The following is a 55,339-nucleotide window of genomic DNA, read 5'->3' on the forward strand; positions in this document are numbered from 1 at the left end:
GTCGCCGACCGCATCATCGAGACGCTGCGCATGGCGCGCGAGGTGGGCGGCACCGAGCTGCCGATGGTGCTGCGCTCGCTCTCGCAGTACTTGCGGGCCGACGCGGCCGTGCGCGGTGAAGTGGATGCTCGGCAATCGTGGGTGCGCGCCGCCGCCCGCCTGGGCGTCGTCGCGCCCTGGGTCGTACTCGTGCTGCTCGGCACGAGGCCCGAGGCCGCGGCCGCCTACAACTCGGTCGGCGGCGCCGTGCTCGTCGTCGCGGGCCTCGCGGTGACTCTCGTCGCCTACCGCATCATGATCGCGCTCGGGCGCCTGCCCGAGGAAGGTCGGTGGTTCCGATGAAGCGGTGGTTCCGGTGAGCGGCGCGCTCGTGAGCCCGCTGCTCGGCTGGGCGCTGCTGTGCGGCGTGGGGCTCGGTGCGGGGCTCTGGCTGCTCGTGAGCCTCTTGCCTCGGCTCGGCCGCCCGAGGCTCGTGCACCGCCTCGCCCCGTACCTCGTCGATGTCTCGCCCGCTGCGCACGCGATGACATCGGGGCAGCGCAGCGATCCGCTGCCGGTCGCTTCGGCGCTGCTCGCCCCGCTCGTGGAGGGCGCGAGTCGCGTGCTGGAGAGCGTGCTCGGCGGTGAGGAGGCGATCCGCACGCGCCTGCGGCAGTCGGGCGCGTCGACGACGATCGCGGGGCATCGCACGCGGCAGCTCGCGGGTGCCGCGCTCGGGGCCGCCGCAGGGGTCGCGGTCGCGAGTGTCGCGGTGCGCGACGCGGGCACGATCGTGCTCGCCGCGGTCGGGGGAGTGCTCGCGGGCTCGATCGCCGGGCTCGCTCTTGTCGACCAGCTGCTCGCCCGGGCGGCGAAGCGTCGTGTCGCCCGTATCGCCGACGAGTTCCCGACCATCGTCGAGTTCCTCGCCCTGAGCGTCTCGGCGGGCGAGTCGATCCTCGACGCGGTCCGCCGCGTCGCCCGCACGGGCTCGGGCGAGCTCGCCACCGAGTTCGACCGTGTTGTGACGCGCGCCGCGACCGGTCAGCCGGTGGCGGCCTGTCTCGCAGAACTGCGTGACGACCTCGGGATGCCCTCCATCACGCGCCTCGTCGACCAAGTGCTCGCGGCTCTCGACCGCGGGTCGCCGCTCGCCGAGGTATTGCGCGCCCACGCGCTCGACGCCCGCGAGGAGTCGAAGCGTGCCCTACTGGAGGCCGCGGGCACGCGCGAGGTCACGATGCTCGTACCGCTCGTGTTCCTCATACTCCCGGTCACGGTGCTCTTCGCGGTCTGGCCGGGCCTCATGGTGCTGCAGCTCGGGTTGTGATCAGCGACTCAGCGAGAGCTCCTCAACTTCGAGGTTGGCCCCGTTTGTGCACCCGGGTATCGAGCATCCCGGCTCAATTGCTGCCGATGCATCTCTAGTCATCGGTGCCGTCGACGTGTTCACGACCGGCAACCCCCATCCTCTTCGGCACAGCGAACGCTGCACGACGACAGGAAAGAAGATTGGTCTGGTGGACCAAGGATCAAGCGCCCCTATGTCGCTAGCGTGAGCGTTCGGTGGAGTCACTCGCCAGAGGGTTGGGGTTCGACGACTCGCACGCTCATCAAGGAGGATAGCTTGGCGCAAAAGTACACAGCACAGGATCTCGTGGGGATTGTCGGAATCGTTCCGACGCCGTCGACTCCCGACTCGGCACGCTGGGACACGGACAATACGATTGAGACGAGCGTGACTACCGCGATGATCCAAGGTGCTGCGCCGGCCGTCGACGCACTGTTGACCCTCGGTACCTTTGGCGAAGGCGCGACGGTAACCGAGCTTGAGGTCGCCGCGTTCATGAGAATTGTGGTGTCTGAAAGTGGGAAGACGCCAGTATTCGCAGGTGCGACAACATTAAATACCCGCGACACGATCCGCCGCGCTCGAATGCTTCTCGACATCGGCGTTGATGGCTTGTTTCTCGGGCGCCCGATGTGGTGCGAGATGGATGACGATGCGATCGTCGGCTTCTACTCCGACATCGCCGAAGCTCTGCCCGAAGTCCCCGTCATCTTGTACGACAACCCTTCGGCTTTCAAGAGCAAGCTCTCGCCAGCGCTGTACTCAAGGCTATCCGAGATTCCCACGCTCATCGGCGCGAAGTACACTTTCCTCGGCCCCCAGTACGCGGATGACGTCGAAGCGTGTGGTGATCGAATCCGGTTGCTCCCTATGGATGCCGATTGGCTAGACGCACACCGGATTGTGGGGGATGCCGCCGCTGCCTGCTGGAGCCCCAGTGCCGCATGTGGCACCGAACCCCTCGAACGGCTACGCAACGCGATGGTCTCCTCGGATTGGGTCGCTGCGGAGGCAATCTCCCAGGAGATAGAATACGCGTACTCAACGCTCATGCCCCAGGGCGACTTCGCAAGTTTCTCGCGGTACAACATCCCCCTCGACAAGGCGCGCATTGCGGCAGCCGGTGTCATCGATCCCGGCCCGCCGCGCCCGCCCTATCAAACCGCTCCCCAGTCGTATCTAGACGGGGCCACTGAGGCGGGCACCAGGTGGGCCGAATTGCGGAGCAGCTACACGGTTGGTGCCGTAGCTGGCCCCGCCCGCTAGTCGGACATCGTTGCGAGAGCTCCTCGCAAACTGCATGTGTGGTTTCAGTACATCGTGGACACCTGTCTCACGTCATCGTGGACAGCAGTGCCGGTGAAGCCGTGATGTCTCACGTCATCGTGGACACCCTGGCCGGTGCAGTGTCAGCGGGTGAGCAAAGCCGAAGTGTTGATCCTCGCCGTCACCGTTCAGGGTCTCTCCGTGCGGGAAGCGGCCCGCATTCACGGGGTCTCGAAGTCGCTGGTCCATAAGCTCCACCAGCGGTGGCTCACCGAGGGCGAGGCGGCCTTCGCACCGCGCTCGAGAGCGCCAGGATCCAGTCCTCGTCGAACCCCGGACGCCGTTCGGGCCCGGGTGCTGCAGTTGCGCGCCCAGCTCACCGCCGATGGGCTCGATGCCGGCGCCGACACGATCGTCGCCGTCCTGGCCGCTGAGGGCACGACGGTGTCACGGTCGACGATCTGGCGGATCCTGCGCGGCGCTGAAGCGATCACCCCGCAACCCCAAAAGCGACCCCGGTCCTCGTGGCAGAGGTTCACCGCCGAGCGGCCCAACGAGCTCTGGCAGTCCGACACCACCCACTGGCAGCTCGCCGACGACAGCGAGGTGGAGATCATCGCCTGGCTCGATGACCACTCCCGATTCCTGACCCACCTCAGCGCCCACGCCCGCGCCAACGGCCGCACCGTCACCGACACCTTCCAGCAGGCCGCGATGGAGCACGGCTATCCGGCGGCGACGTTGACGGACAACGGCAACATCTTCACCACCCGCTTCGCCGGCGGCACCCGTGCTCGCACCTCCGGCAATGCCTTCGAGACCCTGCTGGCTCTGCACGGCATCACCCAGAAGAACGGCCGCCCCTACAAGCCCACCACGCAAGGCAAGATCGAACGGTTCTGGCAGACGCTGAAGAAGCGCCTCACCGTGCGCCCCGCCGCAACGCTTGCCGAGCTGCAGCACGAGCTGGACGAGTTCCGCACCCACTACAACCAGCACCGTCCGCACCGCTCGTTGAACCGGCGCACCCCGGCCTTCGCCTACGCCCTGATCCCCAAGGCGGCACCGACCCAGCCGGACGACCCGAACATTTGGCGAGTGCGCTACGACACCATCGACGCCGGCGGGAAAGTCTCCCTACGGTTCGCGAACCGCATGATGCACCTCGGCTACGGCCGAGCCCACGCCCGCATCGCGGTGATCGTCCTCATCCACGGACTCCACGCCACCACGATCACCCCCGACGGCGAGGTCATCGCCGAGCACATCATTAACCCCAACAAGGGCTACCAAGCCAAAGAATGAAAAACGGGCGAACCCCGCAACCGCGGGTTCACCCGTCCACGATGTCGTGAGACATCACACTCCTCGCAAACTGCACCATCGAACCCCCAACAAGGAACGACACAAGGCGTGTCGGGCGACGGAGCCCGACCGCGATGAAAGGAAGCTCCAGTGACGATCAATGATTCGACTCTGACCTCTTCGGAAGCACCAGAAGTTCCCCGTAGAACCCTTCGCACGGTTGCGGCGACTGCGGCCGGCACCGCCATGGAGATGTATGACTTCGTCCTCTACGGAACTGCGGCTGCACTTGTGTTCGGCCCGCTGTTCTTCCCGCAGGTGGATCCCGTGATCGGCACGTTGGCGTCGTTGGCAACTTTTGGGGTTGGCTTCGTCGCCCGTCCGCTTGGCGGCATAATCTTCGGGAATCTTGGTGACCGAATCGGTCGCAAGAAGGTGCTCATCATCACCATGATCGGGATGGGCATCTTCTCGACGATCATCGGGTTGCTTCCGACGTATGAGACGATCGGGATCTGGGCTCCCATACTGCTAGTCCTTCTGCGGCTCTTTCAGGGGGTCGCGATGGGGGGCGAGCAAGGTGGCGCTATCGTCATGGCCGCAGAATCCGATGGTCAGCGTTCACTGCGCCGTGGTTTCTTAGGTGCATGGCCCGGAGTGGGCATGGCAGGCGGGCTTGTTCTGGCGACGCTCATCTTCGGTGCGTTCGCCGGGGCGCTTGACGAGGCGGCGTTCCTCTCCTGGGGATGGCGAGTACCATTCCTCATCAGTCTCGTCCTGGTCGCAATCGGTCTTGCCATTCGACTCGGCGTGCCCGAGACCAGCGTGTTCGAGGCCGCCAAGACCGGGCAGCGCACGACACGCTCGCCCATGATCGATGTCATACGTAGCTACTGGCGTCAAATTCTGTTGGTGATCGGGATGAAGTCGGGCGAGACCGCGGCATTCTTCCTCATCGCAACGTTCTCGGTGAGCTACGGAAGTCAGTTCCTGGGCATCGCACGTGCTGACATCCTCAACGCTGTTCTCGTTGCCGCAATCGTGGAGATGATCACACTTCCGCTCTGGGGTGCTCTGTCCGACCGAGTCGGACGTCGGCCGGTGATGATTTTCGGCGCGGCGTTCCTGCTCGTTTTCACAGTACCGTTCTTCCTGTTGTTGAACACCACGGCCATGCCTCTGGTGTACCTTGCCCTGATCCTTGCAATGGGAATGGGCCACGCACCTCTTGCGGCACCATCGGGCGCGTTCTTCGCCGAGGCTTTCCCCACGCGCGTGCGGCTCAGCGGCGTGTCGCTCGGTGTGCAGCTCACTGCAGCTATTGCGGGAGGCTTCACGCCGCTCATCGCGACGGCACTGCTCGCCGCCACGGGGAACACCTGGTCCGTTGCCGGGTACATCGGGGCGCTCGCACTGATCTCCCTCATCGCAACACTCATGACGCGTGAGACTTTCAAGACAGGCGAACTGCCGGTCGACTAGCTCACACAAAATGTTCAGCATAGAGAAGGAAAGGAACGCCGACTATGGGCAACGACAGTGCGAAGCTCAGCGAAGAAGGACTCCAGGAGTTCATGCAGGAAATTGACCGCATGCACCACCGGGATGATCAGCACGTGACCGAACCTCATCTCGTCACGCATTCGGAGGACGCCTACTGGCTCACGGGTGGGACGGACAATCCCTCCCACCTCGGTCTGCTGCGTCACGTGCCGATGAAGACTGTGGAGTTCGTACTCCAGGTGATTCCGGCGGAGACCTCGACGGACCTCCAGAGGCACGTCCACGAGTCCGTTCACTACGTGGCGGACGGTGGCGGATGGTCGGAGATCGGCGACCAGGTTGTCACCTGGAGCAAAGGTGACTTTGTCTTCACTCCCCCCTGGATTTGGCACCGGCACTATGCCAATTCGGAGGACGTGCACATGATCATCATCGAGAATTCTCGGCTCCTGAACAGCCTCGACGCTGGTCGTCGCGAAAGCCGTGGCAAAGTCAGCTTTGCTGAAGAGTTCGGCGTTCAAGACACATGAGTGCATTCGTACTCGACGGTCAGGAGTACAATCACGCGATGACACAACCCGCCACGTCGCCTCCGATCGATACAGGGGCCTCGGGAAGGTCCCCGCACACCTTCACGTGGATACTGGAGCTTTCTTCCGTCTCCGACGTTCCCGGCGAGCTGACCGACACGGCGCGCGAGGTAGCGCGCCAGCATCTTGGCCCCGGCCCCGCTCAGTGGGTTGCGTCTGAAGCGGCCGGTGTCGCGAATCTGATCGTCAGGACGGATCCGTCTCTCGCGTCTCTAGGGAGAACAGTCCATGAGACAACGGAGCTATTGTTCCTGGACACCATCCTCCGGTTAGTGGATCCGAATCTTGGCCGGCTCACGAGGCCCCTGGTCCTGCAATTGGCGCAAGGGGCCATGAATGAGGGCGCGACTCTGGCCGCCGTCCTGAGAGCTCTCAACCTCGGGCAAGCTGGAATCACCGAAGCGCTCCTTCACGAGTGTGAACGGCTCATTCCCGTGGGTGAGCAGGGCGCCAACATGCGGGCACTTGTCAGCAGCGTGGTCGATACGCACAACCAACTCGCGGATGTCATCACCGACATGCATCCAGCAACGGAGAATCCGGTGCGGGGTCTTCATGAAACGGAATCTGGAGTCCTCGCTGCTCTCTTGAGCGGTCGAGGCCGACCGGAACGATTCGAACAGGTCACCCGATATCCGCTTGACCGAATCCACGTGGCCGCAGTCGCATTCAGCCAGCGGGAAGAACCCGAGAAGCTCGTGGCCACGACCGTAAAGGCGCTCGAGGGGATGGGATGCGATCAGATCTTCAAGGTGAAGATCGCACCCAACGTGCTCTGGGCGTGGGGGAGCGTTCGCACTGCTGGCGATCTCCGTCTAGAGCCACCGCCACCGTGTAATGGATGGACCATGACGGTCGGTCTCCCCGGTAGCGGCGCAGCGGGGTTCATCGCCAGTCATGACGAGGCGCGTGCTCTGCAGAAGGTCGCCATGATGGCCGGCTGGCGCAACCTCGGGCGAATCCTGCCGTATGACCGTTATGGGGCAGTCGCTGAACTCGCCGCTCGTCCCGAACGTCTTCAGAGGTTTCTCGAGGTTCAGCTCGGCGGACTCCTCGGGGACAGCGGTCGCGAGACGGACCTTCGAAGCACCATGCTGGAGTATCTCAATGTCAATCGCAGTCAGTACGCCGCGGCTCAGCGGCTTCATGTCTCGAAGAACACCGTGAGTTACCGGCTTCGCCGAGCTGAGGAGATCCTTGGCAGGGACATCGGTGAGGATCTCAGTCCGCTTCATACTGCGCTGCTGGCCACTGATATTCTCGGAGCAGACTTCGCTGCGCAGGTGGTGGCATGAATCGCGAGGACGAGATGACGGAATATCCACGACGCTCTGGCCCGCGCCCGTCGACGACGTCGACGAACCCGCACACACAGCTCGACCAACAGCCCGTGGATCATCAACCTAGGTTGCGGCTGATCGAATTGCTGGGCGACCTTCCGGTTGTATGGGCGGGCTCAATGATCTCAGTGCCCGGGGCGCAAGCGCTGACGTTGCCTCCTGGCACCGGCCAAGGGCCGCCCGAGGCCTTCATGATCGACAGGGAGTTTGCGCACCTCCACCCGGCACCAGACTTTTCCCTGCACCTTGTGCTGCCGCAAGCCGTTGCCGAAGCAGCGATCGAAGCTGGCTGGGCCGAGCAGCATCCCATTGCGCGCCTCGGTTTTATCTCGCCCGGAGCTGTTATGGTTTACTCCCCACGTGATGCTGGTGAAGCGGCGATTGCGGCGGGCTTGATCAGGCAGTCGTATGCCTATGCGACGGGCGTTCATCCAACGTCCACCCAAGTAGGCGAGTCCACCGAAGTAGGCGACACGGGCCGTTGACGGCGCGTGTCGGTCAGACAATATCGGTGCTTCACAATCCAGAGAACCATCATTGCAGGACGGAAGGACAAGCTCATGGCAGGACGCCTGGAGGGAAAAGTTGCTCTCATCACCGGCACCGCGGACGGACAGGGCAGGGCGGCGGCACTAGCCTTCGCTGCCGAGGGCGCCAAGATCGTGGGATGCGATCTCAAGGCAGACCTCGCTGAAGAGACGGTCGAGATGGTGCGCGCGAAGGGAGGCGACATGGTGTCGATGCAGCCTCTGAACTTGAGCGACGAAGCCGGGGTGCAGAGCTGGATTGACTTCGCTGTCGACGCGTATGGCGACTTCGACATCCTCTACAACAATGCCTCTGGGGTGAGAGGAGGCACCATCGAGTCCCTCACTCGCGCTGACTGGGACTTCGACATGACGAACGAGGTCACCATCTTGTTCCTGGCGATCCAGAAGGCACTGCCGGTGTTCAAACGCAAGGGCCACGGCGTCATCCTGAACACTGGATCGGTCGCCGCTATGGTGGGCTCGGCAATGCCCGGAAACGTTGCGGGCAACCTGGTGCACAACGTGGCGAAGGGTGCGGTGCTGCGGCTGACGACCAACCTGGCAGTTGAGTTGTCTCCGTGGAACATTCGGGTCAACACCGTCTCGCCAGGTTTCATCGACACCCCCGCCACGCGACCACTGCTCGACGCCGGAGGGCGCGAGCCAGTCGAGAATTCGTTGCTCAACCCTCGCGTTGGCCGGCCCGAGGATATTGCTTTGGCGGCCGTGTACCTGTGTTCTGACGAGGCAGACTATGTGACCGGGTCCAACCTCGTGGTCGACGGTGGCTGGGTCGCTGGTGGCGGTGTTGGCCGCCCAGACCCTGCGATCGAGCGGATCTTCGGCGAGGTGATGAGTAAGCTGGCAAACGCCCCCTCGGCCTAGAACCTTGCTTCGCTGTACGGCGCGGTGTCGAGGTCGCCGCAGTCGAATTCGCGGGTGATTTTCACGGAACCCACCCGTGCCGATTGCTGACATTCAGCGGTCGCCTTCACCATCGGGTCATTGTTGCGGTTGTCACGCCAGGACAGAGAACGGGGCGCCCTGTCAGGTGCACAGACGAACTCCTGACACTCGACCTCGCTCGGAGCGCGGTGCGGTCGGGCAGCGCTCGAGCTTGTCGTAATCGACGGGTTCGCGTGCGTCTCGCCTGCCGTGGCCGAAATGTCGCCGTGCCCGACTGAGTTGGGGTGCCCGGCCGGGCCGACGAGTGCGCCGGCGATATGAATCGTCTTAGACCGTGGTGTCAACACCGACTGCCCGACGACGTTCATCCACCCCATCGGTGGATTTGCGTGGGGCATCGAGTCGGCCAACTTCCTCATCGACAACCTCGAGGAGGGCGACAAGGTCGTCGCGCTGCGCATCCTGCCCGGCGTCGACGTGCTCGAGCAGCGCTGGGCCACGGCCGAGCGTCTCTTCGAGGAGGTCGGCATCGCGGCCGTCGACTACTTCACGGGAGCCGACCCGGCAGAGATCAAGAACATCATCTCTGACGAGCTCGCCGCCCCTCAACCGCTACGAGACGAGTCTCGTCAACACCGTCGAACAGGCGCTCGACGCACTCGAGCCTCCGCTCGGCCATGGCGTCGGGCTCGCGCTCGACAGCTATCACCTCAAACATCGAGCAGAACAGTCCCGCGGCCGCGATCCGGCTCGCGGGCGACCACCTGACGCACGTACAGGTGTGCGGCAACGACGCGGTGTCGTCGGCGACGACCACACCGATTGGCCCGCCATGCTCGACGCGCTCGACGACGTCGGCTACGCGGGCCCGCTCAACTTCGAGAGCTTCACCGCCGACAATGACACGATCGCGACTGCTGCCTCCATCTGGCATCCCCTCGGGCAGAGTCAGGATGCTCTGGCTGAGCGCACGTACGACTACTTGACCGCGCTGCAGAACGAGAGGTACTCCGCATGAGCACGCACCCCGTCACCCTGTTCACCGGCCAGTGGGCCGATCTGAGCCTCGAGGAGGTGGCGCGGTATGCCTCCGAGTGGGGTTACGACGGGCTGGAGACCGCGTGCTCCGGCGAGCACCTCGATGTCGCTCGCGCCGTCGAGGGCGACCCGTACGTCCAGGAGCGGCGTCCAGGAGCGCCTCGACATCCTCAAGAAGTACGACCTGAAGGTGTGGGCGATCTCGAACCACCTCAAGGGTCAGGCCGTGTGCGACGACCCCATCGACTTCCGCCACCAGGCGATCGTTGGCTCGCGCGTGTGGGGCGACGGCGAGGCGGAGGGCGTGCGACGGCGCGCAGCCGAGGAGATGAAGCTCACCGCGAAGGCCGCGCGCCGACTGGGCGTCGACATGGTCGTCGGGTTCACGGGCTCGAAGATCTGGCCGTACGTCGCGTTGTTCCCGCCCGTCGGCGCCGACGTCATCGAGGCGGGGTTCCAGGACTTCGCCGGCCGGTGGAACCCCATCCTCGACGTCGTCGACGGCGAGGGGGTGCGCTTCGCCCACGAAGTGCACCCGAGCGAGATCGCCTATGATTACTGGTCGAGCGTGCGCTCCCTCGAGGCGATCGAGCACCGAGAGGCGTTCGGCTTCAACTGGGAACCCTCGCACATGATGTGGCAGGGCATCGACCCGGTCGGTTTCATCGTCGACTTCCAGGACCGCATCTACCACGTGGACTGCAAGGACACGCGGATGCGTCCGGCGAACGGTCGCGCGGGAATCCTCGGCTCGCACCTGCCGTGGGGCGACCCGCGGCGCGGCTGGGACTTCGTCTCCACCGGTCACGGCGACGTGCCGTGGGAAGACTCCTTCCGCGCGCTGCGGTCGATCAGCTACGAGGGGCCCATCTCGGTCGAGTGGGAGGACGCCGGCATGGATCGACTGCACGGGGCGAAGGAGGCCGCGGGGTTCATCCGTTCGCTGCTGTGGGGTCAGCCGACCGCGTCCTTCGACGCCGCCTTCAGCAACCAGGACTGAACGGCGGCGCCGTCCTCGAGGTCAGCGCCGCGGCGCGTCCGGGTCCTCCGGTGACTCCTCGCGGCGCTCCTCGACGAGGTCCTTCGTGCGCAGCAGCCGCAGAGCAGTGACGAGCAGCAGGCCGCCGACGACGTTGAGGATGAGGGTCCACCAGAACCAGGAGAGCCACTCGAGGTAGCCGAAGTCGGCGCCCGCCTGGATCGCGCCGAAGATGAGGAGCGAGTCGAGGATCGAGTGGAAGAGCGGCACGCCCGCGAGCAGGAATGGCCTGACCCCAGATTTTCGGTCCGTTCGTTATGAGAGTCGTCTTGTTGCCCCGCTCGTCGGGGAGGAAGACTGGATTCATCATGACCACGAGAAGGCGCCGGCACACGCCGGAACAGATCGTTCGCAAGCTCGGCATCGCTGACCGTGTCCTGGCCGATGGCGGCGACGTTGCAGCTGCCTGCCGGGAGCTCGGCGTGTCGGAGCAGACCTACTACCGGTGGCGCAACCAATACGGCGGCCTGAAAGCAGAAGACGCGAAACGGCTCAAAGAGCTCGAGAAACAGAACGCGACCTTGAAGCGACTGCTGGCTGAGGCGGAGCTGGAGAAGGCGGCGTTGAAGGAGCTGGCAGAGGGAAACTTTTAGGCCCGGGCAGACGCCGCGCCGCGATCCGTCACTTGCTGAGCGTGTTCGACATCAGTGAGCGGATGGCGTGTCGTCTGGTCGGGCTGAGCAGATCGGCCTGGCGCCGACCCTTGGTCTCGGAGACCTGCGCCGACCCAGACGCTGCATTGCGGACGTGGCTGCGAGCGTGGGCGAAGACTCATCCTCGGCGCGGCTACCGCAACGCCCACGCCGACGCCGTCGGTGAGGGCTGGGTGGTGAACGTCAAGAAGATCCAACGGCTCTGGCGTGAGGAAGGCCTGCGGGTGATCGTGCGTCGTCGCCGCAAACGCGTCGGCGCCTCCACCGCTGAACCTATCCCGGCTGACGCGCCTAACACGGTGTGGGCGGTGGATTTCCAGTTCGATGCCACCGAGAACGGTCGCAACCTGAAGATCGCCTCGATCATCGATGAGCACACCCGCGAATGCGTCGGCGGGCTCGTGGAGCGCTCGATCACCGCCGACCGGCTCGTGGACGAACTGGAGCGCATCGTCGCCCACCGTGGCCTGCCGACTGTGTTGCGGTGCGACAACGGGCCCGAGTTCGTCTCCCAAACCCTCGCCGACTGGGCGAACGACTCGGTGGGGATCTCCTACATTCCGCCGGGCCAGCCGTGGCGCAACGGCTACGTGGAATCGTTCAACTCCCGCATTCGCGACGAGTGTTTGAACCTGAACAGTTTCTACAGCCTGCACCATGCCCGGGTCGTGATCGGCGACTGGAAAAGGGACTACAACCATGGCCGTCGCCACTCCGCGCTCGGCTACCGGACCCCGGCGGCCTATGCTCGGGACTGCACGCATCGAAACCCGTGACGACTCCCAAACGGCGTGGACCGAAACACGGGGTCAGGCCAGGAAGGCTGCGGCGACCGACGCGATGATCTTCGCCACTGTCGACTCCGTGCCCTGGTGCATGCGCGTCAGAAGAGTAATGGTGCTGCCGCCGAGGATCGCGAGGGCCGCCGTCTCGAGGGTCAGCGGGGCTTCGGCGAACTCCCGCGCGGTCTCGATGACGAGCTCGTGCCACGCGGGCACGGCGATCATGAGCAGCCCCATGAAGAGCCAGCCGCCGGCGAGGTTGGCGACGACGGTGCCGCCCCACAGCATCGCGAGCCGCTTCACCGACGCTTCGCGGGCGATGACGGCGGCGACGGGCATGAGGAAGTTCTCGGTGAACAGCTCGCTGCCGGCGAGCAGGAGGGCGATGAACCCGATGCCGAACGCGAGCGCCGCGAGGAGGTGGTTGCCGGTCTCATGGAGCACGAAGAGGTATGCCATGACGCCTAGCCCCACCTCGAGTCCGCCGAAGAACCCCGTGATGAGCATGTTCGGGAAGGTGCGCTGCAGCCGCTCGGCGCCTTCTTCGACGGTCGCGTCGAACGTCTTCTCGAGCTCCCCCTCGACGGGGGCGTCGTTGTCGCCGAGCTCGGCGCGTCGCTCGCGCTGCTTCTCCTTGTGTTCCTCGTTGTGGTGATCGTCGTCGCGCTTGTCGCTCATGCGCTAACGCTCGCCTAGCCCGGGCCGATTGGCAAGTTCGATCCTGTGAACAACTCGACTCTGACCGGCGGGACTCTTGGCACACTGCATGCATGCATGCACTCATGGGGAAGATCGAGCAGTGGCGGGGCGACGAGCGAGGGGACGTGCCCGGCTGGGTGCTCATCACCTTGATGACGGCGGGCCTCGTCATCATGATCTGGGCCCTTGCGGGTCCCGCGCTGCAGGGCGTGTTCCAGCAGGCGATCGACCGGGTGACCGCGTTCTAGCGTGGACGCCGGCCCTTCGGCGCTGAGCGTCGCGAGCCCGTCGTGGTTCGACGGTGCGTCAGTCGCGCAGGCGCGCCATTATGACGGCGTCCATCCAGTCGCCGTCGCCGTAGCCGACGCGGCGCATGATGCCCTCGTGCTCGAAGCCGAGGCGCTCGTAGAGGGCGATAGCGCGGTCGTTGCCGACGAAGGCGATGAGGGAGAGGCGCTTGAGGTCGAGCCAGTTGTCGGCGAGGTCGATCATGGAGTCCATGAGGGCGGAGCCGACTCCTTGACTCTGCGAGTCTTCGCTCACCGCGACGAGGTCGATCTCGCCGGCATGACGGGCGCGCGGCTCGTCGGGCGTGGTGATGAGTTCGCCGAATCCGACGATCTCCTCCGTCTCGTTGTCGACCGCGACGATCTGGTGCACGCCGTTGCGCGGCGAGAGGCGGGCCTTCGAGTAGTCCGTGCTCGCGAGGGGCACCCGCAGGGTTCCCTGCATGATGTGGGGGCTGGTGAGGATCGCGTGCACGCCCTCGTAGTCGTCCTCGGTGGCTCCGCGGATCGTGAAAGTGGGCTCAGTCATCATCAGTTCCGTTCAGTGCGTGCGGGGGAGGACACTCCAGAGTACCGGGGTGCCGCGTGAGGATGCTCTGCCGACGTGTCACTCGCCGATACCCGCACGACCGAGGTTCGGCGCCCGTCGAGTTCGTCCTCGTCGGCGCCCTGCTGACCCTCGTGACCGTGTCGGTGCTGCAGCTCGCGCTCGCCCTCCACGTGCGGTCGACTCTCATCGATGCGGCGGCGGAGGGCGCCCGGCACGCGGCGCTCGCCGACAGCAGCCTCGCGGCCGGGGTGGAGCGCAGCCGCGACCTCATCGCGACCGCCGTCGGGGAGTCCTACGCGGGCGACATCTCGGCAGGATTCGGCAGCTACGAGGGCCACCCGGTCGTTGTCGTGACGGTGCGCTCCCCGCTGCCCCTCCTCGGGCTCGCGGGGCTCGACCGCGGGTTGGAGGTGAGCGGGCGTGCCGCGCTCGAACCGCTGCGCTGAGCGGTGTCGCCCGGCGCGTTCGCGCCCGGTAGGTACGCGCGCCGCCGACGACCGCGGTTCGGCATCGCTCGAGTTCCTCACCGCGGGAATGCTGTTGCTCGTGCCGCTCGTCTACCTGGTGCTCGCGCTCGGCGCCATCCAGTCGGCGGCGCTCGCCGCGGAGGGAGCCGCGCGGCAGGCGGCGCGCGTGTTCGTGCAGGCCGAATCTATGACAGCGGGCAGCGCGGCGGCCGAGCGAGCCCTCGCCCTGGCCCTGGCCGACCACGGGGTGACGGCGAGTGACGTGGCCCTGAGCATCCGGTGCTCGCCCGTGCCCGCGCAGTGCCACACGCGCCGCGGATGGGTCACCGTGCAGGTGAGTGTGCGCGTTCCGTTGCCGCTGCTGCCGCCCGTCGTCGAGCTCGGCGGGCCGCTCGCGGTGCCGATCGACGCGAGCGCCACCCAGCAGGTCTCCCGGTTCTGGGGCGCGCGGTGAGTGGCCCGGTGTCGGCGAGGCGCAGTGCTGACGTGCACCGTTGGCGACGGGCCCTTCACGACGACCGCGGCTCGACCCTGCCGCTCATCATCGGCTACGCGGGGCTCGCGCTCGTGGTCGTGCTGCTCGTCACGGCGGCGACGGCGCTGTACCTCGAGCGCGCGCGCCTGTTCACGCTCGCCGACGGCGCGGCGCTCGTCGGCGCCGAGTCGTTCGACCTCGGCGACGTGACCGTGCGCGAGGGGGAGGTGCTGAGGCCGAGGCTCACCGACGCGCGCGTGCGCGCGGACGTCTCGGCGTACCTCGCCGCGGCTCCGACCGGCTCCGTCGAGGGGCTCGCGCTCGAGTCTGCGACAAGCCCCGACGGGTTGAGCGCGCGCGTGACCCTCTCGAGCTACTGGCGTCCGCCCGCGCTCACCGTCTTCGTGCCCGACGGCCTGCGCCTCGAGGTCACCGCGACGGCGCGCAGCGTCTTCGACTGACCGCGCCCCGAGACTGCGCGCACGGTCTAGCGTGGTGCTATGCCCGACCCTCGACCCGTCACCCTCATCTCCGTCGACATCGAGGCCGCGGGCCCGAGCCCGAGCGACTACGCGATGCTCTCCATCGGCGCATGCCTTGTCGACGACCCCGAGCAGGCGTTCTACATCGAGCTGCAGCCCGACCGCGAGACGGTCGACGACGCGGCGATGAGCATCGGCGGCTTCACGGTCGACGAGCTGCGAGCATCCGGCACCGCGCCCCGCGAGGCGATGGCGGCTTTCGCCGACTGGATCGAGGCGGTGACGCCGCGGCAGTCCCGCCCGCTCCTCGTCGGCTTCAACGCCCCCTTCGACTGGATGTTCGTCGCCGACTACTTCCACCGCTACCTCGGCCGCAACCCGCTCGGGCACGCCGCGCTCGACGTCAAGGCCTACTACGCAGGCGTGACCGGCGTTCCCTGGGGCGAGACGAGCCTGCACCGCGTGGCCGAGCACTATCGCCTGAAGATGGTCCTGACGCATAATGCACTCGACGACGCACGCGATCAGGCGACCCTGTTCCGGGCCATCCGGGCCGAGCAGCAGGAGCGCTCCGCGGGCGCCTGAAGCGTGCGGGCCGCCGCGCGCGCTACCCGAGAGGTCTCACCGATGAGCTCCGCAGCCCCCGCCGACGCCCCCACCCCCGACACCGGTCAGTACCCCGGCAACGCGCCTGACGACGACCTGGCCCGCATCATCGAGTCGGCCCAGCGCCTCGGCGTGCAGCTCGACGAGGAGGGTGCCCTGCAGTGGCTCGCCGCGATCGCGGCCGACTCCGCGAGCGACGACCACATCGTCGCCCACGAGAGCGGCACATTCGGCCACCGCGTGAGCATGCTCGACTTCACCCCCCGCGATCTGGAGCGCTTCCGCCGCATCGGCGCGATCGTCGAAGTGACGGGCCCGTCCGGCGTCGCCGAGAGCGCCCTCGCCCTGAGCGGCTCGGCCGCGCAGTCGAAGATCCAGTCCTTCCCCGGCGACTGCGACTACTTCCAGCGGCTCAACATCAGGGCGGACACGCGCGAGGAAGCGTGCCGCATCATGGCCGACCTCATGCGCGACGCTGCTCGCCGCACGGCGACGGGCGACCCCTTCCAGTTCCTCGAGGCCAAGCTCGGCAACTACCCCGAGAACTGCGAGCACGGCGGCCAGGCGCGCAAGAAGGGCACGCCGATTACGTGGACCCCCGCCGAGGTCGAGGAGCAGAGCATCCGGCTCGACCTCGCCGACGGCACGACACGCACCCTCACCTGGCACGAGGCCGCGCTCGACCCCGGCTGGTGCAAGCTCGACTGGGTCGTGGCCGACCCCGAGCGCAAAGCGCTCTCCAACGCGAGCAACGTCATCGACGTCACGTGGGAGGCCCCCGACGGTGAGATCGTGCCCCTCGACGGCTACCTCGACGCCTACTTCCAGGAGGTCTACCTCGACGCCGACGCCATGCCGACCTTCGCGAAGGTCGCGAAGTTCGTGAGCGACGACGCCCTCGACGAGTACGTCGAGCGGCTCGAGAGCGAGGTGCGCAAGTACCTCACGAAGCAGGTCAACTACGGCAAGGCCGCCAAGCGCATGTACAACATCTTCCGGCTCTCCGGCCGCCACGTGGATGCCGCATACGTGCGCGAGCTCTTCGACGAGCCGGCGACCATCCTGTACCAGGTGTGGTCGCTCCTCTCCACGCTCGACAACGCCACCCAGCCGGGCACGAGCATCCCGATCGACGCTGTGCGCGACCAGGCCGACGCCCTCATCATGCAGGTCATCGCCGAGCTCGAGGGCGAGGAGGAGGCGGAGATCGTCGCAGCCCTCATGACCCTGCGGCGCACGCTCGAAGACCAGGATGCGGGGGAGCGGCGCACGAGCGACCTCGAGGCGGCCCGTGCTCACGTGATCAACCTCGTGAACACGTTCTTCCGCGACAAGCTCGAAGGCGTGCCGACGATCCGCGAGTACATCGAGCAGATGCAGCGGGACTGAGCCCACGCACTGCTGAGCTCCCGCAGCGCCAAGCCCGCGTCGCACTGCCTGAGTGTTGTCTGCGTGCTCCCAGTGAGTCGCCCTACCCTTCGACTATGACCACTCTGCAGGGATCCTCCATCCTCGTCGTCGGAGCGACGGGCGGCCTCGGTCGGCACCTGGCTCGCCAGCTCGCCGACGCGGGCGCGCACCTCACCTTGAGCGCGCGCTCCATGACCGACCTCGAAGCCCTCGGCATCCCCGGCCAGCTCGTGCCCGCCGACCTCACCGACCCGGCCGCCGTGCGCACCCTCGTCGCGACGGCGGTCACGGCCCACGGCCAGCTCGACGGCATCGTCAACGCCGCGGGCGCCGTCGCCTTCGGCGCGCTCGCCGACACCGCCGACGACACGATCGAGGCACTGTGGGCGATCAACGCCCTCGCCCCCATGAGGATGCTCCGGGCCGCGCTCCCCTCCCTGCGCGAGAGTGCCGAGCAGGGCAGGGAGCCCTTCGTGCTCACGCTCAGCGGAGTGGTGAGCGAGCACCCCACCAACGGCATCGGCGCGTACTCGGCCGTCAAGTCCGCCCTCGCCGCCTACGTGCAGGTCGCCGCTCGCGAGGTGCGCCGGTCGGGCATCCGCGTCATCGATGCGCGTCCCGGCCACACGGAGACCGAGCTCTCCCGCCACCCGATCGCCGGCGAGACGCCGAAGTTCCCGACCGGCCTCGAGCCGGCTGCCGTCGCGCAGCGCATCGTCGCGGCGATCGCCGGAGACGAGAAGGATCTGCCGTCGACGGCGTTCAGCGAGGTGCCCGCGGCGACCAGCCAGATGGTGAAGGCCGAGGAGGCGACGACGCCGACGGGCGCCCACCCGGCCGTCGCGATGGCCGCGCAGATGCCGCTCGAGACGGCGGAGTCGGCGCCGGCCGCGGGCTCGGCTGCAGACGGCGGGTCTGCGCCTGGCGGTGGTTCTGCGGCTGACGGTGGTGCTGCGCCAGACGGCGGCCACCACGCCTGACGAGTCACGACGGCGCCGGCCGCGCCTCGCGCCGGTACGCGGCGATAGGCTGGGGCAGACATGATCGACCTGGACTTTTCTGAGCGCATCGGCGCCGCCCGCAGCACCTTCGCCGACATTCGTGCCGTCGTCGACGTCGACCGACTGCAGTCGGAGATCGCCGCGCTGAGCGAGCAGGCCTCCGCCCCCGACCTGTGGGACGACACGACTCACGCGCAGAAGGTCACGAGCGATCTCAGCCACCGCCAGACCGAGCTCGAGCGCATCGAGGCCCTGCAGCAGCGACTCGACGACCTCGACGTGCTCATCGAGATGGCGAAGGAGGCCGACGACGAGGACGCCGCGGCCGAGTGCGCCGCCGAGCTCACGGCGATCGAGAAGACCCTCGGCGAGATGGAGGTGCGCACCCTCCTCGACGGCGAGTACGACGCGCGCCCCGCGGTCGTCACGATCCGCGCCGGAGCGGGAGGGGTCGACGCCGCCGACTTCGCCGACATGCTCCTGCGCATGTACCTGCGCTGGGCCGAGCAGCACGACTACTCCACGACCGTCATGGACATCTCCTACGCGGAGGAGGCGGGCATCAAGTCCGCGACCTTCGAGGTGGATGCGCCCCACGCCTTCGGCACCCTGAGCGTCGAGGCGGGCACGCACCGCCTCGTGCGCATGTCGCCCTTCGGCGCCGCGGGCAAGCGCCAGACGAGCTTCGCCGCGGTCGAGGTCATTCCCCTGCTGGAGGAAAGTGCGGCGATCGAGGTGCCGGAGACGGACATCCGGGTCGATGTGTTCCGCTCGTCCGGGCCGGGCGGGCAGTCCGTCAACACGACCGACTCAGCGGTGCGCATCACCCACCTGCCGACCGGTCTCGTGGTCTCGATGCAGAACGAGAAGAGCCAGATCCAGAACCGCGCCGCGGCGATGCGCGTGCTGCAGTCGCGCCTGCTCATCCTCCAGAAGGAGCAGGAGGCTGCGACGAAGAAGGAGCTCGCCGGCACGATCACGGCGAGCTGGGGCGACCAGATGCGCTCCTACGTCCTCGCGCCGTACCAGATGGTCAAGGACCTGCGCACGGAGTACGAGGTCAACAATCCCTCGGCCGTCTTCGACGGAGACCTCGACGGCTTCATCGCCGCGGGCATCAAGTGGCGCAAGCGCGCTCCCGTGGTGTAAGCACCGGCTGAGAAAGGCAACGCGGCAGGGTGTCGCACCGCGGCGTCGCTGGGGCACCCGCATACTCTGATCGCGATGATTCGCTTCGAAGAGGTCACCAAGGTGTACCGCGGGACGGCTCGACCGGCGCTCAACGGCGTCAGCCTCGAGATTCTCAGCGGTGAGTTCGTGTTCCTCGTCGGCGCCTCCGGCTCGGGCAAGTCGACCTTCCTGCGCCTCGTGCTCAAGGAGGAGAAGCCGACGAGCGGGTCCATCCATGTGCTCGGGCAAGACCTCGGCGCGATCTCGAGCCGCAAGGTTCCGTACTTCCGCCGCAATCTCGGTGTCGTCTTCCAAGACTTCCGGCTGCTGCCCAACAAGACGGTCTTCGCCAACGTCGCCTTCACCCTGCAGGTCATCGGCAAGAGCAAGGGATTCATCCACGAGGCCGTGCCCGATGCCCTGCGCACGGTCGGCCTCGAGGGCAAGGAGGGGCGGTTTCCGCACGAGCTCTCCGGCGGAGAGCAGCAGCGCGTCGCCATCGCACGTGCGCTCGTCAACAAGCCCGCGATCATGCTCGCCGACGAGCCCACCGGCAACCTCGACCCGGCGACGAGCGCGGGCATCATGACCCTGCTCGAGCGCATCAACGCCAACGGCACGACCGTCATCATGGCGACGCACGACGCTGGCATCGTCGACCGCCTGCAACGTCGCGTCATCGAGGTCATCGGCGGCCGCATCGTGCGCGACGAGCGCGGCGGCGGGTACCAGACGCAGGCGAACCCCGTGCTGTCGCACGCGGGCCAGTCGCAGTCGGGCGTGTCGCAGGCGGGTGAGCCGCGATGAGGCTCGGTCTCGTCCTCAGCGAGGTCGGCCAGGGGCTGCGCCGCAACCTCTCCATGGTCGTCTCCGTCGTGCTCGTGACGTTCATCTCCCTCACCTTCGTGGGTGCCGCAATGCTGCTGCAGATGCAGATCACCGAGATGAAGTCGTACTGGTTCGACCGCGCTCAGGTCGCCGTGTACCTGTGCACGGAGTTCGCGACGATCGGCGGGTGCGAGCAGCAGGCCGCGACGCCCGAGCAGATCGCCCAGGTGGAGGCGCAGCTGGAGTCCGCGACACTCGCGCCGTTCATCGACACGTACTACTTCGAGACGCAGGAGGAGGCGTACGCGAACTTCCAGGACCAGTTCGCGGGCACCGCGGCCGCCGAGCTCGTCTCGCCCGAGTTCCTGCCTCCCGCCTTCTGGGTCGACCTCGTCGACGTCGACCAGAGCCAGATCCTCGTCGATGCGCTCGGCGGCCTCGCCGGCGTCGAGAGCATCGAGGATGAGCGGGCCTACCTCGACGGCGTCTTCGACGTGCTCAACGCCTCGAGCATCACGGCGGTCGGCATCGCGGCGCTCATGCTCGTCGCCGCCGTGCTGCTCATCGCCACGACGATCCGGCTCAGCGCGTTCTCGCGCCGCCGCGAGCTCGGCATCATGCGGCTCGTCGGCGCGTCCAACCGGTTCATCCAGACGCCGTTCATCCTCGAGGGCGTCGTCGCCGCGCTCATCGGCTCGGCCCTCGCGGGGGTCGCGATCATCGCGATCGTCGAGTTCTTCGTGCAGGGCTACCTGACGCAGGCGCTGCCTCTCACGTCCCTCGTGGGGCTCGATGAGGCGCTGCTCGTCGCACCCGTGCTGCTCGTGGCGGGGGCGCTGCTCGCCGCAGTGTCGGCGAACGTCGCGATCACGCGCTACCTGCGCGTCTGATCGAATCCGCATCGGCGCGGGTATGCTGGAGGGCTGCCGCGACACGCGCGGTGAGCATCCGCATCGGGCGTGAACGGGAGGTGAGCGACGTGCCGAAGGAGCAGGGCAGGAAGGTCGTCGCGACCAACCGCAAGGCGCGCCACGACTACACGATCGAGGACACCTACGAGGCCGGTCTCGTGCTGAGCGGTACCGAGGTCAAGTCGTTGCGCATGGGGCGGGCGAGCCTCGTGGACGGCTACGGCTTCATCGACGGGGGTGAGGCATGGCTCGACGCCGTGCACATTCCCGAGTACACGCAGGGCACGTGGACCAACCACCCGCCCCGCCGCAAGCGCAAGATGCTGCTGCACAAGGCCCAGATCATCAAGATCAGCCAGAAGACTCAGGAGGGCGGCTACACGCTCGTGCCGCTGAGCATCTACTTCAGCGACGGTCGCGCCAAGGTCGAACTCGCCGTGGCGAAGGGCAAGCGCGAGTACGACAAGCGTCACGCGCTGCGTGAGAAGCAGGACAAGCGCGAGGCCGAGCGCGCCATGCGACTGCGCAACATCCGCGGCGAGTAGCGCGCCTCTCTGGCGCCGCCTCCCAGTAGGGCGCGCGTAGCCTGGACCCTCGTGACGAACGATGCGCGCGCAGCAGAGCCAGAGATGGATGATCGCACCCGCTGGAGGGCCTTCGCCGTCGCCGTGTCGGTCGCCTCGCTCACGATCCTCGACCTGTCGAAGGTCAACGTGGGGGTGCCGGCGATCGAGGATGCCTTCGGCGCGGGCCCGACCGAGATCCAGATCATCATCGCCGGGTACATCCTCGCGTTCGGCGTCGTCCTCGTCCCAGCAGGCCGCTACGGCGATCAGCACTCGCGTCGCCGTATGTTCCTCTTCGGCCTCGTCGTCTTCCTCATCGCGAGCCTCCTGTGCGCGGTCGCGCCCACCGTGGAGGTGCTCGCGGGCTCGCGCATCCTGCAGGGCGTCGCCGCCGGTCTCCTCATGCCGCAGGTGCTCGGCCTCATCCAGCAGCTCTTCCAGGGGCCGGCGCGCGGGCGCGCCTTCGGCGTCTTCGGGGCCGTCATCGGGCTCTCGACGGCCTTCGGCCCGACCCTCGGCGGGCTCTTCGTCGACCTCGGCGGCGACGACCTCGGGTGGCGGCTCATCTTCTGGATGAACGTGCCGCTCGTCATCGGGCTCTTCCCGTTCGCCTACAAGCTCCTGCCGCGCACGCAGCCGGCGAGCAGCGGCTCGCGCGATCTCGACCTCGTCGGCACGGCCCTCCTCGGTGTCGCCGTGCTCAGCCTCATGCTGCCGTTCGTGCTCACGACCGGCGGCCCCGACGACGACCCCGCCCGGTGGGCATGGCTCGCCGTCTTCGCCCTCTCGGGCGCCGCCTTCGTGTGGTGGGAGCGGCGCTACGCGCGATCCGGCCGCTCGGCCATCGTCGATTTCGCCCTCTTCCGCGTGACGAGCTACCGCAACGGCACCCTCCTCGCTGTCGCGTACTTCGCTGCTATGCCGTCGATGTTCCTCACCCTGACCCTCTTCCTGCAGCTCGGGCAGGGTCTCGCCGCGGTCTTCGCGGGCATGGTGACGATCCCCTTCGCGCTCATGATGGCGCTCAGCTCGTTCTACTCGGGCCGCGTCGTCGAGCGCTACGGCCGCGGGCTCGTCGTCACGGGTCTCGCCATCGTCTTCGTCGGCTTCGGCCTCGTGCTCGTCTCCGCTCTCGTCCTGCCCGCCGCCGCCGTACCGTGGGCGGTCGCGATCGCCATGGGCATCGCGGGCACGGGCGGCGGCGCCGTCATCGCGCCGAACCAGACACTGGCCCTCGCTGACATTCCGGTCACGTCGGGCGGTGTCGCGGGCTCGATTCAGCAGGTCGGGCAGAGGGTCGGCACGGCTGTCGGCCTCGCGGCGGCGACCGCGGCGTTCTACGTGACGGTCTACGCCGAGACGGGAACCGAGACCGAGATCGTCGTCTACCAGGACGCCTATCTGCACGCGGCTCTCGTCATCCTCGGCTTCATCGCCATTGCGCTCGGGTTCGCCCTGGCCGACCTGCGCGCGCGGAGCGTGGGTGCCATGAACACGCTCGAGGACGCGCGCACGACCTAGCCGGCACAGGGCAGAGTCGACGCACCGGTCTGGCTCCTGCCCCGAGCATCCCGTATACTGAAGGGCTACGTCGGCAACGACGTTCGAGTGCGCTGGGTGACCGGCCGCACGTTCTCAACTCCACAGCGCGTGACAGCGACCCTCTCTCGGCACCCTCGGGTGCTCGGCAGTGACGCATGGGGATGATCGGTTTCGACATTGCCTGCGAGACGAAGAGAAGCGGGTCGAGGATGCAGAGTTATCTCGTTAACGATCTCTGTAACCAACAGGTGCCGATTCCAAGCGCACCGACTTCGCTCTCGCCGCCTAAGGCAGAGTAGATAGTCCGTCAGCCCGGGTACGTCTCCGCCCCGGTCGCTGGCGTCATTGAGGAGACTTGCTGCGTGCCTGCGTCTCAGGAGCACGTGGGACTTCAACTGAGGCTGGGCTCGTCGACCTAGGTGTCTGCGACAAAGGTCGGAGCCGAGTAGAACGCTTTCCGCAGACTACGCCCGTAGAAGACTTCGAATCACAGCAGTGGACGGGGGTTCAATTCCCCCCATCTCCACCACCGGCCGCTGTCACGCGCTGAGGATGCTCCGCTCGCGCCGCGCGATGTCAGACTGTGCGCATGCGCACCCTTCTCAACGTCATCTGGCTCGTGCTCTCCGGCTTCTGGCTGTTTCTCGGCTGGATGCTCGCAGCGGTCATCATGTTCGTGCTCATCGTGACGATCCCGTGGGGCATCGCCGCCGCTCGTATCGGCGTCTACTCGCTGTGGCCGTTCGGCAAGCGCGTGGTGGAGACGCCGACCTCGGGGTTCTGGGCCCTCATCGGCAACATCATCTGGGTCGTGCTGGCCGGCTGGTGGGTGGCGCTGAGCCACATCATCACGGCGATTCCGCTCGCGATCACGATCATCGGCATCCCTTTCGCGATCGCGAACATCAAGATGGTGCCCGTGGCGCTGCTGCCGCTCGGCAAGCGCATCGTCGACATCGGTTGACGCGTGCGCCGAGCCGGCCGGTGCCTCGCTGCGATCAGGGCAGCGGTGTGAAGAAGACCGTGCCGAGCTCGAGGGTGATGAGGAGGTCTTCGCTGCCGCAGATGTACTCGACGTTCTCGAGCGAGGCCGAGTCGTCGGTTCCGGTCGCCGGAAGCGGGGTGCGACCGTTGACTGGGTCCTCGATGTATCCCTCGATCTGGGAGCCGAGCTCGTACTCGATGAGTTCGAGCGTGCCGAGCGAGGAGTCGTGGGCCCAGATTCCTGAGTCGACGCCGTTGCGCTCGATCACGGCACTGCCCCCGTCGACCCTCGTCGTGACGGCCCAGTTGGTGTACGAGCTGCTGTACGTGCCGTCCTCGCTCAAATCAAGCACGAGCTCGCCCGTCACCGACTCGAGCGTGCCTCCCGACTGCTGGGCGAGTGGTGCGAGCATGAGCCGCCACGACTCGTTGTCGAGCAACCAGCTGGAGGCGAGGCAGTCGGCATCGCCTTGCGGTGCGTCGCCGCTGTCCTCCTCGGGTGCCTCCTCGCCCGCCTCGTCGACGACCGAGTCCTCAGGGCCGTCCGCAGGCTCGTCTTCGGAGCCGGGATCGGGCGGCGCGCAGGCGGCGAGAGCGGCGACGAGCACCGAGGCCAAGAGGATGCCCGGTGCTGGGCGATCGCGCCGTTTCATGGTCCACTCCGTTCGTCACGGTGCGTGACCGTCGCGAAGACCACGAACCCGAGCTTGCCCCAGGAAAATACCATGAGCGCTCGATCCCCGACAACCGTGTCGCCCGGCCGAGACGCAGGATCGCCACGGGATTTCTGTCAATAAAGATTTACACGATGTTGAGCATCCTTTACTGTCAGAGTGTCGAGAAAACCTGACATTCCCCCTCAGTGAAGGAGCGCCTCGTGGCGTATGAAGAAAAGGGAGCGTGGGTCGGCCTCATCGTCGGCATCATCACGTTCATCGTGTACCTCTCGGTGCTGCTCGCTCGCGCCGCGGGCGGTCCGCTCGAGCAGGCCCCCTACGTCGACGCATTGCTTCTCACCGGGATCGATGAGGTGAACATCGCCCGCGGTGTCCTCGAGCACGTAGCAGTTGGTGAAGGCGACGTTCGATTCGCCGAGGTCGGCCTGCTCGATCACCCACATGCCGTCGCCGATCGCGGAAATTGACCCGATTGTGATCGGAACCCTTGACATGGTTTACTCTTATCAGATTATGCTGGACGGGCCGCGACGATGTTGTCTCGGCATCCCCTACAACCAGGAGTTCGATGATGAATGACATGAGTCCGCGGCGATTGCGCCGCTTTACATCGACGGCGACGGTGGCTCTTGCCGCCTTAGTGTTGACGGCTTGCGGCCCCGCGGCGACCGAGGGACCTGAGCAAGACATCGATCCGAATGGGAGCCTCACGTTCGGCTACTTCGAACCGGCAACCAGTCTCGACCCGCATGAGGGCACCTCGTCCCAGGACCTGCCCTGGCTGCTCCCTGTGTACGCGAGCGTCTTGAGCTACAACGATGACGGCTCGGTGGCGCCCGGGCTCGCCGAGACGTGGGAGCTCACGGAGGATGCGTTGACTCTCACGTTGCGCGAAGGGTTGACATTCCACGACGGCACGACGTTGGACGCTGACGCTGTCGTTGCCAACCTGGAACGAGCCATGAACCTCGAGACCTCGAGCGTGAAGGGCGACCTGTCCACCGTGAGTGCGGTGGAGGCAACCGATGACCGAACTGTGGCGATCGAGCTGTCGGCGCCCGACGCTGCGTTGCCGGCGAAGCTCGCGGATCGTAGCGGCATGATCATCTCCCCGACGGCGTTCGACGACGGCACAAACCTCGCCATCGAGCCTGTCGGCGCGGGGCCGTGGAAGTCCGTCGATTACGCACCCGGAGACCACCTCACGGTCGAGCGGTTCGATGACTACTACGACCCCGACTCGGTGCTCCTTGCCTCGCTCACGATCCGGTTGATCGACGACGACGACACCCGCCTTAACGCGATCCGCGCGGGCGAGGTCGATGTCGCGCAGATCTCTGCCGCACAGGTCCAGCTCGCATCCGCGGACTCGAGTCTCGAAGTGCGCACCGACCCGGCGTTGGCGATCGACCACCTCGGGTTGAACATTTCAATCCCGCCCTTCGACGATCCGCGTGTCCGCGAGGCGATCAACTACGCGATCGATCGCGAGGCACTTCTCGAGGGCATCTACCGCGGCACCGGCATCATTGCGTGGCAGCCCTTCCCGCCGGGATACTTCGCCAACGATCCTGAACTCGAGGAGATGTACCCCTACGACCCGGACAAGGCTCGTGAGCTGCTGGCTGAGGCAGGCTATCCCGACGGCTTCTCATTCGACTTTCAGACGAACTCGCAGCCCTTCCGTGTTCAGGCAACTCAGGCGGTCGCCGGAATGCTCGCCGAGGTCGGAATTGAGACCAACATCATCACCATGGAGGGTCCGGCGCTACTCGACGCGTTCTACTACCAGAACGCCGTTGCCGCCTACGTCACACCGTGGGGAGGTCGCGCCGACCCGTCGCAGACGCTAGACAACCTGTTCGGGCCGTCCGGTCTCAACAATCCTTCGAAGATCACTGATCCGGAACTGGCCGACTTGCTCGACCAGGCGCGAGCTAGTGGCGACCAGGATGAGCGCGGGCAACTGTTCCGCGAGGCGTCGGAACTGATCATGAAGGATTCTCGGATGATCCCGCTGATGTTCCCCGGCGTGACCACGGTCATCAGGGACAACGTCGTCGGATACTCGACGGACTTGACCGGCAAGGCCAACTTCCTGAACGTAGGAGTGCTCGCCGCCGAGTGATCTGATCAACGGCGCCGGCCGAGAACCACAGACTCTCCAGTGGAACATGGCCGTCCCATCGAGGGGGCGGTGGAATCGAGGAAACCGCAATGACGCGTAATACCGAAGGACTCTTCCGATCGGCAAGGTCATGCTGAGTTTCATCATCCGCCGCCTCCTCGCACTCATCCCGCAAATGCTCATTGCTGCACTCGTCGTCTTCGTGCTCACCTCGCTGCTCCCGGGTGACGCCGCGATCGCACGAGCGGGAGGCGAGTCGGCGACACCAGAGCTGATCGCCCAGTACCGCGAGCAGCTCGGGCTCGACAAACCCCTCGTGACACGGTTCTTCGACTTCGTCGTCAATGCCGCGACGGGCAACCTCGGGATTTCGTTCAGCACGAACGAACCGGTCACCGACATCCTGATGCGCAAGGTGCCCGTCACCCTCAGTCTCGTCCTGCTCAGCTTCCTTGTCGCGCTTCTCATCGCGCTTCCCCTCGGTATCGTCGCGGCACTGCACCCCAACGGTGTGGCTGACCGCGTTTCCCTCGCCATCGCGACGTCGGGTATAGCCATCCCCAACTTCTGGTTCGCCATCTTGTTGGTGCTCTTGTTTAGCCTGACGCTAGGATGGTTGCCCGCCACAGGCTATGTTTCGATCACTGAAAATCCTGGGCAGTGGTTCCTTCATTTGCTGCTGCCCGCCATCACCTTGGGCCACGCACTGGCGGCAGAGTTGACCCGCCAGTTGCGGGCGTCGCTCGGTGACCATCTTCGTCGCGATTACGTGCGCACCATGCGCTCGGTTGGCCTGTCCGAAGTGAGCGTCGTCGGGAAGCACGCGCTGCGATCAGCGCTCGGTCCGGCAGTGACCACACTCGGGCTGCAGGTGCCGATCGCCATAGGTTCCGCAGTCGTGGTGGAAGCCGTCTTCGACCTACCGGGTATCGGCAGCCAGATGGTACAGGCCGTTTTCTCGCGTGACATTCAGGTTCTGCAGGGCGTGATTCTCTTCACCGTGCTGCTCGTGGTGGTGGCGAGCTTCTTGACCGATCTCGCCTATGCGTTGATCAACCCGAAGGTGAGAGTCCAATGACCCCCCCATCCCCGGCCACTGCGGTCATTCCCGTGGAGTCCTCTCGGCGTCGTCGAGGTCTCGCTCGCCGCATCATCGCGCGGCCCGCGGGATTGGCGAGCATCATCTTCCTCGTAGTTCTCGCGGTGATCTCGCTGCTGGGCCCATGGATCACGCCCTTCGATCCGAACCAGAACGACCTGCGCGGCGTCCTCCAGGCGCCGAACTTCGAGCACGTGCTCGGAACCGATGACTTGGGACGGGACGTGTTTTCACGGCTTCTCGTCGCCGGGCGGGTGTCGCTCTCAGCGACGTTCCAAGCGGTCGGGATCGGTTTAGTCTTCGGCGTGCTGCCGGGTGTCCTAGCGGGTTACCTCGGCGGCTGGTTCGACACGATCGTGACGCGCATCGCGGACGTGCTGCTGAGCTTCCCATCGCTCTTCCTCGCACTCGCCATCGTCGCCATCCTCGGCCCAGGTCTGGGTAATGCGATGCTCGCCGTCGGTATCGCTTATGCGCCTAGATTCCTGCGAATTGTGCGCGGGCAGATCCTCTTCGTTCGTAGCGAGACGTTTGTCGAAGCCGCCATATCGACCGGAATTCCGAGACATCGCGTCATCTGGGCGCACATGCTCCCCAACGCCTGGCCGGCTCTCATCATCCAGATCTCCTTCATGCTCGGTCTCACTCTCATCATCGAGTCCAGCCTGAGCTATCTGGGTCTCGGCGTTCAGCCACCAGACGCGAGCTGGGGGTCGATGATCGGCGGTAGCAAGGCGTACATCGAGATTGCACCGTGGCTCGTGCTCGCGCCGGGACTCGTGATCTTCTTCACGTCTCTGGCGTTCAACACGCTCGGTGACGTGCTCCGTGATGAGGTAACAGGAGGTCGAGAAGGATGACGACGATGGAACGCACGGACGCGGCGACGAAAACCGGCGCGGCACCGCTACTGAGTGTCGAGGGATTCTCGCTCGACATCGCTCCTGGGCGTGAGTATCTACCGGTGCTCGACGACATCAGCCTGACGGTCGGTGCAGGAGAGGTCGTTGGACTGGTCGGCGAGTCGGGTTCGGGCAAATCGACGTTGGCGATGTCGCTCATCGGTCTCGTGCCGAAGCGCATCTCGCGTCAGCGCGGAGGTCGGATCTTGTTCAACGGGGTCGACGTCACCGCCCTGCCCGAGCGCGATCTGCGCGCGATCCGGGGCAGCCAGGTGGGGATGATCTTCCAGGAGCCGATGACGGCACTTGATCCCGCATACCGCGTCGGCGATCAAGTCGCTGAGGTTATCCGTCGGCACAACGGTGTCAGTCGGGCCGAGGCTCGCGCTCAGGTGATCGAGGACTTCCGCCTTGTCGAGATATCCGATCCCGAACGACGCGCCGATGCCTATCCGCATGAGCTTTCCGGAGGTCTGCGACAAAGAGTGTGCATCGCGATGGCAATCGCCTGCCGACCGAGTCTGCTCATCGCCGATGAGCCCACGACGGCACTCGACGTCACGACGCAGGCGCAGATCCTTGATCTGCTCCGACGGTTGCGTGCCGAAATGGACATGTCGATCGTGCTCATCAGCCACGATCTTGCGGTTATCGCTGAATTCTGCGATCGGGTAATGGTCATGTATGCCGGGCAGATCGTCGAGCAGGCCCCCATAGACCCCTTCTTCGTCCGCCCGCGGCACCCCTACTCGTCGGCGCTTCTGCAGTCGCTACCGGAGAACCAGCCGCCACTTCAGCAGCTCTCAGTGCTTCGCGGATCTCCGCCAGCCCTCGGTCATGTCGCGTCGGGTTGTCGTTTCGCGGCCCGTTGTGATTTTGTTCAGCACGGACGGTGTGATGTGGAGCCGATACCTCTGCGTGGGCTCGACGGCGGTGCGGTGCGATGTGTTCGCGCTGAGGAGCTCGCTTTGCCGGGAGTAGGAGAATGACGGCCACGCAATCGTCCGCCGGCTCGGACGAGTTGGGCCCCGTAGTGCTCGAGGGTCTCAATCTCGTGAAGGACTTCGCCGGACGTTCTTCACTGTTCCGCCGCAGCCGCAGCCAGGTGCGTGCGGTCGACGAGGTGACCCTGAGCCTCCACGCGGGCCGCACCCTCGGATTGGTGGGTGAATCGGGTTCGGGCAAGTCGACGGTGGGTCGGTTGCTCCTGCGACTGGTGGGCACCACGAGTGGCGAGGTGCTGCTGGACGGTTCGGACGTGACGGCGATGCGTGGCAAGGCTTTGAGTCGTGCTCGCCGGTCCATGCAGATGGTGTTCCAGGACCCTTACTCCTCGCTCAACCCGACAATGCGCATCGGTGACATCATCGGCGAGCCGGTCGCGTTCCACCGGAAGCTGAAGGGCGACGACCTGGATGCCGAGGTCGAACGGCTCCTGGTCAGCGTCGGTCTGTCGGCTACGCACGCTCGGCGGTTCCCTGACGAGCTGTCCGGGGGCCAGCGCCAGCGCGTGGCCATCGCACGCGCTCTGGCGCCGAACCCGAAGATCCTTGTCTGCGACGAGGCCGTGAGTGCCCTTGACATTTCGATTCAGTCGCAGATCCTCAACCTGCTGCTTGAGCTGCAACAGGAGTTCGGTGTCACCATCCTGTTCATCTCGCACGACTTGTCGGTCGTGCGACATGTGAGTCGCGACATCGCCGTGATGTATCTCGGTCAGATCGTCGAGTTCGGGCCAGCAGATCGCGTCGTCGACAGCCCCGCACATCCGTACACAGCCGCTTTGCTCTCAGCCGTCCCGGAGGCGAAGCCTTCGCACGGTCGTGCCCGGGCGAAGGTGTTGCTGCAGGGCGATCCCCCCAGCCCGTCCCAGCGACCGGCGGGGTGTCCGTTCGTGTCTCGTTGCCCAGCTGCCTTCGAACCGTGCCACGTCATCCGGCCGGAGCACACCCCCGTCGACGGAGGTGGCACGGTCGCGTGTCACCTCCAGACGAGCGGACCCAAGCTTGCGGGCCGACCGGTCCCGTTGGAACTGATGCGCACTGCGCCTCGCGAGGCGCCAACGGAGAGCGCCTAGCAGTGTACTAGGCAATCCTTATTTTGTAGTATATTATAATAAGATATAATCGCCTCGAAGGAGAAGATATGACATCCGTGAAGACACTGGCCGTCGTCGGCTCGGGCACGATGGGACACGGTATTGGACAACTCGCCGCCATGCAGGCCATTGACGTGCGCGTGTTCGACGTCGATTCCGCGGCCTTGGACCGGGCACGTTCGGGAGTCCGCACGAGTCTTGACCGTTTCGTCAAGAAGGGCTCGATTAGCCAGGAGCAATCCGACAATATTCTCGGCCGGATGTCATTCGTCAACGACCTCGACAAGGCGGTCTCGGGCGCGGATGTCGTCGTGGAGGCCGTTCCTGAAGTGCTCGAGCTCAAGCAGAAGGTGTTCGCCGATCTCGACAGTCGAGCCGACGAGTCGACGCTTCTCGCCACGAATACCAGCCAGCTCAGCATCACAGCCATCGCCTCGGTGACCAGCCACCCTGAGCGGGTGGTCGGGATGCACTTCTTCAATCCACCTGTGATGATGCGCCTCGTCGAGATCATTCGCGGCACGCTCACGTCGGACGAGATGCTCGATCGCACGGTCGCGCTCGCTGAGCAGCTCGGCAAGGAGAGTGTCGTCTGCCAGCGTGATGCGCCAGGTTTCATCACCACCCGAGCGATCATGGCGTTGCGGCTGGAGTGCATTCGGATCTATGAGGAGGGTATCGCCTCGATGGAGGACCTCGACAAGGCCATGCGTTTGGCCTTCAATCACCCGATGGGTCAGTTCGAGCTCAACGATTACAACGGCCTCGACATCGCACTCCAGGGCTCGCGAAATTTGCGCGAGGCCTATGGCGAGCGTTTCGCGCCGCCGCCCAGCCTCGTTTCCCGAGTTGCGGCTGGCCGACTCGGTCGGAAGACCGGCGGCGGCTGGTACGACTACCCCACCGACTGAGCAAAGACCCCGAGACAACACCGATCCGAAGGAGAATCACGTCATGGTTGCCACATCTGAATTCACCGACATCATCTACGAGAAAGCTGACCACGTCGCCCGGATTACGATCAACCGGCCCAAGTCCCTCAACGCCTACACCAACCACACCATGCGCGAGCTGGTGCTCGCTATCCAGGACGCGTCGTTCGACGGTGAGGTAGGCGTGGTCGTGATCACCGGGGCCGGTGACCGCGCGTTCTGCGCGGGCGGCGACGTCAAGTGGGAGGACGAGGGCGGCCTCGAAGCCACGTATGACTACTTCCCTGACATCCACAACGCCATCCGATGCTGCCTCAAGCCTGTGATCGCGCGAGTGAACGGCTACTCGATCGGCGGCGGCAACCACATGGCATATGCGTGCGACCTCACGATCGCCGCCGATCACGCCATCTTCGGTCAGAACGGTCCGTCGGTCGGCAGTCCAGCCGACGGCTTCACGGTCGCTCGCCTGTCGACCATCATTGGGCACAAGCGCGCTCGAGAGATGTGGTTCCTCAACCGCAAGTACACCGCCGCGCAAATGCTCGATTGGGGCCTCGTCAACGCGGTCGTGCCGTATGACAAGCTCGACGAAGAAGTCGACCAGTGGTGCCAGGAAATCCTGGCGAAGAGCCCCACGTGCTTGCGCGTGAACAAGGCGTCGTTTGAGGGTGCACTGGACAACCTGCGCAATCCCACCTTCTCTGTGCAGCGCATGCTCGCGCCGAACTACCTCGGTTCCGAGGAGCAGATGGAGGGCACAAAGGCATTCCTTGAGAAGCGCAAGCCCGACTTCAACAAGTTCCGGCGCGACGTCCCCGAGCTCTACACGAGCGCGAGCTAGCGTGTCCGTCCGAGTAGAGTCAGAGGGCTTTGTCCGGATCATCACCATCGATCGCCCTGAGGCCCGCAACGCGATCAACCGGGAGACGAGGGCAGGTCTCGAGGAGGCATTCACCGGATTCGCCTCGGACGACGGCGCGCGAGTCGCGGTGCTGACCGGGGCGGGAGACAGAGCGTTCAGCGCCGGTGCAGACCTCAAAGAGATGGATCCAGCGGAGCGCGCCGACCCCGCATACACAGCGCCACCATTCGGTTTCATCACCCGGGACTTCTATACGGACAAGCCCATCGTCGCCGCTGTGAACGGCGCGGCGTATGGCGGTGGGCTGGAGATGGTCCTTGCGTGCGATCTGCGTATCGCGGCCGACAACTCCCAGCTCGGGTTGACGGAGGCGAAGTGGGGGTTGCTGCCCGGAGGTGGGGGGACCCAGCGTCTGGCTCGCGAGATTCCTCGTGCAATCGCGCTGGAAATGCTCATGACGGGCGTGCCGATCTCGGCCGCGCGAGCCTACGAGCTCGGTCTGGTCAACGCAGTTGTACCGTCGGCGGATCTCATGTCGCGCGCCCTGCAGCTCGCCGAGGCGATCGCGGCCAATGGCCCGCTCGCGGTTCGAGCGGCGAAGAAGGCGGTCGACGAGGGAGCTGGCCTGCCGCTCGACGAAGCTCTCGCTCTTGAGCAGAAACTGAGCAAGAAACTGTTCGCGACGTCCGACGCAGCGGAGGGGCCGCGAGCCTTCGCCGAGAAGCGTCCGCCGCGGTTCGAAGCAAGGTGATCCGATGACTAGCAATGTAGGGGAGCTCTTCCAGCTCCCGGCCGAACTCGAAGAATTCCGATCGTCTGCGCGCTCGTTCGCGGAGCGGGAGGTCGCACCGCTCGTAGACGAGGCGGAGCGCACCTCCACCTTCCCGCTCGAGTTGTTCACGAAGGCCGGGTCCGCCGGCCTCCTGGGGTTACAGTTCGAGGAGCGCTGGGGCGGTTCCGATGCCGGTCTGCTTCCGGACATGATCTTCCGCGAGGAGGTCTCGCGAGTGTGTGCCGGAATCGCCGCTGGACTCGGCATTCAGGGCCAGATTGGCACCGCCTATCTCGCGCGATTCGGATCCGACGAGCAGAAAGAGCGATGGTTGCGTCCGGCGATTGCGGGCGAACTCATCACGGCCTGGGGCCTGACCGAGCCGGACGCGGGTTCGGATGTGCGCGCCATCCGCACGACGGTTGAGGTCGCCGGGTCTAGTGCTGTGTTGCGCGGACGCAAGACCTTCATCACCAATGGGCCGATCGCAGGAGCCGTCGGCGTCGTCGCGAAGCAGGACAATGGCAAGTTCGCGGTGTACATGGTCGAGGCCGGCGACGAGGGCTACGCCGTCGAGCGCACGCTTGAGAAGCTGGGTTGCCGTTCCTCGCAAGTCGGCGAGCTCGTCTTCGATGACGTGCGCCTAGACGAATCGCGGCGCATCTCACCGGCCGAGGGTTCCGAGATTGAGGAGATCCTCGATGTGCTTATCCGCGGACGCATCCTGATCTCCGCCGCGTCGCTCGGCGTCGCCACCGCTGCGTTCGACCTCGGTCTGGCGTATGCCAAGGAGCGCACCGCCTTCGGCCGCAAGATCGGCGGGTTCCAAGAGATTTCGATGAAGTTCGCCGAGGCGGACGCTCGCATCGCTGCTGCCCGGCTCCTCACCTATCGCGCGGCCGTGCTGTGCGACTCTCGATCCGAAGTTCCCGTCCGGGAGGTCGCGCACGCGAAGCTCATGGCGAGCGAGACGGCTCTCTGGGTCGTCGACCAGATGATGCGAGTGTTCGGCGGTATGGGTTTCATGCGCGAAGCCCCCATCGAGAGGTTGTACCGCGACGTCCGGTATTTCCAGATCGTCGAAGGCACCACGGAGATCCAGCATAGAATTCTCGCGAAGGCGCTCGGACTATGACCGAGGGAAGCATTGCGGAGCTCCTTGTCGAACGCGAAGGCGCTGTCGGCATTCTGACCCTCAACCGTCCCCATGCCCACAACAGCCTGAACTCCACGCTCATCGCGACGCTCGGCGAGGCACTCTCCGAGTTCCGAGAAGACCCCGCGATCGCGGTAATCGTCATCACGGGTGCCGGTGATAAGTCATTCTGCTCGGGGATGGACCTCCGTGGCGCGCCCGACGTCACGGCGCTCGAGGACCAGTTCAGCCCGCCCCCGCAGCACCTGTCGCGGGGTATGGAGGTGTGGAAGCCTCTGATCGCGGCGGTCAACGGCTACGCGCTTGGCGCCGGATTCGAACTTGCCCTCTCGTGTGATCTGCGGTATGCCTCATCAACAGCGACTTTCGGACTTCCGGAGGTACGCATCGGGTCGATGCCGGGGGCCGGCGGGACCCAGCGCATCATCCGGCAGGCACCGCACGCGCTCGCGATGGAACTCCTGCTCACAGGTGATCGCTGGGACGCACAGCGAATTCGCGACGCCGGACTCATCAATGGAGTGGTCCCTCCAGAGGAGCTACGTGGCACCGTGCTGGAGATCGCGCACCGTATCGGCGACAACGCTCCCCTCGCCATCCAGGCCGTCAAGCAGGCCGTCGCTCGCGGTCGCCACCTGCCTCTCGCCGAGGGGTTGATCCTCGAGCGCACCTTGTTCAACCTGATCCGCGACACGGAAGACAGGGCGGAGGGCCGCGCAGCCTTCGCCGAGAAGCGGCCTCCCGTGTTCCGCGGTCGATGATTAGCCGTTCGACAAAGGAGACAGAGATGGACAGCACAGCACACCGTGGTCTCAGCGGACGCGGCGCGATCGTCGGGGTGGGACGCACCCGGATGGGCAAGATGCCGGGATCGACGGCGCTCGGGCTCGGTCTTGAGGCCCTCAAGCTAGCGATCGACGACGCTGGGATCGACAAGTCGGAGATTGACGGAATTCTCACCCACCCCGGCACCACCTCTCGCGAAGGTGCTAATCACTATCTGCGCCTCGCCGAGGCGGCTGGCATCGATCCGCGCTACGCGGGGTCGAAGTCGATGGGAGGCGCGACCGCCGGAGCCCTCGTGCAGGAAGCGATCATGGCCATCGACGCCGGGCTTGCGACGACGGTTGCCTGCGTCTTCGGCGACGCGGCGCTGACCGGCGGGCAGAGGTTTAACTCTCCCAACGGTGACCCGGGGTTGAGCTGGGGAATTTGGGGCATGTTCGGCCCCCAGGCCAACAGCGCGCTCGGCGCGCGCCGCCACATGTCCTTGTACGGGACGACAAGCGAGCAGCTTGGTGCCGTCTCGGTGACTTTCCGTGAGCACGCTCAGAACAACCCGGACGCAGTAATGCACGGCAAGCCGATAACCCTCGAGGACCATCAGGCGTCGCGCTGGGTCGTCGAACCCTTCCATCTGCTCGACTGCTGCCTCATTTCTGACGGCGGCGTGGCGATCATCGTCAGCTCGGCGGAGCGAGCGCGAGATCTCGCGAAGCCACCCGTGCGCATTGCTGGAATGGGGCAGGGGTACACCGCTCGCAAGAGCGAAGCCGACGACTGGTGGTACCTGCCTCATCAGAAGGCTGTACTCGACGAGGCGTGGGCAACCTCGGGTCTCGGCCCGGGAGACATCGATGTCGCGGAGCTGTACGACAACTTCACGTTCTCTGTTCTGCTCTGGCTCGAGCACGGCGGATTCGTGAAGCGCGGCGAGAGCGGTGCCTTTGTGGCCGACGGCAACCTGAAGATGGGTTCCACGCTCCCCACTAATACCCACGGGGGCAGTCTCTCCGACGCGTACATGCAGGGTTGGACGCACATCGTCGAAGGCGTGCGACAAATCCGAGGCGAAGCCGGTCCTCGACAGGTGCCGGATGCCGAGACCTGCCTAGTCACGGGCCGTGGCATGGCCCTCAACACTGCGACTGCATTGGTGCTGACAAAATGACGTATGACAAACCCCTTCCGGTTCCCACCGATGGCAGCGGTCCGTTCTGGGAAGCCTGCAAGCGGCACGAACTCACGATCCAGGAGTGCACGGCGTGCGGTCATCGACGCTGGCCTATCGGCCCAGTGTGCACAAACTGCCTGTCGCCCGAGCACGTTTGGGTGGTGCTACCGGGCACGGGCGAGGTGTTGTCCTGGATCGTCTACCACCAGTCGTTCAATCAGGCATGGACTCCGGACCTTCCGTACAACGTCGCTCTTATCCGCGTCGATGGCGCGCACACCATGATCTCGAACGTGGTCAAGGCCGATCTAGACGCGATCGAGATCGGGCAACGGGTCGAAGTCGTCTTTGACGACGTCACCGCAGAGTTTGCAATCCCGAAGTTCCGCCCAGTGGCCTGAGGTATCCTGATGTCCAGGTCAGCCCTCGCCCCCGAGCTCGATCGACCGGGGTGCATCGAGCACATCTCGGAATGCGTCAACATGGCGCACCATACGGCGAACTGCGGCTTCGGGGTCGCGGGCCTGCATGGCGTCGAGGATGCGCCGGTGGGCGCGGAGAGTCGCTGCTGTCTCGGTGCCAAACTCCAGGAAGGCGCGGCTGTAGATCAGCTGCTGAGTCGTCGCCGTGAGCGCGGAGACTACGCCGTTGTGGGTGGATTCGGCGACGAGCACATGGAAGCGCGCGGCCTCCTCAGCGACGATCTCGCTCGAGCCGAGGTGCTTCTCGGCCCGCTCGATCGATGCTCGTATGCGCTCGAAGTCGCTCTCGGTCGCGCGGGTGGTGGCGAGACGCACCGCGAGCGGCTCCATGAGCGAGCGCGCCTCAAGGAGCTGTTCGGTGGTTGTCTGCTCAACTGCCAGGATGACATCGAGGATCGTCGCGAGCCGTTCGATCTTCGGGCTCGTCACATAGGCGCCTCCGTGGCGACCCGCGCGCATCTGAATGAAACCGTCGGCTTCGAGAAGCATGAGCGCCTCGCGCACTGTCGCCCGACTGACTCCGAGCTGCTCGATGAGTTCGCGCTCTGGGGGGAGGCGATCGCCGAGGGCGAGAGCACCACTGCGGATTTCGCCGCGGATCTGCGCCGCGATGATCTCGGCAAGCTTTCCTTGCTTGATCTTGTCGAAGACTACTTCAGGCATTACTGGAACCTATCGGATCGCGCCGCTACGAGGCCGCGCGACGGTTAAGTGAGACACCGACCGGATTCAATTGTGATCCGATAACTACGCTAATCTTATCCTATTTGCTTTCGGAAGTGAGGCCTCGATGGTGATTGCTGATCACATTGATCCCCCTTTGTCGGGTGTGCGCGTGCTCGCCTTGGAGAACTTTGTCGCGGGCCCGACGGCGAGCATGTTGCTCGCCGACTGGGGTGCCGAGGTGCTTAAACTCGAACCCGCGGGGGGAGACAGTTACCGAGGCTTCCCCCCGGTCGAACGATCCGACGCCGGCGAGTCGAGTGTCTGGTTCGCGCGACTCAATCGCGGCAAGAAGAGCGCCGTGCTGGACATTGGCAAGGAGGAGGGTCGCGCCCGGTTCCTCGAGCTGATCGGAGCCGTGGATGTGGTCGTGCAGAATCTCCGACCGGGAACCCTCGGTCGACTCGGGCTGGGATATGAGCGCTTGAGCGAGATCAATCCGCGGATTATCCTCATCTCCATTTCTGGATTCGGGCAGCCTGACGTTCTTCCGGGCCCCTACACCTCGATGCCCGCGTTCGATCTCATCGGGCAGGCCATGTCGGGGATTGCCTTCACCTCCGGTCAGGACGGTGATCCCCCTGCCCCGGTGGGCTTCCCGCTCATCGACACCGCGGCCGGCGACTGGGCCGCGACCGCGACGCTTCTCGCCCTTTTCCAGCGCGAACGCACCGGCGTCGGTCAGCACGTCGACGTCTCGATGTTCGATGTGGGCCTGCATCTCAATGAGTACGCGATCGGAGCGTTTGGCTGGACGGGCAAAACGCCCGTTCGCGGCCGACTCGCCAGCTCGGCCCCGTTTGAACTCCTGCAAGCGCGGGACGGGTACGTCGCCGTCGCCGTCTCGGGCGAGCCGATTTTCGCCCGGTTCTGCGAGGTCATTGGCCGACCCGATCTGATCGGAGACGCTCGACTGGCTAACGGCACTCTGCGGTCGCAGGCGATGGACGAGCTCCTCCTTCCGATCATCGAGGAGTGGATGTCCATACGTGACGTCGAAGAGGTGCTCGCCGTGCTCGGCGCAGCCGGAGTCCCGAGCTCGCGTGTCCAGACCGTCGAAGATCTGTTCTCGGACCCGCATGTGGCGGCTCGGAGGATGATCATCGACGTGCCGGACCCGGTGCTCGGTCGCGTGCGCGTGGCGGGAAACCCTCTCACGTCCACCGCGATACCACCGCTCGCCCCCACAGCAGCACCACAGCTCGGCGCCGACAACGACGTCATAGATGAGTGGCTCCGCGACGCAGAGCCGAGACGCAACCAGAGGGGACAGAGCGCATGACCAATCTCACAGAAGAGCTCGAGGCCATTCAGCAGGTGGCGCGGGATTTCACCCGCCGGTCGCTCATGCCGTTGGAGAGTTCCGTGATCCAGCGTGAGAGCACTCGGGGGCTCGACCCGATTCCGGTCATCGACCCGGCGGACGAGGAACGACTCACCCGGGAAGTTCGCGAGCTCGGACTGTGGGGCATCGAAGTGCCCGAGGAGCTCGGCGGTGCTGGGCTCGGTCTGCTCGCGAAGGCTGTGGCCGTCGAGGAGATCAATTACTCCATCACGCCGTATCGACTTCCGCCTGAGAGTCCCAATATCTCCTACCTCGACGCGGTTGCGACGCCCGCTCAGCGCGAGCTCTACCTCGACCCGCTGTGTCGCGGCGACAAGTCCTCGGCGCTCGCACTCACCGAGCCTGAGGCAGGTGCCGATGCCGGGGGTATCCAGACCTCGGCCGTCCCCGACGGTGATGGTTGGAAGATCAACGGCAGCAAGCTGTGGATCTCTTGGGCCGACGCGGTCGACTTCTTCATTGTCATTGCCGTGACCGACCCTGAGAAGCGCAACCGGGGCGGGATGACTGCGTTTCTCGTCGACCGGGACGCCGAAGGACTCGAGATTTCGAAACCGATCCCCACCATGGGGGAGCAGCGGCCGTTCGCCCTGTTCTTCGACGACGTGCGCGTTTCCGCTGATGCCGTGCTCGGTGAGGTCGGTGAGGCGTTTCCGCCTCTGACAAACCGGCTCGGTGTGCGTCGGGTCGAGATCGGAGCCCGCTGCGTCGGGCAGGCCCAGCGCATGATTGACATGATGTGTAGCTACAGCGAGGAGCGGCACACATTCGGCGCACCGCTCTCGGAGCGCCAAGCCATCCAGTTCATGATCGCCGATTCGGTGATGGAGGTGCACGCCGCGCGGCTCATGGTGAGAGACGCGGCCGCACGGCTCGACACCGGCCAGCGCGACATCCGTCTCGAAGCGAGCATCGTCAAGGTGCAGGCGACCGAGATGCTGAGCCGGGTCGTCGATCGCGCTCTGCAGGTGCATGGGGCGATGGGCTACTCGAAGGAGCTCCCGATCGAGTTCGTCTACCGCAACAGCAGGGTGCTACGCATCCTCGAGGGTCCGTCCGAAATCCATCGCGGCCAGATCGCACGACTCTCAATCAAGCGGCGGAACCGGGCATGACCGCGGCACTTGCCCACCTTCGAGTGGTGGAGATCGGCGATGACAGTGGTGCCTACGCGGGTCGCCTCCTCGCCGGGCTGGGAGCCGAAGTGGTGCGTGCGCGCGTCCCCCAATCGGCGGCGCCCGACTCGTGGAGCGTGGATCCTGATCCGGTCGTGCAAGACTTCCTACACCGGGGCAAGGCCGAGGTGATGCTTCCGGCTGAGGAGTCCAACCGATCGGCCGCGATCGCCGAGCTCTTGCGCGGCGCTGACATCACGATCGAGTCCGGCTCGACGGATGTGCTCGCGACGCTCGGCCTCGACCTCGACCATCCGGCACTGGCCGACCCGGAGCTGATTCGCACGCGGATCAGCCCGTGGGGCATCCAGAGCGAACGAGCCGGGACACCCGCCACTGACCTGATCAGCAGCGCAGCTGGTGGCTTTCTGGCCCTCGGCGGATGGCCGGATCGTGCGCCGACGCGCGCATACGGCGATCAGAGTCTTCGGATGGCGAGCCTTTATGCAGCCGTCGGAGCATTGCTCGCCGTGCGGGCCCGCGCGATTTCGGGCTCGGGACAGCAGGTTGAGGTAAGCGTCCAGGAGTCGGTCGCCACGGCACTCGAGAACGCTCTGCAGTACAGCGATCTCGAAGGTGTGGTTCGGCGTCGGGTCGGCGCTGGCTATCAGGAGGCTGGCACGGGCGTGTACGCGTGTAGCGACGGATTCGTCTATGTCATGGTTGGACGACTGAGTACAGCCCAAGGGTGGGTGAATCTGCTGGACTGGCTCGACGAGGCTGGGGTGCCGGGCACTGCCGGCCTACGCACAACGGAGTGGACCGACCACGAGTATCGCAAGTCTGCAGCGGCTCAGGCTGAGTTCCGCAGAATCTTCGAGTCGTTCGCAGCAGACAGATCGAAGGCCGACCTGTACGTCGAGGCGCAGCGTCGCAACATCGCTGTGTGTCCCGTCAATAGTCCGCAGGACCTTCTCGCAAGCGAGCACCTGAACGCGCGCGACTTCTTCGTCACCGCCGATCGACGCCGGTCAGTCGGAGCGCCGTTTCGGCTCTCCGCGACGCCGTGGTCGTTGCCAGTCCCGACCAGAGTGCCGGCGTGAGCGCGATTGCGCCGCTGAACGGCATCCGCGTGCTCGACTTCACCTGGGTCGGGGCGGGACCGATCGGCACGAAATTGTTGGCTGAGTTCGGTGCCGACGTCATCAAGATCGAGTCGCGCAGGCGACCCGATCCGTTGCGAAGGACCGGACCGTTCGCTTCGGGCGATGATCCTCTCGAGCGCTCCGGCTACTTCGCTGACAGGAACGCCGGTAAACGGAGCATCGCGCTCGACATGACGCATCCCCGTGCGCGAGAGGTTGTCCTTCGCCTCACCGCTGCGACGGATGTCTGCGCGCAGAGTTTCCGTCCGGGAACGCTCGAGAAGTGGAACCTCGGCTATGAGGAGTTGATCGCGGTGCGACCCGATCTGATCTACCTTGCGATGCCCATGCAAGGGGAATGGGGACCGCACGCGACGTTCTCCGGGTTCGGGGCGACCCTCGTAGCGCTCTGCGGACTCCACGAACTGTGCGGCTACCCCGACCGGGAACCGGTCGGGACGGGCACGAACTACCCCGACCATGTACCGAACCCGATGCATGCGGTCGTTGCGGTGCTGGCCGCCCTGCTCCATCGGGATGCGACAGGGGAGGGCCAGCGCATCGAACTGTCGCAACTCGAATCGACCCTCAACGTGATCGGCCCTGCCATCGAGCACGCGGACCTCGGGGAAAGCCCTACGCGTGCGGGAAATCGCATTCCGCACGCGGCACCCCACGGTGTCTTCCCGACTCGTGGTGATGACCGGTGGATTGCCATCGCGGTCGTCGACGATCGTCGATGGCAGGCCCTCGCGGAGCTGGCGGGGATTCCGAAATTTGCCGATCAGGAATTGCTTCATCTCGAAGGACGTAAGGTGCGCGAGGACGAGATCGAAATGTTGCTCGCAGACTGGACGGCATCGCAGGACGCCGACGAGCTCGCGGCAGCCCTCGCATCCGTGGGCATCGCCGCTTCCCCCGTCCGTACCGCGGACGAGCTTCTCGCCGGTGTCGGCGGATTGCGCGAGCGTGGCGCATTCGAATGGCTCGAGCATCCTGTGATGGGTCGGACCGTCTATTCTGCACCGACGCCGCGGCTGTCGATGACTCCGGGCATTCTCGCGTCGCCCGCGCCCCTACTCGGCGCCGATACTGACGAGGTTCTCGGTGCGATCGCGGGCTACTCACCCGGGGAGATTGCGGAGCTCCGGGCCGAAGGAGTCCTCACATGATGAGAACGGAGACGCCCATGATGCACGCCACGCCACCTCTCGCGGGAATCCGGGTCCTGGACCTGACCCGCATCCTTCCCGGACCATTCGCGACGATGATCTTCGCTGATCTTGGCGCGGAGGTCGTGAAGATCGAGCATCCTCGCGGCGGTGATCCGGAGCGTTCGAGCGCCCCCCTGGGAGAGAACGGGGACGCATATCGCTTCGGCATGCTCAATCGAGGCAAGCGATCAATCGCGATCGACCTCAAGTCGACGCAGGGGCAGGAAGTAGTCCTCGAGCTTGCCCGCTCGTTCGACGTCGTGCTCGAGGGGTTCCGTCCCGGAGTCGTCGACGAACTCGGTATCGGCCCCGCGGCCCTGCGCTCGGTGAATCCTGGACTCGTCTACGCATCGATCTCGGGTTACGGCCAGACTGGGCCGTACGCCGACCTACCCGGACACGACATCAACTACCAAGCGCTTGCCGGCATCCTGCGCTACTTCGGCGGTCGCGACGCGCCGCGCATCCCCTGGCTCCCGATCGCCGACATCGGCGGTGGTGCGATGCTCGCGGTTTCCGGCATTCTCGCTGCCCTCGTGCGTCGGGCGGCGACGGGCCGCGGCGACTACCTCGACCTGAGCATGGCAGAGGGCGCGCTCTATTGGCAGCAGACACGAGCTCAGTGGTATCTCGCGACCGGGAACGACCCGACGCCTGACGGGTTGCCGGTTACCGGGGCCGTACCGGGGTACGGGATCTACGAGGGCGCCGACGGCGAGTGGCTCAGCCTCGGGTGCCTCGAGCCGATATTCTGGGAGCGGCTGTGCGGCGTGCTCGATCTGCCCAACGACGTCGGCCGACAACGTGACTCGAAGGCCTTCGACGAGTTGGACGCCCGGCTTCGGGCAATCATCGCGACACGCTCTGTCAAGGAATGGTTCGCGGTCTTTCGGGACAGCGGCGTGCCAGCCGCACCCTGCCACACCATCGCCGATGCGCTCGACGACGAGCACTTCCGCAGCCGCGGGCGCCTTGGCGGTTCTGAGCCGCACGATCGGATACGCTCTCCGTTCGTCTACGCTGATTCGCCCGAGGTAGCCGGATCTGCGGCTCCAACACTCGGCGCGGACACCGATGCGGTTCTGCGCGAGGCGGGCTACGACGAGCCTCGCATCTCGGGTTTGAGGGCCGTTGGGGCGATCCGGTGACGGGGGCTTCCACCCTAGGAATTGGCTTCGGACCGGGCACGCTGGGGTTCCCGTCCGGGGCCGGGGTCTTGCGATTCGCTGAGCGGGCGGAAGAGCTCGGATTCGACCACTTCTGGGTCAATGACCACGTCTCCTGGCAACATCCGCTCATCGACCCGGTGGTGTTGCTCTCGGCGGTCGCCGCACGTACCACGACCATTCGCCTGGCGACGGGGGTTTACTTGCTTCCGCTGCGGTCTCCGGCTGCCACGGCACGCTCCTTCGCTGGCCTGGACTACATCAGCGGCGGACGTACGATCGTCGGCGTGGGGGTAGGCGGTGAGTTCGAGGCGGACTTCGCGGCGGCGGGGGTGGCAATGCGACGTCGTGGTCCACGGACTGACACGTCCATTCGCCTCCTTCGTGCATTTTGGCGAGGGGAGGCAGTCAGCTGGCATGACGCCGACTTCGATTTCGAGGACGCCCTGGTGCTGCCAGCGCCCGTTCAGGAAAACATCCCGATCATCGTGGGCGGCCGGTCTGATGCGGCCCTGAGGAGGGCCGCGACGCTCGGCGACGGGTGGATGCCGTACCTCATGAGTCCCGATCGCGTTGCGGAAGGGGCTCGACGCATCGACGAGCTTGCACCGGATCGGCACAAGCGGATTATCGCGCACGTCTTCGTGTATTTCGACGCCGACGCCGACGTCGCCCGTCGCAAGGCGACCGACTACCTCACCGCGCAGTACCACCAGGATATGACGCGAACGGTCGAGCGGTGCGTACCGTGCGGGTCGGCGGACGTCGTCGCGGAGAAGCTCAGGGCTTATGTTGACGCAGGAGCCACAGATATCGTCGTCCGGCCGCTGGCTTCACCTGAAGCCCTATTCAGCTCTCTCGAAGAAGCCGGCGCCGTGTCGGCAGGATGGACGCGCGGATGAAAGGGTTCGGGATGGCAGACGAGGACAAGGGGGGCCCGCTTTCCGGAGTGAGGGTTCTCGCGATTGAGAATTTCCTCTCCGGTCCCTACGGGAGCATGATGCTGGCCGATTTCGGCGCTGAAGTGGTCAAGGTGGAGCCTCGCGAAGGCGATGGCTATCGTCGGGCGACGCCCAACTACCACACGAAGGACGGGCGAATGAGCTATTCCTTCCTTCGCGTCAACAGGAACAAGAGGAGTGTCGTTCTCGATTTGAAGACCGAGGAAGGGCGAGAGGACTTTCTCGCGCTCGCGGATGAGGCGGACGTCGTGTGGGAGAACTTGCGTCCCGGGGCGATGGAACGGCTCGGTCTCGGTTGGGAGGACTTGAAGGCACGCAATCCGCGTCTCGTATACGCCACGATCTCTGGCTTTGGACATGGAGACGTACTTCCGGCCGGACCGTATATGAGTCTTCCCGCTTTCGACATCGTTGCTCAGGCGATGAGCGGCGCGATGCTGCGCATCGGCAAGGAAGGTGATCCACCGATGTACCTCGGTTCGCCTATCGCCGATCAGCTGGCGGGAATGATGGCTGCTTTCGGGGTTGTACTAGCGTTGCGGGGCGTCGATGAGAAGGGTGGTGGCCAGCACGTCGATATCGCCATGTACGACGTCATGGTGGCGTTGAACGAGCAGCTGATCGGCCACGTGTCGCACTTCGGCGAGATGCCTAAGCGAGGATTGAGCCCAACTTCGGCGCCGTATGGCGCTTTCCGGACCAAGGACGGCTGGGTCGCAATCGGGATCGCGAGCGACGAAATCTGGGCGAGGTTTTGCGCCGCCATCGGTCGGCCCGACTTGGCGACGGCACCCGATCTCTCGACGGGTATCAAACGTGCAGCGAATCAGGAGTCCATCCTGCGCCCCGCGATCGAGGATTGGGCATCGGGTCGGACGTCCCTGGAGATCACGATGTTGCTGTCCAAAGCTGGTGTACCGTCCGGTCCGGTACAGGATGTCGCACAGCTCTTCGACGATCCCCAGGTGGCTGTGCGGGAGATGCTCATCGATGTGGACGACCCCGTGATCGGTCGCCTCACCGTCGCTGGCAACCCCATCAAGCTGAGCGGGTCACCGCATGCTCCACGACGGACCGCTCCGCAGCTCGGTGCTGATCAGCAGCTGCTCGGGGAATGGGCGACGACCGGAAGACGTCGGCGTTGAAGCCTCGGAGCCACGCGCTTGCGGTCCGCCGGAGGCCCTGATGGCGTCGAAACCCGGGGCGGCGAAAGGGGGCGCTTTGCTGATCGCGTCACTGACCCTCGCAATGGCGACAGGCGCGACGGGGACCTACTCTTATGCCACGCTCTCCCCATTCCTACTGCCGAGTCTTGGGATGACGCCGGGCGGGATGGGCCTTCTCTTCGGCGGTCTGTATACAGTCGCCGCGGCGTCGAGCGGTGTGATCGGCAGGATCACGGATCGCGTTGACCCGACGCTCGTCGTTCTCGTCGGTTCGGCGTGCTCCCTGGTCGGAACCTTATTGCTCGCGGCTAGCTTCTCGATCATAGGACTGGCCGCCTCGGCCCTTTTCGCCGGGCTTGCCATGGCGGCGTCGAACCCAGGAAGCAATGGCATGATCGCTCACCGGATCCCGCCCGGATCGCGCGCATTCGCGACTGGAATCAAGCAGTCGGGAGCCACCGGCGCCGGTCTCTACCTGGCCGTGGTGCTTCCCGGTCTCGCCGTGGCCGTCGGCTGGCGGTGGGCGTCGCTCGCCGCGGTGATCATTCCCATCCTCGCGGTGATTACAGTGCTGATCGGTCGGCGATCTTCTCAGGCCGCTATGGAACCCGAGGTGACCACGGACCCGCACGAACCGCGAAGACTGACGTGGCTTTCCTGGCTTGCAGGCTATGCCCTCCTGCTCGGCGTGGCCACTGGGATCTGCAATGGCTTCTACGTGCTGTACGCCCACAGCCTGGGATTTGGTGTTGTCGAGGCGGGCCTGGTCTTCGCCGTCTTTGCCGTCTTGTCCGTCATCGCCCGGATCGTCTGGGCGAGATTGAGCGAAACCACATGGTCGCCCGCTCAGCTGTTGGGTGCGGTCGCGGTCATTGGAGCAATCTCGGCGCTCTTGTGCCTGGTCGCGCCGGCCGTCGGGGACTGGGCCGTGTGGTTCGCCGCAGGAATGGGCGGCCTGTCGATCGTCGGATGGAACGCCCTCGGAATGGTCACGATCATGCAGAATGTCAAACGAGATGCGGTGGGTGTCTCGGCCTCTCGCATGCTGCGCGGGTTCTTTGTCGGCCTTGCGATCGGACCGCTCACATTCGGTGCGCTCGTCGAGTTCGGCGGCTACTCAGTGGGCTGGCTCTTTCAGTTCGTCGTTCTCCTTCTTGCGATCGGCGTCGCCTACTTCTTCGGTCGTTCTCTAGCCATGCATACGCCGCCGGGGTCCCATCTGCCTCGCGAGGCGCTCTAGTGCCGGGCTGGGTGGCGCCCGTCTATGCGCCGCTCGCGTGGCAATGGTCTCCGGCAGAGGTCAGACGATACGCCCTCGCGGTCGGAGCGCCGTATTCGGTGATTGATAGGCGCGATCTCCGGTTGGTCACCACCAACGAGCCGGACGTTCTGCCGACCTTCGCGAGCTTGCTCGCGGACGGCCACAGTCTGCGGAACGTTCCGCTTCGCGGCTTAACCTTCGATCCGCTCGACGTGATCTACGCTGGTCACGAAGTCGAGCTGACCGGTCCGTTGCGTCCGACGACCGCGGGGACGAGCACATCCCGGATCTTGGACGTCGGAGACGTCCGAAGCGGCGTGCTCGTTCGGCGGGAGACGGTGAGCCGCGACGGTGACGATCGGGTCATCGCGCGGAATGTAGTGACGAGCGTGATTCGCCGCGCTTCGGTGGGCCGGACTGCAGATGTCGGCGTCGCAGTGCCGGAGCAGCTCTCTGGCGACATCGCTACGCTCGTCGTGCCAACCCTCGACCGGCAAGCGCTTTTCTACGCCGAGACCGGCGACCATAATCCACTCCATGTCGATCCGGAGGCTGCGCGGCGCGCAGGATTCGAGCGTCCGATCCTGCACGGGCTGTGTGCGTTCGGAATGGTCGTGCACCGGGTCGTCCGAGATCTCGCGGATCAGGGCTGGCAGGGCGTTCGCGCCACAGGGGTTCGCTTCACTGCGCCAATCGTGCCCGGCGAGGAGATCATCGTGCGCGCGGCCCGATCGGGAGACATCATCCGCTTTGAATCCTTTGTTGGCGACCGAAGGGTGCAGTCCCACGGTCACGTCGATCTGGAATCAATGCACTAGGACTCGTTTCGTCGTCGCTCGAAAGGACAGTCATTGTGGAGCAGCTTCCAGCCGCACCGTCGTTCCGCCTCGACGGCAGCACGGCGCTCATCACCGGCGCTAGCCGCAATATAGGCCGCGCAATCGCGTCGGCGTTCGCTCACGCTGGATCGGACTTGGTGATAGTCGCACGGGACCCCGTGAGGCTCGGACTCGTCGCGGAGTCGATTCGGGGAGAGACCGGAGTCGTGGTCCGCGAGGTCGCTACTGACATCGCCTCGACCGAGGGACTCGACTCGGTGATGCGGGAGCTCGACGCCGGTCCGGTCGACATTCTGGTGAACAACGCGCACATCACCGGCGGCACGACATCGATCGTGTCGGCAGACGACGAACTCTGGAACACGGTGTTCTCGACAAATCTCTGGGCGCCCCTTCGGCTCGCGCGGCGGCTACTCCCGCAGATGACGGCAGCCGGTTCGGGCTGCATCATCAATCTCATGTCTGGCTCTGGCCTGCAACCGACGCCGGAATTGGCCCCCTACGGGGTGAGTAAGGCCGCCTTGTGGATGCTCACCCGCTATCTCGCTGTTGAGGCTGCTCCCACCGTCCGAGTCAACGCGTTGTGCCCGGGCCTCGTAAGCGAGGACGGTACACCGCGCAACGAATCCCACCGCGCGATCATCGGAACCGTTCCGATGGGTCGGGTAGGTCGGCCTGAAGAGATCGCGGGCGCCGCGGTCTATCTCGCCAGTAGCGCGGCGAGTTATGTAACGGGCGAACTTCTCATCGTCAATGGCGGGCGGCCATGGTGATGGACAAAAGCGGCTCATCGCAAACGAGAGTGTAGGTAGTCGGGAGCGCGTCGAGATCGCGGCCCGCACGGGGTCGCCTGACCCGGGAACTTCGGTCCATCAGCGATGGGAGTCATCTTGTTACCTCGCCCTATGACGAGCGACTACGCCGAGACTGCAACTGTCGAGCTGCTCGAGAGCTCGTCGTCGAGGAGCCTAGCCGTCGAGGCTGCGTGCGACGTCATCGACCGAAGGACGAGATTCAGCCGCGCGTCACCGAGCCGGTACGTGCGGCGAGAGTTCTGGTGATGGTCGGCCCAGTCAGGAACCATGCGGCAATCATCGCGGCGGTGCCGATCGCGAACACGAGCGCTCCCCACCAGGACACGTCGTCGCGTGAAGCGTACATGTGGTTGAGGTTGCGCAGCAGCCCCGTCGTAGCAACCAGCGTGACGTGCACAATGACGAACGCGACGAACGCGAGCATCGTCGGATAGTGCACCGCTCGTGCGATCTCGATCGGATAGACGCGGCTGAGACGCACGGCCGACGAGGGCCACAGTGGCGACATTCGAAGTCCGGTCACGATCGCGAGCGGAGCGAGAATGAATACGACGCCGAAGTAGCTGAGAACCTGGAGTGCGTTGTACGCGATCCAACCGTTCTCGGTCGGCCAGTCAAGAGACGCATACTGCAGGAAGACCGAGAGTGCGTTGGGTACGACTTCCCACGTGGTCGGGACGATCCGGGCCCAGTGGCCGGTGGCGAAGATGAGTATCACGAACACGACGCCATTGAGGACCCAGAGCACGTCCAACGCAAGATGCAACCACAATGTGACGCTGATCTTTGTGCCGGTGAAGCGGCTGGTGCGCGGCGCCCAGTAAGCGCGTGGCCGCTGCGTTGTGCGGACCTCCCAGCCAGTCTTGACGATGAGAAGGAGGAAGAACGCGTTGAGGTAGTGCTGCCAGGCGAGCCACACCGGCACCCCCTCCGGCGTCCCGGGGAGCGGCTCGAGCACGCCAGGATAGTCCGCGATGAAGGACGAGACCGGCTCGAGTGTGCGCATCCCGCGGGCAACGAATATCCCGACGACGACCACGATGACCGCAACAATCGTTGTCGCGATCCAGCGCGCCCGGCGAGAAGCCAGAATGTCTGAGCGAATCATCGGCGGCGGTCGAGTTCGTCGATCAGTTGCGGCACGATCGTGAAGACGTCGCCCACAATGCCGAAGTCGGCGATCTCCAGGATCGGTGCCTTCGAATCCTTGTTGATCGCGACGATGACTTTCGACGTCTGCATGCCCGCGCGGTGCTGGATGGCACCGGAGATCCCGAGCGCCACGTAGAGCTGGGGTGCAACCGTCACTCCCGTCTGGCCCACTTGGAGTGATTGCGAGGCGTATCCGGCGTCGACCGCGGCGCGCGAAGCGCCCACGGCGGCACCGAGGGCGTCGGCCAAGCGGCCAGCAAGTTCGAAGCCCTCTGCCGAGCCGAGCCCGCGTCCTCCGGAGACGACGCGCTGCGCAGTGCGGAGGTCGGGACGCTCCTCGTTCGCCTCGATCTCCTCGACACTCTCCACTGTGACTGCCTCGGCATCGGCGAGATTGTCGAGCCGACTCACTTCAGGCGTCGTCGCATCGCCCGCCGCCGCCGCCGCCCCCTCCCGGATGGTCACGACCAGGGGTCCCGCGTCGGCGCGCGACTCCACGGTGAATGACCCGCCCAACACCGAGTGCTCGGCGAGCGGAGCGCCATCGACTGTTCGCACGGCGACGGCATCGGTGGCGAGCGCGGCACCAATGCGGACAGCCAATCGGGCAGCGACCTCGCGTGCACCGACGGCATTGATTGCGAGTACTGCGATCGGATTGACCGCCGCGTACGCCGCGGTAGCCGCCTCAAGCTCCGCGTTTTCTCGCCATTCGCCCGTGCCAGTGATCTCGGCGATGAGAACTTTGCTGGCCCCAGCCGCAGTCACTGTTTCGACGGCGTCGTCGACCTCGTCCGCACGGGCTGCCACCACGGTGACCGGGTCGCCAAGGCGGCGCGCCATACTCAGCAGCGTGCCCACTGACTCGCGGATCCGACCCTTCCGGTCCGTGCTCGCCAGCACGAGTACTGTACCCATGGTGTTCTCCTTCAAACCAATCGTTGCGAGGTAAGGAAGTCCGCGAGTTGCACGGCCGCGTCGCCCGAATCGACGATGGTGGTGCCCGCGGTACGAATCGGTGCCTGCTCTACAGTGGTCACGATGGAGCGTCTGGCAGGAAGTTCCGCAGAAATATCGGCAAGACTGAAGCGTTCGAGCGGCTTCTTCTTCGCTTGCATGATCCCTCGGAAACCGGCTATGCGGGCCTCCGGCGAGCGTTCGGTAACCGAGATGATCGCAGGCAGCGCGGCCCGAACGGTTACGCGCTCCGATCCGACAACCCGAACGCCGCGAACGCTCTCCTCGTCGATAACGACTTCATCGAGACCTGTGAGGTGGTGGACGCCGAGGTGTTCGGCGACCATAGCGGGGAGGACTCCGCCGCGCCCGTCGCTGGATTCATTTCCTGCGACGACGACATCGAATCCAGCGTGCCTGATGGCGGCCGCGAGTACTGTGGCTGTCGTCATCATGTCAGCGCCCTCGAGTGCAGGATCGACGACGTGGATGGCGCGATCGACGCCCATCGCGAGCACTCGGCGTAGCATGTCAGTTGCGGATTCGGGACCCATTGTGAGTACGACGACCTCGGCCTCCGAACCATCGCGATATCTCAGTGCGACCTCGACGGCGCGCTCCCCGATCTCGTCAATCACTGGCTCAGGCTCGTGGCGATCGATGCGTCCGCTGGCCGGATCGAGGCGTCGATCCCCCCAGGTGTCAGGAACCTGCTTAATGAGAACAAGGATGCGCACGAAGTCTTCCTCCTTGGAAAGTGTTATTTGGGTCGTTCACTCTCCATAAAGAGTATACTAGTCGAAGAAGCGCAAGGGATCAGCTATGGCAACGCCGTGCATTCAGGGATCAGCGCTTCCTGCTTATGGGAGAGGATGCGCCTGGTCGCCCGCATAGAGTGTGGCTCCTTCAGGATCTCATCGACGCCGTCGCCGAGTTCGTTCTTGGAATCGGAGCCGGACACCTTGAACTCGCCGCACCGGGCCGGTGCGATCCTGCACCGTTCGGCGACGACAGCTGTCAACACCATCGGATGGCGCCGGTGTTGCGCCGGTCGCCCGGCAACTGCATCGTCGACATATTTTGATCGTCGCCACGTCGATCTATGCAAAGAAAGTTTGACACTGTGTCGAGAACCCTTTACTGTCATCGTGTAAAGAAAATCAGACATATCTCACAGCGGAGGAGCAACCGACGTGCGCGACAAACAGATCAGCGCCCGAGCAGAGTTCACCTCGCGCGGCCTCCTCATCCTGGGCGCGCTCACGGCGCTCGTGCTCGCGATGCTCGAGGCCGACCACTTCTGGATCGCCCACGCGATCGTCCTGGGCTTCATCCTCGTCGGCATCCTCGAAGGCGTCACAAAGATCGCTCTCTACCGCGGAGGTGTGCCCGCATGGTGAAGCCCACGAAGGTCACCAACGCGATCCGCACGCTGCGCTTCGCGCACGGCGAGCTCACGCAGGCGCAGCTCGCCGAAGCCGTCGGCGTCACGCGGCAGACGATCATCGCGATCGAGCAGGGCAAACACTCGCCCTCGCTCGAGCTCGCCTTCCAGATCGCGCGCGTGTTCGACGTGCCCCTCGACGAGGTCTTCCAGTACCCCGGCCCCGACTCCAAGCGGGCGGGTGCACGATGAGGGCGGTCGTGCAGCACGGCTACGGCGGCCCCGAGTGCCTGAGCATCGAGCAGCGCCCCGAGCCGACGCCCGGCCGCGGTCAGGTGCGGGTGCGCGTCGATGCGGTGAGCCCCGACTCGGGCACCCTGCACCTCCTGACGGGAGAGCCGCGGGTGCTGCGTCTCTTCTTGGGCTGTCGCACTCTGCGGCAGGCGGTCATCGGGCTCGCCTTCGCGTGAGTGGTCGAGCAGCTCGGTGACGGCGTCGGAGGGCTCGCTGTCGGCGACCGCGTGGCGGGTTCGGCTCCGGCGGCCTTCGCCGACCTCGTCGTCGCGCGGGCCGACCGCGTGGCCCGCATCCCCGACGCCGTCTCGAGCGTCGATGCCGTGACTCTGCCGATCTCGGCGAGTACCGCGCTGCAGACGGTGCGGGACGCCGCGCGGGTCGTGGCCGGTCAGCGCGTGCTCGTGATCGGTGCTGGCGGGGGAGTGGGTTCGTTCCTCACCTAGCTCGCCGTGGCGACTGGGGCTCACGTGACGGGCGTCGTGAGCGCCGCGAAGTCCGCCTTCGTGCGTGACCTGGGGGCCGAGCGCACCATCGACTACCGCGTGACGCCCGATCCGGCGCAGTGGGGGCCGCACGACGTCGTCATCGACACGGCAGACGGGCGGCCCCTCGCGGTGCTGCGCCGGGCCCTGACGCCGCGGGGCACGCTCGTGATCGTGGGGGCCGACGGGGTCGGGGGGGCCGTTTCTCGGCGGCCTCGAGCGGGAGATGCTCGCGTCGCTGCAGAGCCCCTGGGTGCCGCACCGGCTCACGAGCGCGATGCAGCGCGAGAACGGGGCAGACATCGGCGTGCTGCTCGACGACCTCGCGAGCGGTCGCCTGCGCGCGCCCGTAGACGCCGTCCTGCCTCTCGAGGATGCGCCCGAGGCCTTGCGCCGCATGGCTGAGCGCGCGGTCGCGGGCAAGCTCGTGCTCACCCTGAAGCGGGCGCTGGCACTATTCCTGGATGCCCTCGAGCGTGTCGGTGATCAGCTCGCCCGCCGGGTCGTAGATCAAGCACAGGATCTCGCGGTCGCCGCCCTGCCAGCTGCTCTCGGTCGGGTGGTAGTAGCTGAAGTCGAAGCGAGACTCGAGGTAGTCGACGCCGACGAACTCGGCGTAGTCGGCGAGGCACGCGGCGTCGGCCTCCTCGAGGATCGTGTCGATGCCGGGAAAGTCGGTGTCGCCGAGGATGAAGGACGCGTAGATCTCGCTGTCGTGGGGCTCGTCGCACGGCACGGTGGGCACGGCAGTGACGGTCTCGCCGATCTCGCCGTCGTTGAGGCAGTCGCCCACTTGGAGGGTAAAGACGTCGGTCTCGTCGTTGCCTCTGACGACCTGGCCTTCCTCGTCACGCACGGCCTGGTCGGCGCCGGTCAGCGAGTCGAGCGCGCTGCATCCGCTCAGGGCGAGACCGGCGACCAGCGCGGCGGCGACGACCGCGACGCGGTGGCGGGAGCGCGGGAGGCGGGAGGCGGTCATGCCAGGATCCTACCGAGCACTAGCGCGAGGATCCTGCCGGGCGCTCGCGCGCCGCAGCACCGCGTCGTGCAGCACGCCGTTCGTCGCGAGGGCGCTGCCGTGCCACGGCCCTGCCTCACCGTCCAGCGAGCTGAAGCGCCCGCCCGCCTCCTCGACGATGGGCTGCAGCGCGGCCATGTCGTAGGGCTGCAGGTCGAACTCGCCTGCGATGTCGATCGCGCCCTCGGCGACGAGCATGTACGACCACATGTCGCCGATCGCGCTCGCCCGCCACACGGTGCGCGTGAGGTCGAGCAGCTGCTCGAGGCGCCCCGCGTCGTCCCAGCCGAGCAGGCTGTTGTAGCTGAAGCGCGCATCGGCGAGCTCGCTCACTCCGCTCACGCGCAAGCGACGGGACTCGTCGTCCCGGGCGTCGCGAGCCCACGCGCCCTCGCCGCGCGCGGCCCACCAGCGTCGGTCGAGCGCGGGCGCGCTCACGACGCCGACGACGGGAACGCCGTCAACAGCGAGACCGATCAGGGTACCCCAGATGGGCACGCCGCGCAGGAAGTTCGCGGTGCCGTCGATGGGGTCGATGATCCACTGCCGCTGGGCTCCGTCGCCGGATCCGGTGTGCGTTCCGTACTCCTCGCCCAGGATCCCATCGTCGGGGCGCTCGGAGGCGAGCCCCTCGCGAATGGCGCGCTCGACAGCCTGGTCAGCGTCGGTGACGGGCGTGCGATCGGGTTTGGTGGTCACGATGAGGTCGAGCGAGCGGAACCGCGGGAGGGCGATCACGTCGGCGGCATCGGCGAGCCTCAGGGCGAGGGCGAGATCGTCGGAGAAGGAGGCGGGAGCGGTGCTGTCGGTCACTCGTCCAGGCTATCGGCGGTGCTGCGCCCGCGGGGAGAGCGCAGGGTGGTCAGGAGTCGTTGCAGCGAGTCCAGTCGCTGCGGGCCCAGCGGGCCGAGCTCGCTCCGCTGCGCCCGTTCGACCAGTTCGCAGTCCGGGGCATCCGTCAGGTGAGTGCACC

General features: G+C 65.7%; 61 protein-coding genes, 1 other RNA gene and 5 pseudogenes (2 of these 67 cut by a window edge). 56 read left to right on the forward strand and 11 right to left on the reverse strand.

The features are described 5' to 3' along the window. The 12 genes and pseudogenes from HUJ41_RS03860 to HUJ41_RS03915 form a co-directional block, all read left to right on the forward strand. Positions 1-342, forward strand: the final stretch of a protein-coding gene (locus tag HUJ41_RS03860; RefSeq protein WP_179873421.1) for a type II secretion system F family protein. 525 nt of this gene lie to the left of the window's left edge; the window shows 342 of its 867 coding nt (coding positions 526-867); the start codon falls outside the window, past its left edge; the stop codon is at positions 340-342. Positions 343-346: 4 nt separating this feature from the next. Then, positions 347-1,309 carry a type II secretion system F family protein gene (locus tag HUJ41_RS03865; RefSeq protein ID WP_246299310.1) on the forward strand — a complete coding sequence of 321 codons (963 nt, stop codon included), beginning with the start codon at positions 347-349 and terminating at the stop codon, positions 1,307-1,309. A gap of 297 nt (positions 1,310-1,606) precedes the next feature. Then, positions 1,607-2,596, forward strand: a complete 990-nt coding sequence (locus HUJ41_RS03870) for a dihydrodipicolinate synthase family protein (protein WP_179873422.1) — start codon at positions 1,607-1,609, stop codon at positions 2,594-2,596. Between the two features lie 150 nt (positions 2,597-2,746). Continuing rightward, the gene (locus HUJ41_RS03875; RefSeq protein ID WP_179872159.1) at positions 2,747-3,901 is read left to right on the forward strand and encodes an IS481 family transposase; all 1,155 of its coding nucleotides are present in this window, start codon (positions 2,747-2,749) and stop codon (positions 3,899-3,901) included. Positions 3,902-4,051: 150 nt separating this feature from the next. Beyond that, positions 4,052-5,383 (forward strand): MFS transporter, encoded by a 1,332-nt coding sequence (locus tag HUJ41_RS03880; RefSeq protein ID WP_218925637.1) that lies wholly within the window; start codon positions 4,052-4,054, stop codon positions 5,381-5,383. A 44-nt stretch (positions 5,384-5,427) separates the two neighbouring features. Further along, complete coding sequence (locus tag HUJ41_RS03885; protein WP_179873423.1) at positions 5,428-5,934, forward strand: cupin domain-containing protein; 507 nt, start codon at positions 5,428-5,430, stop codon at positions 5,932-5,934. Between the two features lie 38 nt (positions 5,935-5,972). Beyond that, positions 5,973-7,289: a PucR family transcriptional regulator gene (locus HUJ41_RS03890; protein WP_179873424.1), complete on the forward strand. Its 1,317-nt coding sequence runs from the start codon at positions 5,973-5,975 to the stop codon at positions 7,287-7,289. Beyond that, a complete protein-coding gene (locus HUJ41_RS03895; protein ID WP_224744564.1) occupies positions 7,286-7,819 on the forward strand; it encodes a luciferase domain-containing protein in 534 nt (177 codons plus the stop codon). Before HUJ41_RS03890 ends, HUJ41_RS03895 begins: the two co-directional genes overlap by 4 nt. A gap of 75 nt (positions 7,820-7,894) precedes the next feature. Then, a complete protein-coding gene (locus HUJ41_RS03900; RefSeq protein ID WP_179873425.1) occupies positions 7,895-8,749 on the forward strand; it encodes an SDR family NAD(P)-dependent oxidoreductase in 855 nt (284 codons plus the stop codon). Between the two features lie 342 nt (positions 8,750-9,091). Further along, positions 9,092-9,370, forward strand: a pseudogene (locus tag HUJ41_RS12730) (ABC transporter substrate-binding protein); the annotation flags it as partial. Positions 9,371-9,551: 181 nt separating this feature from the next. Then, positions 9,552-9,788, forward strand: coding sequence for a hypothetical protein (locus HUJ41_RS12895; protein ID WP_348531840.1), 237 nt, complete (start codon positions 9,552-9,554; stop codon positions 9,786-9,788). Continuing rightward, a pseudogene (locus tag HUJ41_RS03915) lies at positions 9,785-10,808 on the forward strand (sugar phosphate isomerase/epimerase family protein). Before HUJ41_RS12895 ends, HUJ41_RS03915 begins: the two are co-directional and overlap by 4 nt. Before the next feature lie 21 nt (positions 10,809-10,829). Here the strand turns inward: HUJ41_RS03915 and HUJ41_RS03920 are convergent. Then, on the reverse strand, positions 10,830-11,057 hold the full coding sequence (locus HUJ41_RS03920; RefSeq protein WP_179873426.1) for a hypothetical protein: 228 nt from the start codon (positions 11,055-11,057) through the stop codon (positions 10,830-10,832). Positions 11,058-11,155: 98 nt separating this feature from the next. Between HUJ41_RS03920 and HUJ41_RS03925 the strand changes: the two are divergent. After that, positions 11,156-12,301: pseudogene (locus HUJ41_RS03925) on the forward strand (IS3 family transposase); the annotation flags it as partial. 8 nt (positions 12,302-12,309) lie between these two features. Here the strand turns inward: HUJ41_RS03925 and HUJ41_RS03930 are convergent. Further along, a complete protein-coding gene (locus HUJ41_RS03930) occupies positions 12,310-12,960 on the reverse strand; it encodes a formate/nitrite transporter family protein (RefSeq protein ID WP_179873427.1) in 651 nt (216 codons plus the stop codon). 92 nt (positions 12,961-13,052) lie between these two features. Here HUJ41_RS03930 and HUJ41_RS03935 point away from each other — a divergent pair, with 92 nt between their 5' ends. Next, positions 13,053-13,229, forward strand: coding sequence for a hypothetical protein (locus HUJ41_RS03935; RefSeq protein WP_179873428.1), 177 nt, complete (start codon positions 13,053-13,055; stop codon positions 13,227-13,229). 58 nt (positions 13,230-13,287) lie between these two features. Here the strand turns inward: HUJ41_RS03935 and HUJ41_RS03940 are convergent, their stop codons facing one another. Then, a complete protein-coding gene (locus HUJ41_RS03940) occupies positions 13,288-13,797 on the reverse strand; it encodes a GNAT family N-acetyltransferase (RefSeq protein WP_179873429.1) in 510 nt (169 codons plus the stop codon). A gap of 62 nt (positions 13,798-13,859) precedes the next feature. Between HUJ41_RS03940 and HUJ41_RS03945 the strand changes: the two genes are divergently transcribed. The 13 genes from HUJ41_RS03945 (at position 13,860) to HUJ41_RS04005 (ending at position 24,240) form a co-directional block, all read left to right on the forward strand. Then, positions 13,860-14,264 (forward strand): TadE family protein, encoded by a 405-nt coding sequence (locus tag HUJ41_RS03945; RefSeq protein WP_179873430.1) that lies wholly within the window; start codon positions 13,860-13,862, stop codon positions 14,262-14,264. A gap of 88 nt (positions 14,265-14,352) precedes the next feature. After that, positions 14,353-14,739: a hypothetical protein gene (locus HUJ41_RS03950; protein WP_179873431.1), complete on the forward strand. Its 387-nt coding sequence runs from the start codon at positions 14,353-14,355 to the stop codon at positions 14,737-14,739. 32 nt (positions 14,740-14,771) lie between these two features. Further along, positions 14,772-15,221 (forward strand): pilus assembly protein TadG-related protein, encoded by a 450-nt coding sequence (locus HUJ41_RS03955; protein WP_179873432.1) that lies wholly within the window; start codon positions 14,772-14,774, stop codon positions 15,219-15,221. A gap of 39 nt (positions 15,222-15,260) precedes the next feature. Beyond that, the gene (locus tag HUJ41_RS03960) at positions 15,261-15,827 is read left to right on the forward strand and encodes a 3'-5' exonuclease (protein WP_179873433.1); all 567 of its coding nucleotides are present in this window, start codon (positions 15,261-15,263) and stop codon (positions 15,825-15,827) included. A gap of 42 nt (positions 15,828-15,869) precedes the next feature. After that, a complete protein-coding gene (locus HUJ41_RS03965; protein ID WP_218925639.1) occupies positions 15,870-17,237 on the forward strand; it encodes a methyltransferase domain-containing protein in 1,368 nt (455 codons plus the stop codon). Positions 17,238-17,332: 95 nt separating this feature from the next. Then, positions 17,333-18,238 (forward strand): SDR family NAD(P)-dependent oxidoreductase, encoded by a 906-nt coding sequence (locus HUJ41_RS03970; RefSeq protein WP_179873434.1) that lies wholly within the window; start codon positions 17,333-17,335, stop codon positions 18,236-18,238. Between the two features lie 60 nt (positions 18,239-18,298). Continuing rightward, the gene (gene prfB / locus HUJ41_RS03975; protein ID WP_179873435.1) at positions 18,299-19,408 is read left to right on the forward strand and encodes a peptide chain release factor 2; all 1,110 of its coding nucleotides are present in this window, start codon (positions 18,299-18,301) and stop codon (positions 19,406-19,408) included. Positions 19,409-19,483: 75 nt separating this feature from the next. Next, positions 19,484-20,236, forward strand: a complete 753-nt coding sequence (gene ftsE, locus HUJ41_RS03980; protein WP_179873436.1) for a cell division ATP-binding protein FtsE — start codon at positions 19,484-19,486, stop codon at positions 20,234-20,236. Continuing rightward, positions 20,233-21,147: a permease-like cell division protein FtsX gene (ftsX, locus tag HUJ41_RS03985; protein WP_179873437.1), complete on the forward strand. Its 915-nt coding sequence runs from the start codon at positions 20,233-20,235 to the stop codon at positions 21,145-21,147. The genes ftsE and ftsX overlap by 4 nt, the downstream gene beginning before the upstream one ends. Before the next feature lie 89 nt (positions 21,148-21,236). Beyond that, the gene (gene smpB, locus HUJ41_RS03990) at positions 21,237-21,713 is read left to right on the forward strand and encodes an SsrA-binding protein SmpB (RefSeq protein WP_179873857.1); all 477 of its coding nucleotides are present in this window, start codon (positions 21,237-21,239) and stop codon (positions 21,711-21,713) included. A gap of 51 nt (positions 21,714-21,764) precedes the next feature. Next, positions 21,765-23,255 (forward strand): MFS transporter, encoded by a 1,491-nt coding sequence (locus HUJ41_RS03995; protein ID WP_246299312.1) that lies wholly within the window; start codon positions 21,765-21,767, stop codon positions 23,253-23,255. Between the two features lie 178 nt (positions 23,256-23,433). Next, positions 23,434-23,805, forward strand: a transfer-messenger RNA (tmRNA) gene (ssrA, locus tag HUJ41_RS04000). 60 nt (positions 23,806-23,865) lie between these two features. Continuing rightward, a complete protein-coding gene (locus HUJ41_RS04005) occupies positions 23,866-24,240 on the forward strand; it encodes a YccF domain-containing protein (RefSeq protein WP_179873438.1) in 375 nt (124 codons plus the stop codon). A gap of 34 nt (positions 24,241-24,274) precedes the next feature. Here HUJ41_RS04005 and HUJ41_RS04010 read toward each other — a convergent pair whose 3' ends face one another. Continuing rightward, on the reverse strand, positions 24,275-24,913 hold the full coding sequence (locus HUJ41_RS04010; RefSeq protein ID WP_179873439.1) for a hypothetical protein: 639 nt from the start codon (positions 24,911-24,913) through the stop codon (positions 24,275-24,277). A gap of 224 nt (positions 24,914-25,137) precedes the next feature. Here HUJ41_RS04010 and HUJ41_RS04015 point away from each other — a divergent pair, with 224 nt between their 5' ends. From HUJ41_RS04015 to HUJ41_RS04075, 13 genes are all read left to right on the forward strand, one after another. Continuing rightward, complete coding sequence (locus HUJ41_RS04015; protein ID WP_179873440.1) at positions 25,138-25,404, forward strand: hypothetical protein; 267 nt, start codon at positions 25,138-25,140, stop codon at positions 25,402-25,404. Between the two features lie 113 nt (positions 25,405-25,517). Further along, positions 25,518-27,065 (forward strand): ABC transporter substrate-binding protein, encoded by a 1,548-nt coding sequence (locus tag HUJ41_RS04020; protein ID WP_218925640.1) that lies wholly within the window; start codon positions 25,518-25,520, stop codon positions 27,063-27,065. A gap of 130 nt (positions 27,066-27,195) precedes the next feature. After that, positions 27,196-28,143 carry an ABC transporter permease gene (locus HUJ41_RS04025; RefSeq protein WP_179873442.1) on the forward strand — a complete coding sequence of 316 codons (948 nt, stop codon included), beginning with the start codon at positions 27,196-27,198 and terminating at the stop codon, positions 28,141-28,143. Further along, a complete protein-coding gene (locus tag HUJ41_RS04030) occupies positions 28,140-29,024 on the forward strand; it encodes an ABC transporter permease (protein ID WP_179873443.1) in 885 nt (294 codons plus the stop codon). The genes HUJ41_RS04025 and HUJ41_RS04030 overlap by 4 nt, the downstream gene beginning before the upstream one ends. Positions 29,025-29,029: 5 nt before the next feature. Further along, positions 29,030-30,055 carry an ABC transporter ATP-binding protein gene (locus HUJ41_RS04035; RefSeq protein ID WP_218925641.1) on the forward strand — a complete coding sequence of 342 codons (1,026 nt, stop codon included), beginning with the start codon at positions 29,030-29,032 and terminating at the stop codon, positions 30,053-30,055. After that, complete coding sequence (locus tag HUJ41_RS04040; RefSeq protein ID WP_179873445.1) at positions 30,052-31,143, forward strand: ABC transporter ATP-binding protein; 1,092 nt, start codon at positions 30,052-30,054, stop codon at positions 31,141-31,143. The genes HUJ41_RS04035 and HUJ41_RS04040 overlap by 4 nt, the downstream gene beginning before the upstream one ends. 68 nt (positions 31,144-31,211) lie before the next feature. Continuing rightward, positions 31,212-32,075 carry a 3-hydroxyacyl-CoA dehydrogenase family protein gene (locus HUJ41_RS04045; RefSeq protein WP_179873446.1) on the forward strand — a complete coding sequence of 288 codons (864 nt, stop codon included), beginning with the start codon at positions 31,212-31,214 and terminating at the stop codon, positions 32,073-32,075. Continuing rightward, entirely contained in the window at positions 31,972-32,940 is a 969-nt protein-coding gene (locus HUJ41_RS04050) for an enoyl-CoA hydratase-related protein (RefSeq protein ID WP_246299316.1), read from the forward strand. Before HUJ41_RS04045 ends, HUJ41_RS04050 begins: the two co-directional genes overlap by 104 nt. A 1-nt stretch (position 32,941) precedes the next feature. Then, positions 32,942-33,712, forward strand: coding sequence for an enoyl-CoA hydratase/isomerase family protein (locus HUJ41_RS04055; RefSeq protein ID WP_179873860.1), 771 nt, complete (start codon positions 32,942-32,944; stop codon positions 33,710-33,712). A gap of 4 nt (positions 33,713-33,716) precedes the next feature. After that, a complete protein-coding gene (locus HUJ41_RS04060) occupies positions 33,717-34,868 on the forward strand; it encodes an acyl-CoA dehydrogenase family protein (RefSeq protein ID WP_179873447.1) in 1,152 nt (383 codons plus the stop codon). Then, positions 34,865-35,650, forward strand: coding sequence for an enoyl-CoA hydratase/isomerase family protein (locus tag HUJ41_RS04065; protein ID WP_179873448.1), 786 nt, complete (start codon positions 34,865-34,867; stop codon positions 35,648-35,650). Before HUJ41_RS04060 ends, HUJ41_RS04065 begins: the two co-directional genes overlap by 4 nt. Before the next feature lie 26 nt (positions 35,651-35,676). Next, the gene (locus tag HUJ41_RS04070; RefSeq protein ID WP_179873449.1) at positions 35,677-36,840 is read left to right on the forward strand and encodes a thiolase C-terminal domain-containing protein; all 1,164 of its coding nucleotides are present in this window, start codon (positions 35,677-35,679) and stop codon (positions 36,838-36,840) included. Further along, complete coding sequence (locus tag HUJ41_RS04075; protein WP_179873450.1) at positions 36,837-37,244, forward strand: Zn-ribbon domain-containing OB-fold protein; 408 nt, start codon at positions 36,837-36,839, stop codon at positions 37,242-37,244. Before HUJ41_RS04070 ends, HUJ41_RS04075 begins: the two co-directional genes overlap by 4 nt. Positions 37,245-37,262: 18 nt before the next feature. Here HUJ41_RS04075 and HUJ41_RS04080 read toward each other — a convergent pair whose 3' ends face one another. After that, positions 37,263-37,988: a FadR/GntR family transcriptional regulator gene (locus HUJ41_RS04080; protein ID WP_179873451.1), complete on the reverse strand. Its 726-nt coding sequence runs from the start codon at positions 37,986-37,988 to the stop codon at positions 37,263-37,265. Between the two features lie 127 nt (positions 37,989-38,115). Between HUJ41_RS04080 and HUJ41_RS04085 the strand changes: the two genes are divergently transcribed. The 10 genes from HUJ41_RS04085 to HUJ41_RS04130 all read left to right on the forward strand — a co-directional run bounded on the left by HUJ41_RS04085 (position 38,116) and on the right by HUJ41_RS04130 (position 49,034). After that, positions 38,116-39,330, forward strand: coding sequence for a CaiB/BaiF CoA transferase family protein (locus HUJ41_RS04085; RefSeq protein ID WP_224744569.1), 1,215 nt, complete (start codon positions 38,116-38,118; stop codon positions 39,328-39,330). Next, positions 39,279-40,508, forward strand: coding sequence for an acyl-CoA dehydrogenase family protein (locus tag HUJ41_RS04090; RefSeq protein WP_218925642.1), 1,230 nt, complete (start codon positions 39,279-39,281; stop codon positions 40,506-40,508). The genes HUJ41_RS04085 and HUJ41_RS04090 overlap by 52 nt, the downstream gene beginning before the upstream one ends. Continuing rightward, positions 40,505-41,611 carry a CoA transferase gene (locus HUJ41_RS04095; RefSeq protein ID WP_224744570.1) on the forward strand — a complete coding sequence of 369 codons (1,107 nt, stop codon included), beginning with the start codon at positions 40,505-40,507 and terminating at the stop codon, positions 41,609-41,611. Before HUJ41_RS04090 ends, HUJ41_RS04095 begins: the two co-directional genes overlap by 4 nt. Then, a complete protein-coding gene (locus tag HUJ41_RS04100; RefSeq protein ID WP_179873454.1) occupies positions 41,608-42,825 on the forward strand; it encodes a CaiB/BaiF CoA transferase family protein in 1,218 nt (405 codons plus the stop codon). Before HUJ41_RS04095 ends, HUJ41_RS04100 begins: the two co-directional genes overlap by 4 nt. A gap of 20 nt (positions 42,826-42,845) precedes the next feature. Next, complete coding sequence (locus HUJ41_RS04105) at positions 42,846-44,015, forward strand: CaiB/BaiF CoA transferase family protein (RefSeq protein ID WP_281363121.1); 1,170 nt, start codon at positions 42,846-42,848, stop codon at positions 44,013-44,015. Positions 44,016-44,083: 68 nt separating this feature from the next. Then, a complete protein-coding gene (locus tag HUJ41_RS04110; RefSeq protein ID WP_179873456.1) occupies positions 44,084-44,935 on the forward strand; it encodes an LLM class flavin-dependent oxidoreductase in 852 nt (283 codons plus the stop codon). 11 nt (positions 44,936-44,946) lie between these two features. Then, entirely contained in the window at positions 44,947-46,140 is a 1,194-nt protein-coding gene (locus tag HUJ41_RS04115; RefSeq protein ID WP_179873457.1) for a CaiB/BaiF CoA transferase family protein, read from the forward strand. A 40-nt stretch (positions 46,141-46,180) separates the two neighbouring features. After that, positions 46,181-47,401: an MFS transporter gene (locus HUJ41_RS04120; RefSeq protein ID WP_179873458.1), complete on the forward strand. Its 1,221-nt coding sequence runs from the start codon at positions 46,181-46,183 to the stop codon at positions 47,399-47,401. Further along, a complete protein-coding gene (locus HUJ41_RS04125; RefSeq protein ID WP_179873459.1) occupies positions 47,401-48,240 on the forward strand; it encodes a MaoC/PaaZ C-terminal domain-containing protein in 840 nt (279 codons plus the stop codon). The genes HUJ41_RS04120 and HUJ41_RS04125 overlap by 1 nt, the downstream gene beginning before the upstream one ends. 35 nt (positions 48,241-48,275) lie before the next feature. Beyond that, positions 48,276-49,034 (forward strand): SDR family NAD(P)-dependent oxidoreductase, encoded by a 759-nt coding sequence (locus HUJ41_RS04130; RefSeq protein WP_179873460.1) that lies wholly within the window; start codon positions 48,276-48,278, stop codon positions 49,032-49,034. A 241-nt stretch (positions 49,035-49,275) separates the two neighbouring features. Here the strand turns inward: HUJ41_RS04130 and HUJ41_RS04135 are convergent, their stop codons facing one another. The 3 genes from HUJ41_RS04135 to HUJ41_RS04145 are packed head-to-tail and all read right to left on the reverse strand — an operon-like array spanning position 49,276 to position 51,922. Next, a complete protein-coding gene (locus HUJ41_RS04135) occupies positions 49,276-50,184 on the reverse strand; it encodes a cytochrome b/b6 domain-containing protein (protein ID WP_179873461.1) in 909 nt (302 codons plus the stop codon). Beyond that, positions 50,181-51,146 (reverse strand): electron transfer flavoprotein subunit alpha/FixB family protein, encoded by a 966-nt coding sequence (locus tag HUJ41_RS04140; protein WP_179873462.1) that lies wholly within the window; start codon positions 51,144-51,146, stop codon positions 50,181-50,183. The genes HUJ41_RS04135 and HUJ41_RS04140 overlap by 4 nt, the downstream gene beginning before the upstream one ends. An 11-nt stretch (positions 51,147-51,157) precedes the next feature. Then, the gene (locus HUJ41_RS04145) at positions 51,158-51,922 is read right to left on the reverse strand and encodes an electron transfer flavoprotein subunit beta/FixA family protein (protein ID WP_179873463.1); all 765 of its coding nucleotides are present in this window, start codon (positions 51,920-51,922) and stop codon (positions 51,158-51,160) included. A 456-nt stretch (positions 51,923-52,378) separates the two neighbouring features. On the opposite strand from HUJ41_RS04145, the gene HUJ41_RS04155 reads away from it, so the two are divergent. The 6 genes and pseudogenes from HUJ41_RS04155 to HUJ41_RS12925 all read left to right on the forward strand — a co-directional run. Continuing rightward, entirely contained in the window at positions 52,379-52,585 is a 207-nt protein-coding gene (locus tag HUJ41_RS04155; protein WP_179873465.1) for a hypothetical protein, read from the forward strand. After that, the gene (locus tag HUJ41_RS04160) at positions 52,579-52,821 is read left to right on the forward strand and encodes a helix-turn-helix transcriptional regulator (RefSeq protein ID WP_179873466.1); all 243 of its coding nucleotides are present in this window, start codon (positions 52,579-52,581) and stop codon (positions 52,819-52,821) included. The genes HUJ41_RS04155 and HUJ41_RS04160 overlap by 7 nt, the downstream gene beginning before the upstream one ends. Beyond that, positions 52,818-53,039, forward strand: a complete 222-nt coding sequence (locus tag HUJ41_RS04165; RefSeq protein WP_179873467.1) for a zinc-binding alcohol dehydrogenase family protein — start codon at positions 52,818-52,820, stop codon at positions 53,037-53,039. The genes HUJ41_RS04160 and HUJ41_RS04165 overlap by 4 nt, the downstream gene beginning before the upstream one ends. Beyond that, positions 53,040-53,309, forward strand: a complete 270-nt coding sequence (locus HUJ41_RS04170) for an MDR/zinc-dependent alcohol dehydrogenase-like family protein (RefSeq protein WP_179873468.1) — start codon at positions 53,040-53,042, stop codon at positions 53,307-53,309. Positions 53,310-53,315: 6 nt separating this feature from the next. Beyond that, positions 53,316-53,528 (forward strand): annotated as a pseudogene (locus HUJ41_RS12920) (NAD(P)-dependent alcohol dehydrogenase); the annotation flags it as partial. A gap of 46 nt (positions 53,529-53,574) precedes the next feature. Further along, positions 53,575-53,769: pseudogene (locus HUJ41_RS12925) on the forward strand (zinc-binding dehydrogenase); the annotation flags it as partial. Positions 53,770-53,802: 33 nt separating this feature from the next. Here the strand turns inward: HUJ41_RS12925 and HUJ41_RS04180 are convergent. The 3 genes in view from HUJ41_RS04180 to rsgA are tightly spaced (at most 9 nt apart) and all read right to left on the reverse strand, a layout consistent with a single transcriptional unit that may run on beyond the window. Beyond that, positions 53,803-54,327 (reverse strand): septum formation family protein, encoded by a 525-nt coding sequence (locus tag HUJ41_RS04180; RefSeq protein WP_179873470.1) that lies wholly within the window; start codon positions 54,325-54,327, stop codon positions 53,803-53,805. 9 nt (positions 54,328-54,336) lie between these two features. Next, positions 54,337-55,179 (reverse strand): histidinol-phosphatase, encoded by an 843-nt coding sequence (gene hisN, locus HUJ41_RS04185; RefSeq protein WP_179873471.1) that lies wholly within the window; start codon positions 55,177-55,179, stop codon positions 54,337-54,339. Further along, positions 55,176-55,339, reverse strand: the 3' end of a protein-coding gene (rsgA, locus tag HUJ41_RS04190; RefSeq protein WP_179873472.1) for a ribosome small subunit-dependent GTPase A. The gene runs 904 nt beyond the window's last position; 164 of the gene's 1,068 nt are visible here — the last part of the coding sequence; its start codon lies off the right edge, out of view — the gene reads right to left on this strand; its stop codon occupies positions 55,176-55,178. Before rsgA ends, hisN begins: the two co-directional genes overlap by 4 nt.

The sequence above is a fragment of the Microcella indica genome (genome assembly GCF_013414345.1).
Classification (GTDB): Bacteria; Actinomycetota; Actinomycetes; order Actinomycetales; family Microbacteriaceae; genus Microcella; species Microcella indica.

Excerpts from the sequence above, each read along its gene's own strand:
- HUJ41_RS03885 (WP_179873423.1), top strand. The coding sequence starts at position 5,428 with ATGGGCAACGACAGTGCGAAGCTCAGCGAAGAAGGACTCCAGGAGTTC.
- HUJ41_RS03890 (WP_179873424.1), top strand. The coding sequence starts at position 5,973 with ATGACACAACCCGCCACGTCGCCTCCGATCGATACAGGGGCCTCGGGA.
- HUJ41_RS03895 (WP_224744564.1), top strand. The coding sequence starts at position 7,286 with ATGAATCGCGAGGACGAGATGACGGAATATCCACGACGCTCTGGCCCG.
- HUJ41_RS03900 (WP_179873425.1), top strand. The coding sequence starts at position 7,895 with ATGGCAGGACGCCTGGAGGGAAAAGTTGCTCTCATCACCGGCACCGCG.
- HUJ41_RS03930 (WP_179873427.1), bottom strand. The coding sequence starts at position 12,960 with ATGAGCGACAAGCGCGACGACGATCACCACAACGAGGAACACAAGGAG.
- HUJ41_RS03935 (WP_179873428.1), top strand. The coding sequence starts at position 13,053 with ATGCATGCACTCATGGGGAAGATCGAGCAGTGGCGGGGCGACGAGCGA.
- HUJ41_RS03940 (WP_179873429.1), bottom strand. The coding sequence starts at position 13,797 with ATGACTGAGCCCACTTTCACGATCCGCGGAGCCACCGAGGACGACTAC.
- HUJ41_RS03945 (WP_179873430.1), top strand. The coding sequence starts at position 13,860 with ATGCTCTGCCGACGTGTCACTCGCCGATACCCGCACGACCGAGGTTCG.
- HUJ41_RS03950 (WP_179873431.1), top strand. The coding sequence starts at position 14,353 with ATGCTGTTGCTCGTGCCGCTCGTCTACCTGGTGCTCGCGCTCGGCGCC.
- HUJ41_RS03960 (WP_179873433.1), top strand. The coding sequence starts at position 15,261 with ATGCCCGACCCTCGACCCGTCACCCTCATCTCCGTCGACATCGAGGCC.
- HUJ41_RS03965 (WP_218925639.1), top strand. The coding sequence starts at position 15,870 with ATGAGCTCCGCAGCCCCCGCCGACGCCCCCACCCCCGACACCGGTCAG.
- HUJ41_RS03970 (WP_179873434.1), top strand. The coding sequence starts at position 17,333 with ATGACCACTCTGCAGGGATCCTCCATCCTCGTCGTCGGAGCGACGGGC.
- prfB (WP_179873435.1), top strand. The coding sequence starts at position 18,299 with ATGATCGACCTGGACTTTTCTGAGCGCATCGGCGCCGCCCGCAGCACC.
- ftsE (WP_179873436.1), top strand. The coding sequence starts at position 19,484 with ATGATTCGCTTCGAAGAGGTCACCAAGGTGTACCGCGGGACGGCTCGA.
- ftsX (WP_179873437.1), top strand. The coding sequence starts at position 20,233 with ATGAGGCTCGGTCTCGTCCTCAGCGAGGTCGGCCAGGGGCTGCGCCGC.
- HUJ41_RS04005 (WP_179873438.1), top strand. The coding sequence starts at position 23,866 with ATGCGCACCCTTCTCAACGTCATCTGGCTCGTGCTCTCCGGCTTCTGG.
- HUJ41_RS04010 (WP_179873439.1), bottom strand. The coding sequence starts at position 24,913 with ATGAAACGGCGCGATCGCCCAGCACCGGGCATCCTCTTGGCCTCGGTG.
- HUJ41_RS04020 (WP_218925640.1), top strand. The coding sequence starts at position 25,518 with ATGAGTCCGCGGCGATTGCGCCGCTTTACATCGACGGCGACGGTGGCT.
- HUJ41_RS04025 (WP_179873442.1), top strand. The coding sequence starts at position 27,196 with ATGCTGAGTTTCATCATCCGCCGCCTCCTCGCACTCATCCCGCAAATG.
- HUJ41_RS04030 (WP_179873443.1), top strand. The coding sequence starts at position 28,140 with ATGACCCCCCCATCCCCGGCCACTGCGGTCATTCCCGTGGAGTCCTCT.
- HUJ41_RS04035 (WP_218925641.1), top strand. The coding sequence starts at position 29,030 with ATGGAACGCACGGACGCGGCGACGAAAACCGGCGCGGCACCGCTACTG.
- HUJ41_RS04040 (WP_179873445.1), top strand. The coding sequence starts at position 30,052 with ATGACGGCCACGCAATCGTCCGCCGGCTCGGACGAGTTGGGCCCCGTA.
- HUJ41_RS04045 (WP_179873446.1), top strand. The coding sequence starts at position 31,212 with ATGACATCCGTGAAGACACTGGCCGTCGTCGGCTCGGGCACGATGGGA.
- HUJ41_RS04050 (WP_246299316.1), top strand. The coding sequence starts at position 31,972 with ATGGCGAGCGTTTCGCGCCGCCGCCCAGCCTCGTTTCCCGAGTTGCGG.
- HUJ41_RS04060 (WP_179873447.1), top strand. The coding sequence starts at position 33,717 with ATGACTAGCAATGTAGGGGAGCTCTTCCAGCTCCCGGCCGAACTCGAA.
- HUJ41_RS04065 (WP_179873448.1), top strand. The coding sequence starts at position 34,865 with ATGACCGAGGGAAGCATTGCGGAGCTCCTTGTCGAACGCGAAGGCGCT.
- HUJ41_RS04070 (WP_179873449.1), top strand. The coding sequence starts at position 35,677 with ATGGACAGCACAGCACACCGTGGTCTCAGCGGACGCGGCGCGATCGTC.
- HUJ41_RS04075 (WP_179873450.1), top strand. The coding sequence starts at position 36,837 with ATGACGTATGACAAACCCCTTCCGGTTCCCACCGATGGCAGCGGTCCG.
- HUJ41_RS04080 (WP_179873451.1), bottom strand. The coding sequence starts at position 37,988 with ATGCCTGAAGTAGTCTTCGACAAGATCAAGCAAGGAAAGCTTGCCGAG.
- HUJ41_RS04085 (WP_224744569.1), top strand. The coding sequence starts at position 38,116 with ATGGTGATTGCTGATCACATTGATCCCCCTTTGTCGGGTGTGCGCGTG.
- HUJ41_RS04095 (WP_224744570.1), top strand. The coding sequence starts at position 40,505 with ATGACCGCGGCACTTGCCCACCTTCGAGTGGTGGAGATCGGCGATGAC.
- HUJ41_RS04105 (WP_281363121.1), top strand. The coding sequence starts at position 42,846 with ATGCACGCCACGCCACCTCTCGCGGGAATCCGGGTCCTGGACCTGACC.
- HUJ41_RS04115 (WP_179873457.1), top strand. The coding sequence starts at position 44,947 with ATGGCAGACGAGGACAAGGGGGGCCCGCTTTCCGGAGTGAGGGTTCTC.
- HUJ41_RS04120 (WP_179873458.1), top strand. The coding sequence starts at position 46,181 with ATGGCGTCGAAACCCGGGGCGGCGAAAGGGGGCGCTTTGCTGATCGCG.
- HUJ41_RS04135 (WP_179873461.1), bottom strand. The coding sequence starts at position 50,184 with ATGATTCGCTCAGACATTCTGGCTTCTCGCCGGGCGCGCTGGATCGCG.
- HUJ41_RS04140 (WP_179873462.1), bottom strand. The coding sequence starts at position 51,146 with ATGGGTACAGTACTCGTGCTGGCGAGCACGGACCGGAAGGGTCGGATC.
- HUJ41_RS04160 (WP_179873466.1), top strand. The coding sequence starts at position 52,579 with ATGGTGAAGCCCACGAAGGTCACCAACGCGATCCGCACGCTGCGCTTC.
- HUJ41_RS04165 (WP_179873467.1), top strand. The coding sequence starts at position 52,818 with ATGAGGGCGGTCGTGCAGCACGGCTACGGCGGCCCCGAGTGCCTGAGC.
- HUJ41_RS04180 (WP_179873470.1), bottom strand. The coding sequence starts at position 54,327 with ATGACCGCCTCCCGCCTCCCGCGCTCCCGCCACCGCGTCGCGGTCGTC.